This is a genomic window from Aquabacterium sp. T101 (assembly GCF_057219775.1).
Genome location: NZ_JBXVVZ010000003.1, coordinates 55,275 through 109,484, shown reverse-complemented (window position 1 = coordinate 109,484; position 54,210 = coordinate 55,275). Strand labels below are relative to the sequence as shown.

51 protein-coding genes and 1 riboswitch (2 of these 52 running past the window's edge) are annotated in these 54,210 nt (G+C 72.6%); of the genes, 32 read left to right on the top strand and 19 right to left on the bottom strand.

The window, feature by feature from the left end:
• Positions 1 to 152 carry the 3' end of a glutathione S-transferase family protein gene (locus AC2EAQ_RS10315; protein WP_484643048.1) on the top strand. 460 nt of this gene lie to the left of the window's left edge, so only the last 152 of its 612 coding nucleotides appear in the window; its start codon lies beyond the left edge, outside the window; the stop codon is at positions 150 to 152.
• A gap of 299 nt (positions 153 to 451) precedes the next feature.
• Here AC2EAQ_RS10315 and AC2EAQ_RS10310 read toward each other — a convergent pair whose 3' ends face one another.
• Together AC2EAQ_RS10310 and AC2EAQ_RS10305 are read right to left on the bottom strand one after the other, a co-directional pair.
• Positions 452 to 1,120 (bottom strand): transcriptional regulator, encoded by a 669-nt coding sequence (locus AC2EAQ_RS10310; protein ID WP_484643046.1) that lies wholly within the window; start codon positions 1,118 to 1,120, stop codon positions 452 to 454.
• Between the two features lie 137 nt (positions 1,121 to 1,257).
• Positions 1,258 to 2,904 (bottom strand): FMN-binding glutamate synthase family protein, encoded by a 1,647-nt coding sequence (locus AC2EAQ_RS10305; RefSeq protein ID WP_484643044.1) that lies wholly within the window; start codon positions 2,902 to 2,904, stop codon positions 1,258 to 1,260.
• A 136-nt stretch (positions 2,905 to 3,040) separates the two neighbouring features.
• Positions 3,041 to 3,116, top strand: a riboswitch (SAM riboswitch).
• 35 nt (positions 3,117 to 3,151) lie between these two features.
• On the opposite strand from AC2EAQ_RS10305, the gene metX reads away from it, so the two are divergent.
• Genes metX through metW form a run of 3 tightly spaced genes read left to right on the top strand, consistent with a single transcriptional unit; the run spans position 3,152 to position 5,407 of the window.
• Entirely contained in the window at positions 3,152 to 4,297 is a 1,146-nt protein-coding gene (metX, locus tag AC2EAQ_RS10300; protein WP_484643042.1) for a homoserine O-succinyltransferase MetX, read from the top strand.
• Entirely contained in the window at positions 4,294 to 4,812 is a 519-nt protein-coding gene (locus tag AC2EAQ_RS10295; RefSeq protein WP_484643039.1) for a hypothetical protein, read from the top strand. The genes metX and AC2EAQ_RS10295 overlap by 4 nt, the downstream gene beginning before the upstream one ends.
• Positions 4,813 to 4,822: 10 nt before the next feature.
• Positions 4,823 to 5,407: a methionine biosynthesis protein MetW gene (metW, locus tag AC2EAQ_RS10290; protein ID WP_484643036.1), complete on the top strand. Its 585-nt coding sequence runs from the start codon at positions 4,823 to 4,825 to the stop codon at positions 5,405 to 5,407.
• A gap of 19 nt (positions 5,408 to 5,426) precedes the next feature.
• Here metW and AC2EAQ_RS10285 read toward each other — a convergent pair whose 3' ends face one another.
• Positions 5,427 to 6,623 carry a tetratricopeptide repeat protein gene (locus tag AC2EAQ_RS10285; protein WP_484643034.1) on the bottom strand — a complete coding sequence of 399 codons (1,197 nt, stop codon included), beginning with the start codon at positions 6,621 to 6,623 and terminating at the stop codon, positions 5,427 to 5,429.
• A gap of 93 nt (positions 6,624 to 6,716) precedes the next feature.
• On the opposite strand from AC2EAQ_RS10285, the gene AC2EAQ_RS10280 reads away from it, so the two are divergent.
• The gene (locus AC2EAQ_RS10280) at positions 6,717 to 8,168 is read left to right on the top strand and encodes a M20 family metallopeptidase (protein WP_484643032.1); all 1,452 of its coding nucleotides are present in this window, start codon (positions 6,717 to 6,719) and stop codon (positions 8,166 to 8,168) included.
• Positions 8,169 to 8,193: 25 nt separating this feature from the next.
• On the opposite strand, the gene AC2EAQ_RS10275 is transcribed toward AC2EAQ_RS10280, so the two are convergent.
• Positions 8,194 to 8,799 carry a M15 family metallopeptidase gene (locus tag AC2EAQ_RS10275; protein ID WP_484643030.1) on the bottom strand — a complete coding sequence of 202 codons (606 nt, stop codon included), beginning with the start codon at positions 8,797 to 8,799 and terminating at the stop codon, positions 8,194 to 8,196.
• Between the two features lie 37 nt (positions 8,800 to 8,836).
• Between AC2EAQ_RS10275 and AC2EAQ_RS10270 the strand changes: the two genes are divergently transcribed.
• The gene (locus AC2EAQ_RS10270; RefSeq protein WP_484643028.1) at positions 8,837 to 9,808 is read left to right on the top strand and encodes a septal ring lytic transglycosylase RlpA family protein; all 972 of its coding nucleotides are present in this window, start codon (positions 8,837 to 8,839) and stop codon (positions 9,806 to 9,808) included.
• A 141-nt stretch (positions 9,809 to 9,949) separates the two neighbouring features.
• On the opposite strand, the gene AC2EAQ_RS10265 is transcribed toward AC2EAQ_RS10270, so the two are convergent.
• Complete coding sequence (locus tag AC2EAQ_RS10265; protein WP_484643026.1) at positions 9,950 to 10,714, bottom strand: SDR family oxidoreductase; 765 nt, start codon at positions 10,712 to 10,714, stop codon at positions 9,950 to 9,952.
• A gap of 76 nt (positions 10,715 to 10,790) precedes the next feature.
• Between AC2EAQ_RS10265 and AC2EAQ_RS10260 the strand changes: the two genes are divergently transcribed.
• The 5 genes from AC2EAQ_RS10260 to AC2EAQ_RS10240 all read left to right on the top strand — a co-directional run bounded on the left by AC2EAQ_RS10260 (position 10,791) and on the right by AC2EAQ_RS10240 (position 16,539).
• Entirely contained in the window at positions 10,791 to 12,686 is a 1,896-nt protein-coding gene (locus tag AC2EAQ_RS10260; RefSeq protein ID WP_484643024.1) for a PhoX family protein, read from the top strand.
• A 49-nt stretch (positions 12,687 to 12,735) separates the two neighbouring features.
• Positions 12,736 to 14,667 (top strand): PhoX family protein, encoded by a 1,932-nt coding sequence (locus AC2EAQ_RS10255; protein ID WP_484643020.1) that lies wholly within the window; start codon positions 12,736 to 12,738, stop codon positions 14,665 to 14,667.
• A gap of 216 nt (positions 14,668 to 14,883) precedes the next feature.
• Positions 14,884 to 15,561: a YecA/YgfB family protein gene (locus AC2EAQ_RS10250; RefSeq protein ID WP_484643018.1), complete on the top strand. Its 678-nt coding sequence runs from the start codon at positions 14,884 to 14,886 to the stop codon at positions 15,559 to 15,561.
• 139 nt (positions 15,562 to 15,700) lie between these two features.
• A complete protein-coding gene (locus AC2EAQ_RS10245) occupies positions 15,701 to 15,892 on the top strand; it encodes a hypothetical protein (RefSeq protein WP_484643016.1) in 192 nt (63 codons plus the stop codon).
• A gap of 35 nt (positions 15,893 to 15,927) precedes the next feature.
• Positions 15,928 to 16,539 carry a TetR/AcrR family transcriptional regulator gene (locus AC2EAQ_RS10240; RefSeq protein ID WP_484643013.1) on the top strand — a complete coding sequence of 204 codons (612 nt, stop codon included), beginning with the start codon at positions 15,928 to 15,930 and terminating at the stop codon, positions 16,537 to 16,539.
• Positions 16,540 to 16,551: 12 nt separating this feature from the next.
• Here the strand turns inward: AC2EAQ_RS10240 and AC2EAQ_RS10235 are convergent, their stop codons facing one another.
• The 3 genes from AC2EAQ_RS10235 to AC2EAQ_RS10225 all read right to left on the bottom strand — a co-directional run bounded on the left by AC2EAQ_RS10235 (position 16,552) and on the right by AC2EAQ_RS10225 (position 18,573).
• Positions 16,552 to 16,974, bottom strand: a complete 423-nt coding sequence (locus AC2EAQ_RS10235; RefSeq protein WP_484643011.1) for a universal stress protein — start codon at positions 16,972 to 16,974, stop codon at positions 16,552 to 16,554.
• A 74-nt stretch (positions 16,975 to 17,048) separates the two neighbouring features.
• Positions 17,049 to 17,825 (bottom strand): metallophosphoesterase, encoded by a 777-nt coding sequence (locus tag AC2EAQ_RS10230; protein WP_484643005.1) that lies wholly within the window; start codon positions 17,823 to 17,825, stop codon positions 17,049 to 17,051.
• 31 nt (positions 17,826 to 17,856) lie between these two features.
• The gene (locus AC2EAQ_RS10225; RefSeq protein ID WP_484643002.1) at positions 17,857 to 18,573 is read right to left on the bottom strand and encodes a UPF0149 family protein; all 717 of its coding nucleotides are present in this window, start codon (positions 18,571 to 18,573) and stop codon (positions 17,857 to 17,859) included.
• Positions 18,574 to 18,719: 146 nt separating this feature from the next.
• Between AC2EAQ_RS10225 and AC2EAQ_RS10220 the strand changes: the two genes are divergently transcribed.
• Complete coding sequence (locus tag AC2EAQ_RS10220; RefSeq protein WP_484643000.1) at positions 18,720 to 18,974, top strand: hypothetical protein; 255 nt, start codon at positions 18,720 to 18,722, stop codon at positions 18,972 to 18,974.
• Positions 18,975 to 19,023: 49 nt separating this feature from the next.
• Here the strand turns inward: AC2EAQ_RS10220 and AC2EAQ_RS10215 are convergent, their stop codons facing one another.
• Positions 19,024 to 20,901: a phosphoenolpyruvate carboxykinase (GTP) gene (locus tag AC2EAQ_RS10215; RefSeq protein ID WP_484642998.1), complete on the bottom strand. Its 1,878-nt coding sequence runs from the start codon at positions 20,899 to 20,901 to the stop codon at positions 19,024 to 19,026.
• Between the two features lie 192 nt (positions 20,902 to 21,093).
• Between AC2EAQ_RS10215 and AC2EAQ_RS10210 the strand changes: the two genes are divergently transcribed.
• Both AC2EAQ_RS10210 and AC2EAQ_RS10205 read left to right on the top strand, forming a co-directional pair.
• Complete coding sequence (locus AC2EAQ_RS10210; RefSeq protein ID WP_484642996.1) at positions 21,094 to 21,672, top strand: MOSC domain-containing protein; 579 nt, start codon at positions 21,094 to 21,096, stop codon at positions 21,670 to 21,672.
• 32 nt (positions 21,673 to 21,704) lie between these two features.
• Positions 21,705 to 22,562, top strand: coding sequence for a 23S rRNA (adenine(2030)-N(6))-methyltransferase RlmJ (locus AC2EAQ_RS10205; RefSeq protein ID WP_484642994.1), 858 nt, complete (start codon positions 21,705 to 21,707; stop codon positions 22,560 to 22,562).
• A 9-nt stretch (positions 22,563 to 22,571) separates the two neighbouring features.
• On the opposite strand, the gene AC2EAQ_RS10200 is transcribed toward AC2EAQ_RS10205, so the two are convergent.
• The 3 genes from AC2EAQ_RS10200 to AC2EAQ_RS10190 all read right to left on the bottom strand — a co-directional run bounded on the left by AC2EAQ_RS10200 (position 22,572) and on the right by AC2EAQ_RS10190 (position 26,093).
• Entirely contained in the window at positions 22,572 to 24,602 is a 2,031-nt protein-coding gene (locus AC2EAQ_RS10200; protein ID WP_484642992.1) for a putative bifunctional diguanylate cyclase/phosphodiesterase, read from the bottom strand.
• A gap of 22 nt (positions 24,603 to 24,624) precedes the next feature.
• Entirely contained in the window at positions 24,625 to 25,248 is a 624-nt protein-coding gene (locus AC2EAQ_RS10195; RefSeq protein ID WP_484642990.1) for a glutathione S-transferase family protein, read from the bottom strand.
• 101 nt (positions 25,249 to 25,349) lie between these two features.
• Positions 25,350 to 26,093: a helix-turn-helix domain-containing protein gene (locus AC2EAQ_RS10190; RefSeq protein WP_484642988.1), complete on the bottom strand. Its 744-nt coding sequence runs from the start codon at positions 26,091 to 26,093 to the stop codon at positions 25,350 to 25,352.
• Between the two features lie 127 nt (positions 26,094 to 26,220).
• Between AC2EAQ_RS10190 and AC2EAQ_RS10185 the strand changes: the two genes are divergently transcribed.
• Genes AC2EAQ_RS10185 through AC2EAQ_RS10175 form a run of 3 tightly spaced genes read left to right on the top strand, consistent with a single transcriptional unit; the run spans position 26,221 to position 30,169 of the window.
• On the top strand, positions 26,221 to 27,486 hold the full coding sequence (locus tag AC2EAQ_RS10185; protein WP_484642985.1) for an amidohydrolase family protein: 1,266 nt from the start codon (positions 26,221 to 26,223) through the stop codon (positions 27,484 to 27,486).
• A 26-nt stretch (positions 27,487 to 27,512) separates the two neighbouring features.
• Positions 27,513 to 29,459, top strand: a complete 1,947-nt coding sequence (locus tag AC2EAQ_RS10180; protein WP_484642983.1) for an MFS transporter — start codon at positions 27,513 to 27,515, stop codon at positions 29,457 to 29,459.
• 26 nt (positions 29,460 to 29,485) lie between these two features.
• A complete protein-coding gene (locus AC2EAQ_RS10175; protein WP_484642979.1) occupies positions 29,486 to 30,169 on the top strand; it encodes a CAAX prenyl protease-related protein in 684 nt (227 codons plus the stop codon).
• Between the two features lie 108 nt (positions 30,170 to 30,277).
• On the opposite strand, the gene tgt is transcribed toward AC2EAQ_RS10175, so the two are convergent.
• Positions 30,278 to 31,420 carry a tRNA guanosine(34) transglycosylase Tgt gene (tgt, locus tag AC2EAQ_RS10170; protein WP_484642977.1) on the bottom strand — a complete coding sequence of 381 codons (1,143 nt, stop codon included), beginning with the start codon at positions 31,418 to 31,420 and terminating at the stop codon, positions 30,278 to 30,280.
• Between the two features lie 104 nt (positions 31,421 to 31,524).
• Between tgt and AC2EAQ_RS10165 the strand changes: the two genes are divergently transcribed.
• Positions 31,525 to 32,397, top strand: coding sequence for a dienelactone hydrolase family protein (locus tag AC2EAQ_RS10165; RefSeq protein ID WP_484642975.1), 873 nt, complete (start codon positions 31,525 to 31,527; stop codon positions 32,395 to 32,397).
• 36 nt (positions 32,398 to 32,433) lie between these two features.
• On the opposite strand, the gene queA is transcribed toward AC2EAQ_RS10165, so the two are convergent.
• Together queA and AC2EAQ_RS10155 are read right to left on the bottom strand one after the other, a co-directional pair.
• A complete protein-coding gene (queA, locus tag AC2EAQ_RS10160) occupies positions 32,434 to 33,513 on the bottom strand; it encodes a tRNA preQ1(34) S-adenosylmethionine ribosyltransferase-isomerase QueA (RefSeq protein WP_484642973.1) in 1,080 nt (359 codons plus the stop codon).
• 228 nt (positions 33,514 to 33,741) lie between these two features.
• Positions 33,742 to 36,036 carry a penicillin-binding protein 1A gene (locus AC2EAQ_RS10155; RefSeq protein WP_484642971.1) on the bottom strand — a complete coding sequence of 765 codons (2,295 nt, stop codon included), beginning with the start codon at positions 36,034 to 36,036 and terminating at the stop codon, positions 33,742 to 33,744.
• Positions 36,037 to 36,077: 41 nt separating this feature from the next.
• On the opposite strand from AC2EAQ_RS10155, the gene recG reads away from it, so the two are divergent.
• Positions 36,078 to 38,117: an ATP-dependent DNA helicase RecG gene (gene recG / locus AC2EAQ_RS10150; RefSeq protein ID WP_484642969.1), complete on the top strand. Its 2,040-nt coding sequence runs from the start codon at positions 36,078 to 36,080 to the stop codon at positions 38,115 to 38,117.
• Between the two features lie 37 nt (positions 38,118 to 38,154).
• Here the strand turns inward: recG and AC2EAQ_RS10145 are convergent, their stop codons facing one another.
• Complete coding sequence (locus tag AC2EAQ_RS10145) at positions 38,155 to 38,733, bottom strand: hypothetical protein (protein ID WP_484642967.1); 579 nt, start codon at positions 38,731 to 38,733, stop codon at positions 38,155 to 38,157.
• A 143-nt stretch (positions 38,734 to 38,876) separates the two neighbouring features.
• Between AC2EAQ_RS10145 and AC2EAQ_RS10140 the strand changes: the two genes are divergently transcribed.
• The 4 genes from AC2EAQ_RS10140 to AC2EAQ_RS10125 all read left to right on the top strand — a co-directional run bounded on the left by AC2EAQ_RS10140 (position 38,877) and on the right by AC2EAQ_RS10125 (position 42,973).
• Entirely contained in the window at positions 38,877 to 39,797 is a 921-nt protein-coding gene (locus AC2EAQ_RS10140; RefSeq protein ID WP_484642965.1) for a LysR substrate-binding domain-containing protein, read from the top strand.
• Positions 39,798 to 39,891: 94 nt separating this feature from the next.
• Entirely contained in the window at positions 39,892 to 40,701 is an 810-nt protein-coding gene (locus AC2EAQ_RS10135) for a GNAT family N-acetyltransferase (protein WP_484642962.1), read from the top strand.
• Between the two features lie 102 nt (positions 40,702 to 40,803).
• A complete protein-coding gene (locus tag AC2EAQ_RS10130) occupies positions 40,804 to 41,298 on the top strand; it encodes a Dps family protein (protein WP_484642960.1) in 495 nt (164 codons plus the stop codon).
• 52 nt (positions 41,299 to 41,350) lie between these two features.
• A complete protein-coding gene (locus AC2EAQ_RS10125; RefSeq protein WP_484642958.1) occupies positions 41,351 to 42,973 on the top strand; it encodes a peptide chain release factor 3 in 1,623 nt (540 codons plus the stop codon).
• 54 nt (positions 42,974 to 43,027) lie between these two features.
• Here AC2EAQ_RS10125 and AC2EAQ_RS10120 read toward each other — a convergent pair whose 3' ends face one another.
• Together AC2EAQ_RS10120 and napF are read right to left on the bottom strand one after the other, a co-directional pair.
• On the bottom strand, positions 43,028 to 44,416 hold the full coding sequence (locus AC2EAQ_RS10120) for a hypothetical protein (protein ID WP_484642956.1): 1,389 nt from the start codon (positions 44,414 to 44,416) through the stop codon (positions 43,028 to 43,030).
• Between the two features lie 137 nt (positions 44,417 to 44,553).
• Complete coding sequence (gene napF / locus AC2EAQ_RS10115) at positions 44,554 to 45,051, bottom strand: ferredoxin-type protein NapF (RefSeq protein ID WP_484642953.1); 498 nt, start codon at positions 45,049 to 45,051, stop codon at positions 44,554 to 44,556.
• A gap of 87 nt (positions 45,052 to 45,138) precedes the next feature.
• On the opposite strand from napF, the gene AC2EAQ_RS10110 reads away from it, so the two are divergent.
• The 6 genes from AC2EAQ_RS10110 to AC2EAQ_RS10085 all read left to right on the top strand — a co-directional run bounded on the left by AC2EAQ_RS10110 (position 45,139) and on the right by AC2EAQ_RS10085 (position 50,938).
• Positions 45,139 to 45,486 (top strand): chaperone NapD, encoded by a 348-nt coding sequence (locus AC2EAQ_RS10110; protein WP_484642949.1) that lies wholly within the window; start codon positions 45,139 to 45,141, stop codon positions 45,484 to 45,486.
• A 53-nt stretch (positions 45,487 to 45,539) separates the two neighbouring features.
• On the top strand, positions 45,540 to 48,086 hold the full coding sequence (gene napA, locus AC2EAQ_RS10105; RefSeq protein ID WP_484642944.1) for a nitrate reductase catalytic subunit NapA: 2,547 nt from the start codon (positions 45,540 to 45,542) through the stop codon (positions 48,084 to 48,086).
• A 13-nt stretch (positions 48,087 to 48,099) separates the two neighbouring features.
• Entirely contained in the window at positions 48,100 to 48,903 is an 804-nt protein-coding gene (gene napG, locus AC2EAQ_RS10100) for a ferredoxin-type protein NapG (protein ID WP_484642939.1), read from the top strand.
• A complete protein-coding gene (napH, locus tag AC2EAQ_RS10095; RefSeq protein ID WP_484642936.1) occupies positions 48,900 to 49,766 on the top strand; it encodes a quinol dehydrogenase ferredoxin subunit NapH in 867 nt (288 codons plus the stop codon). Before napG ends, napH begins: the two co-directional genes overlap by 4 nt.
• A 1-nt stretch (position 49,767) precedes the next feature.
• Positions 49,768 to 50,238 carry a nitrate reductase cytochrome c-type subunit gene (locus AC2EAQ_RS10090; protein ID WP_484642934.1) on the top strand — a complete coding sequence of 157 codons (471 nt, stop codon included), beginning with the start codon at positions 49,768 to 49,770 and terminating at the stop codon, positions 50,236 to 50,238.
• A gap of 94 nt (positions 50,239 to 50,332) precedes the next feature.
• Entirely contained in the window at positions 50,333 to 50,938 is a 606-nt protein-coding gene (locus AC2EAQ_RS10085; protein ID WP_484643878.1) for a NapC/NirT family cytochrome c, read from the top strand.
• On the opposite strand, the gene mobB is transcribed toward AC2EAQ_RS10085, so the two are convergent.
• Entirely contained in the window at positions 50,930 to 51,442 is a 513-nt protein-coding gene (mobB, locus tag AC2EAQ_RS10080) for a molybdopterin-guanine dinucleotide biosynthesis protein B (RefSeq protein WP_484642932.1), read from the bottom strand. The genes AC2EAQ_RS10085 and mobB overlap by 9 nt on opposite strands.
• A 37-nt stretch (positions 51,443 to 51,479) precedes the next feature.
• Here mobB and ubiA point away from each other — a divergent pair, with 37 nt between their 5' ends.
• The 3 genes from ubiA to AC2EAQ_RS10065 all read left to right on the top strand — a co-directional run.
• Positions 51,480 to 52,364 (top strand): 4-hydroxybenzoate octaprenyltransferase, encoded by an 885-nt coding sequence (ubiA, locus tag AC2EAQ_RS10075; protein WP_484642930.1) that lies wholly within the window; start codon positions 51,480 to 51,482, stop codon positions 52,362 to 52,364.
• 74 nt (positions 52,365 to 52,438) lie between these two features.
• Entirely contained in the window at positions 52,439 to 53,389 is a 951-nt protein-coding gene (locus AC2EAQ_RS10070) for a TAXI family TRAP transporter solute-binding subunit (RefSeq protein WP_484642928.1), read from the top strand.
• 67 nt (positions 53,390 to 53,456) lie between these two features.
• Positions 53,457 to 54,210, top strand: the 5' end (the start) of a protein-coding gene (locus tag AC2EAQ_RS10065; protein WP_484642926.1) for a TRAP transporter permease. Its footprint extends 1,451 nt past the window's final position; only the first 754 of its 2,205 coding nucleotides appear in the window; it begins with the start codon at positions 53,457 to 53,459; its stop codon lies beyond the right edge, outside the window.

The window sequence follows — 54,210 nt, the reverse complement described above, 5'->3', positions numbered from 1 at the left end:
TCACCCTGGCCGACATCGCCGTCGGCTGCGCGCTGGGCTACCTCGACTTCCGCTTCGCCGACCTCGACTGGCGCACCCCGCACCCCAACCTGAAGCGCCTGCACGACAAGCTCGCCCAGCGGCAGAGCTTCATCGACACGGTGCCGGTGTAACCCCCCCGTTGCGCCTTCGGCGCTCCCCCCCAGGGGGGCGACGCCAGCGGGCCGGCGGAGCCGGACCCGCGGCGTCTGCTGGAATGCGCGGGCTTCGCCGCGCATGGCACGCCACCGATCTGCCCAGGTAGCTGCCCGATTGAGGCGCTGCCCGTCAGCAAATGCGGGTTACCGGAACACAGCCCGCAAGAGCCAGTCTGCCACGCAGACGCCGCGGGTCCGGCTCCGCCGGCCCGCCGGCGTCGCCCCCCTGGGGGGGAGCGCCGAAGGCGCAACGGGGGGGGGTCCGATGATGGCGGCTACGCCGCCATCATCAATGACCCGCTACGGACGTCCCAGCTGAGCTTGCGGTAGATGTTGCCGACGCGGCGGCCGACGGCTTCGAGCGACAAGGCCATCGCCGCGGCCACCTCGGGCAGGCGGGCGCCCTGGGCCACCAGTTGCGCCAGGCGGCGCTCGCCGGGCGAGAGCTTCAATGGGTTGCTGCCGTGCGTGTGCCAGTCGAGCGCGCGGTCGTCGGCGGGCGACGCGTCGCGCGGGGGCGAGACCGGCTCGCCGAAGAACTGCAGCAGCTCCCACGCCAGCGGCGGCGCCAGCGCGGCCTCACCGCGCACCATGCGCTGCAGCACCGAGGGGGCGACGGACATGTCGGTGTCCAGCATGTAGGCGTCGGCGCCGGCGGCCAGCGTGCAGAACAGCAGCGGGTCGGCGGCGTCGGCCGCCACCAGCAGCACGCGCGGACGGTCGGCTCGGCGCTCGCGCAGCTCGCGGACCAGCGACAGCGCCGCGCCGTCCTCGACGCGCAGGTCCACCATCACCAGCTCCGGGTCCAGGCGCGCCAGCTCCGACCTGGCGCGGTAAAGGGTGGCCGCCGCGCCCAGGACGCGGGCCTCGCGCGAGGCTTCGAGCGAGGCGCGTGCCGCGGCATTGCGCTGGGCGTCACGGCGGACGATGAAGACGGTGGACATCGGGAACGGCAGGCCGCGCGGGGCGGGACAACGGATCGAGACCCGATTGTCCCGAGCGGTCCGCCGCCGGCCACCCCGCGCCCGAGGGGCTCCCCCGCCGTCGCGGGCCCCGGCTCCGGGGGAGGGAGGCTCCCCGATCAGGCCGTGGCGACCTTCCAGCTCGCGCTGTCGGCCTGCGGCCAGTAGACGCGGTAGACGTTGTGCGGCCAGTCGGCGTCGCCGCGCATCGCCGCCATCAGCGCCCCGGGGGCGACGAAGGGCAGCAGGTTGGCCAGCAGCCGCACCTCCTGCTCGGCGGTGCGGCGCACGATGTGGCTGGCGGTGATCTGGCCGGGGTGCTCCAGGCCGGCGGCCTGCACCAGCTCCTTCAGCGCCTCCAGCGTGTTCTGGTGGAAGCGCCACACGCGCTCGGCCTTGTCGGTGACCACCAGCGCCTTCTGGCGCTGCGGGTCCTGCGTCGTGACGCCGGTGGGGCAGTGGCCGGTGTGGCAGGCCTGGGCCTGGATGCAGCCCAGCGCGAACATGAAGCCCCGCGCTGCATTGCACCAGTCGGCGCCAATGGCCATCAGCCGCGCGATGTCGAACGCGCTGATCACCTTGCCCGCGGCGCCCAGGCGCACGCGATCGCGCAAGTTCAGGCCGACCAGCGTGTTGTGCACCAGCAGCAGGCCTTCCTGCAGCGGCGCGCCGACATGGTCGGTGAACTCCAGCGGCGCCGCGCCGGTGCCGCCCTCGGCGCCGTCGACGACGATGAAGTCCGGCAGCAGCTGCGTCTCCATCATCGCCTTGGCCAGCGCGAACCACTCCCACGGATGGCCGATGCACAGCTTGAAGCCGGTGGGCTTGCCGCCCGACAGCTCGCGCAGCCGCGCGAGGAAGCGCAGCATCTCCACCGGCGTGTCGAAGGCGCTGTGGCGCGCCGGGCTGATGCAGTCCACGCCCACCGGCACGCCGCGCGCCGCGGCGATCTCCGGCGTGACCTTGGCGCCGGGCAGCACGCCGCCGTGGCCGGGCTTGGCGCCCTGCGACAGCTTCAGCTCGATCATCTTCACCTGCGGGTCGCGCGCATTGGCGGCGAACTTCTCCTCGCTGAAGCTGCCGTCGTCGTTGCGGCAGCCGAAGTAGCCCGAGCCGATCTCCCAGATCAGGTCGCCGCCGTGGGTGCGGTGATGCACGCTGATCGAGCCCTCGCCGGTGTCGTGCGCGAAGTTGCCGCGCCTGGCGCCGGCATTGAGGGCCAGCACCGCGTTGGCCGACAGCGCGCCGAAGCTCATCGCGGAGATGTTGAACACGCTGATGGCGTAGGGCTGGGTGCACAGCACGCCGCCCACCGTGACACGGAAGTCGTGGCTGGGCACCACCGTGGGCGCGATCGAGTGGTTGATCCACTCGTAGCCGTGCGCCTGCACGTCGAGCTGGGTGCCGAAGGGTCGCTTGTCCTGTTGGCCCTTGCTGCGCTGGTACACCAGCGAGCGCTGCTGGCGCGAGAACGGCGCCGCCTCGCGGTCGCTCTCGATGAAGTACTGGCGGATCTCCGGCCGCACAAACTCCAGCAGGAAGCGGAAGTGGCCGATGACGGGGTAGTTGCGCAGCACCGAGTGGCGCCCCTGGCGCGTGTCGCGCCAGCCCAGGCCGGTGAGCGCCAGGAACAGCAGCGCCCAGCCGCCGCCGAAACCGAAGGCCACCCAGCAGAACGCCATCAGCAGCGCGAGCACGGCGCACAGCGCCCAGGCGGTGTAGCGGACGGGGAAGTGCTGGTCCAGGCGGTTGAGCCACTCGTGCATGCCGTCTCCACGCCGGCTCGGGAGCGGCCGGGCTGGGCGATGGTACGGGCCGGCCGGCCGCGGCGCCATGGTGCTGCGCCGGGGGTCGTGGCGGCCGCGCCGCACCCTTCCGGCGCCGCGGGCGCTGGCTATACTTGCCGCCCACAGCGCCGATTTGCACCAGCTTGCGGGCGCTCAACAAATGCCGCTAAAGAGGGCCCGCCGAACCGGCGTCCGCACCTCCGCCGCGGCGCCGGTTCGTCGCTTCATGGGTTCCGTCGGTCAGGTCACGTCGCAGTCGATGCACTTCAGCGAGCCGCTGCCGCTGCGCAGCGGCGCGCGTCTGCTCGACTACCAGCTCGCCTACGAGACCTACGGCCGCCTGAACGCCGATCGCAGCAACGCGGTGCTGGTGTGCCATGCGCTCAATGCATCGCACCATGTGGCCGGCCTCGACGCGCAGGGACGCGAAGGCTGGTGGGACAACCTCGTGGGCCCCGGCAAGCCGCTGGACACCGACCGCTTCTTCGTCATCGGCATCAACAACCCGGGCTCGTGCTTCGGCTCCACCGGCCCGATGCATGCCAACCCGGACCCGGCCGCCGGCGGCCGCCCCTACGGTGCGGACTTTCCCGTGGTCACCGTGGAGGACTGGGTCGACGCCCAGGCCCGGCTGGTCGAGCGGCTGGGCATCGGGCAGCTCGCGGCGGTGCTGGGCGGAAGCCTGGGCGGCATGCAGGCGCTGTCGTGGACGCTGCGCTATCCGGAGCGCGTGCGCCACTGCATCGGCGTGGCCACCGCGCCCAACCTGTCGGCCGAGAACATCGCCTTCAACGAGATCGCGCGCCGCGCCATCATCACCGACCCCGACTTCCACGGCGGCCACTACTACGCCCACGGCGTGGTGCCGCGGCGCGGCCTGCGCATCGCGCGCATGATCGGCCACGTCACCTACCTGTCCGACGACGTCATGGCCAGCAAGTTCGGCCGCCGCCTGCGCGGCGGCGACGACAAGGGCTACAGCTTCGGCTACGACGTCGACTTCGAGATCGAGAGCTACCTGCGCTACCAGGGCGACAAGTTCAGCGACTACTTCGACGCCAACACCTACCTGCTCATCACGCGCGCGCTCGACTACTTCGACCCGGCCGCCGCCCATGGCGGCGACCTCGCGCGCACCTTCGCCGCCGCGCAGGCGAAGTACCTGCTGGTGAGCTTCACCACCGACTGGCGCTTCTCGCCGGCGCGCTCGCGCGAGCTGGTCAAGGCCCTGGTCACCAACCGGCAGCACGTCAGCTACGCCGAGATCGACGCGCCGCACGGCCACGACGCCTTCCTGCTCGACGACCCGCGCTACCACGGCGTGCTGCGCACCTACTTCGACCGCATCGCGACGGAGATCCCCGCCCCATGAACCGCCTCCCCATCGCCGCCACCCTGATGCTGGCCGCCGCGGCGCTGGCCGTGTCGGGCTGCGCCTCGTCCTCCGGGGCCGCCAAGGCGGGCGACGCCGTGGGGCAGGCCGCGTCGACGCCGCTGCAGGACCTGAACGTGGTGCGCGCCGAGATCCCGCCGGTGCTCAAGGCGGCTCAGAAGGCGCCCTACGCCGCGCCGGCCGACCGCTCCTGCGCGGCGCTGGCCGACGAGGTGCGAGCCCTCGACGCGGTGCTCGGCGCCGACCTCGACACCCCCGCGAGCAGTGCCAACCCGAGCCTGATCGAGCGCGGCGCCGGCGACGCGCTGCGCAACGCAGCCGAAGGCGTGATCCCCTTCCGCGGCTGGGTGCGCCGCCTGTCGGGGGCGGAGCGCTACTCGCGCGAGGTGGCCGCCGCGATCGCCGCGGGCACGGTGCGCCGCGCCTACCTCAAGGGCCTGGGCACGGCCGGCGCCTGCGCCGCCCCGGCCGCGCCGGCCGCGGACGCCCGCTAGGGCCGCACCGATGAGCGAGCGGCGCGACCTCGACGTGATCGCCGACCTGGTGCCGGCGGGCAGCCGCGTGCTCGACCTCGGCTGCGGCCGCGGCGAACTGCTCGCCCACCTGGTGCAGCACAAGGGCTGCACCGGCTACGGCATCGAGATCGACGACGCCAACCTGCAGGCCAGTCTGGCGCGCGGCATCGACGTGATCCAGCTCAACCTGGAAGAGGGCCTCGCGATGTTCGGCGACGCCAGCTTCGACGTCGTGCTGCAGCTCGACACGCTGCAGCACCTGCGCAATGCCGAAAAGATGCTGCAGGAGACGGCGCGCGTGGGCCGCATCGGCATCGTGAGCTTTCCGAACTTCGCCCACTGGCCCAACCGCCTGTCGGTGGCGCGCGGCCGCATGCCGGTGACCCGCGCGCTGCCCTACGAGTGGTACGACACGCCCAACATCCGCGTCGGCACGTATGCCGACTTCGAGGTGCTGGCGCGCCGCAACGGGCTGTCGATCCTGGACAGCTTCGGCCTGCGCGACGGCCGGCCGGTGCGCTTCTGGCCCAATGCCCGGGCCAGCGTGGCGGTGTTCAAGTTCGAGCGCCGCTGAGCGCGACGGCCGGTCCGCGTCACTGTGCGGTGGTGCCGCCGGACGGGACTGCCGCCTGCAGCCGCCGCAGCTTGCCGGCGTAGATCGCGTGATCCCGGGCGGTGAGGCTGTTGCGCATCGCCGTTTCGAGGTGCTCGCGCGCCGCGCCCGTCTCGCCCAGGCCGTACAGCGCCACCGCGAGCCAGAAGTGGAACTCGTGATAGTCCGGGTCGCGCTTCATCTCGAGCCGGAACTCGTCGCGAGCGGCGGCATAGCGGCCTTCGCGCACCGCCGCCATGCCGCGGTCGAAGTGGGCGAAAGGCGGGTTGCGCTCGATGCGCGCCAGCCGCTCGTGGAAGGGGGCGGCCTCGGCGCCGCGGCCGGCGTCGTCGAGCAGGCGCGCCAGGTTCTGCAGCGCGGGCTTGCTCGTCTCGTCGCGCACCAGGGCCGCGCGGTAGGCGCGCTCGGCCGCCGTCGCCAGCCCGCGCCGCTGGTACACCACGCCCAGCGTGTTGTAGGCCGCCGAGTAGGACGGGTCCTGGCGCAGCGCCTCGCGCGCGTGGGCGTAGGCATCGTCGAGCGCGCCGCGCACGAGGTGCTCGGCGGCGCGGTTGTTCATGAACATGGCCAGGATGGTGGCCTCGCCAACGGTGCGCAACGCCTGCCCGCGGCCGGCGCCGATGCCGCCGAACTCCACGCGCAGCAGCGGGTCGGTGCCGTAGTAGCCCACACGGTCGACCAGGCGCTGCGCCACGGTGATGTTGACGTGGCCGTTGACGAAGGACAGGTCGCCGCTTCGGCTCCAGCTCTCGTGCCCCACCAGCACCTGGAAGGTGACGGGCAGGTTGAGATGGCGCGCCAGGGCGGCGCTCATGACCACCAGCGACAGGCAGTTGCCGGCGCGCTCGTCGAACGCCTGCGCGGCGGTGCGCGTGAACTCGGCGTCGTACTCGATGCGCAGCTGGGCCTGCGCATGCAGCGCCTCGACCAGGCCGCGCTGCGGCCCGTGCCGGTGCAGCAGCGCCGCGATATCGTGCTCCAGGTAGCGGCGCATCGCCGGGCTCAGCGCGAACACCGCCTGAACATCGGGCGCCTGGGTCGGTGCACCGAACGCGGCGTCCTCGAACAGCGACAGCGGCGCTGGCTCGGGCGCCACCGTCGCGCAGCCGGCCAGCAGCAGCGCGGCGGCCACGGCCAGGGCCGCGGGCACGAGAGTCGGGCGCAGGCGGGCGATCACGGGCGCATCGTAGGCCGCCGCGCCCCGCGTTCCAAGCCCCGCTTCTACACTGGCGCCATTTCCACCCGGCCTGCAAGGCAGCGGAGCGCCGCCATGACCACACCCGCCGACACCGCCCGGCTGTCCACGTTCACCGACCGCATCTGGGACGACGAGATCGTGCCCGCGCTGCACCGCTATATCGAGGTGCCCGCCAAGAGCCCGATGTTCGACGCCGACTGGGCCCGCAACGGCTATGTCGACCGCGTGGTGCGCGACGCCGCCACCTGGGTCGAGCAGCGCAAGCTGACGGGCCTGAAGCTCGAGGTGGTGCGGCTGGAAGGGCGCACGCCGGTGATCCTGTTCGAGGTGCCGGCCACGCGGCCCGGTTCCACCGACACCGTGCTGCTGTACGGCCACCTCGACAAGCAGCCCGAGTTCAACGGCTGGCGCAACGACCTCGGCCCGTGGACGCCCAAATACGAGGACGGCAAGCTCTACGGCCGCGGCGGCGCCGACGACGGCTACGCCGTCTACGCGTCGCTGGCCGCGATCATGGCGCTGGACGCGCAGGGCGTGCCGCGCCCGCGCTGCGTCGGCCTGATCGAGACCTGCGAGGAAAGCGGCTCGTTCGACCTCCCGCACTACCTCGACGCGCTGCGCCCGCGCCTGGGCAACGTGGGGCTCGTGGTGTGCCTGGACTCCGGCGCCGGCAACTACGACCAGCTCTGGCTCACGACCAGCCTGCGCGGCATGGTCAGCGGCGTGCTCAAGGTGGAGATCCTCACCGAGGGCGTGCACTCCGGCGACGCGAGCGGTCTGGTGCCGTCGTCGTTCCGGATCATGCGGCAGGTGCTCGACCGGCTGGAGGACAGCCGCACCGGCGAACTGCTGCCCGAGAGCTTCCACTGCCAGGTGCCGGCCAACCGCATCCGCGAGGCGCAGGCCAGCGCGGCGATCCTGAAGGACGAGGTCTACAAGCGCTTCCCCTGGGCCTGCGGCGCGGACGGCGCGCTGGCGCTGCCCACCACCACCGACCCGGCGCAGGCGCTGCTCAACCGCACCTGGAAGCCCACGCTCAGCGTCACCGGCGTCGACGGCTTCCCGGAACTGTCCAGCGCGGGCAACGTGCTGCGCCCGTACACCGCGTTCAAGCTCAGCCTGCGCCTGCCGCCGCTGGTGGACGCGCACGAGGCGTCGACGCGGCTCAAGCAGCTGCTGGAGGACAACGCGCCCTACAACGCCAAGGTGACCTTCCATCCGGACGGCCGCGCCGGCCAGCTCGGCGCCACCGGCTGGAGCGCGCCGGAGCTGTCGCCCTGGCTGCACGCCGCGCTGGACGAGGCGTCGAACACGCAGTTCGGCGCGCCGGTGGGCTTCATCGGCCAGGGCGGCACGATCCCGCTGATGAACATGCTGGCCAAGGGCTTCCCGCAGGCGCAGATGATGGTGTGCGGCGTGCTCGGCCCGAAGAGCAATGCGCATGGCCCGAACGAGTTCCTGCACGTGCCCTACGGCAAGCGGCTCACCGCCAGCGTGGCCCAGGTGATGGCGAAGGCGCCTTGATCCCCCGTTGCGCCTTCGGCGCCCGCTAGTCCACCCGCTCCAGTTCGCGGCGGATGCGGTCGGGGTTGCCGTGGTTGAAGTGCCACCACTCGGTGGGGATGCCCTCGAAGCCGCCGGCGGCCATGGCGCCGCGCAGCACTTCGCGTGCGGCAATGTGCTCTGCCGTGATCGCGCCTTCGGCGAGCTGCTGCGCTTCGAGTGACGGGTGCGAGCGCAGCGTCATCTCGTCGAAGCCGCTGCCCATGTCGAGTTCGCGGCCCTGCGCGTCGCGCAGGGTCACGTCCACCGCCATGCCGTAGCTGTGGATCGAGCCGCGCGCCGGGTCGGCGAAGTACAGCGCCGCCGGCGTGCCGGCCACGTCGCGCCAGATCGCCTCCTGCACCCGCTGCGGCCGCAGCGCGTCCAGCACCACGAGGCGCCAGCCGGGCCGCTGCCGCGCCAGCCAGGCGACGGACCGCTCCAGCCCGGCGCAGGCCTCGTGGCGCAGCCAGCCGCAGTCGAAGCCCTGGTAGAGCACGCGGCCGTCGAAGTTGTTCGCGGTGGCGTAGCGCAGGTCCACCACCAGGCCGGCAATGGACTCGAGACGGCGGAAGGCCGTTGCAGCCGGTTTCGCAAGGTCCTCGATACGCATGGGCCGCCGATGGTAGCCACTGCTACCCTTGCGGCCCATGATCCCCTGGCGCGCCGGCTTGGTGATGTGCGTGGCGGTGGCCCTGGCCGGCTGCGCCAGCCGCGCGCCCGGCCCGCGGCCGGGTGAGGACGGCCCGGAGGAGCGCCCGCCACCGAACCTGATGCAGGTGCCCGACGCCGTGCCGCGGCTGGAGACGATCCGCGAAGGCGGGCCCAACAAGCCCTACGAGGTGTTCGGCCAGGCCTACACGCCGCTGCGCCCGCAGGCGCGCTATGCCGAGGACGGCCTGGCGTCGTGGTACGGCCGCAAGTTCCACGGCCGCCCCACCGCCAACGGCGAGCCCTACGACATGTACGCGATGACGGCCGCGCACAAGACGCTGCCGATCCCGAGCTATGCGCGCGTCACCAACCCGGCCAACGGCCGCTCGGTGATCGTGCGCATCAACGACCGCGGGCCCTTCGTGCGCGGCCGCATCATCGACCTGTCCTACACCGCGGCGCTGAAGCTCGGCACGCTGGGCGGCGTGGTGCCGGTGCGGGTGGAGCGCATCACGCCGGAGCAGATCGCCCGCGGCACCTGGCGCGAGCCCTCGGCAGCCGCCCAGCCCATGCCGCCCGTCGTGCCCGTGATCGACGGCGACGGCGGCCCGCCCGAGCCCGTCGCTCCGGCCACGCCCGTGCCGCCCGCGACCCGGCCCTCCGCGCCGCCGCCGATCACGGCCGACGCCGCCACATCACGCACCGAGGCGCCGCGCGCCACCGCCGACACCGGCCGCGGCTTCTGGGTCCAGCTTGGCGCCTACCGCGACCGCACCGGCGCCACGCAACTGCAGCAGCAGGCCGCCGACCGCGTCGACGGCCTCGCGCCGCTGCTCTCCGTGGTCAACGACACCGCCCTGCACCGCGTGCAAGCCGGCCCCTTCGCCACCCGCGAGGAAGCCCAGCGCATCGCCGACCGCGTGCGCGCCCAGCTGCTGCTGACCCCGTTGGTGGTGGACCGCCGATAGTCGAACGCTGATGGATCGCGACGATGCCGCCCTATGGGCACGCATCTGCCGCCCACCAGCGGAAGCCGCGGGACCGGCTCCGCCGGCCCGCAGGCTTCGCCCCCCTGGGGGGGAGCGCCGAAGGCGCAACGGGGGGGGACGTCACCTCCCCCCGGAAATGTCGATGATCGTGCCCGTGGCGTAACGCGACTCGTCCGACAGCAGCCAGACGATGCCCGCGGCCACCTCGTCGGCGGTGCCCGGCCGCTGCATCGGGATCAGCGCGGCGCTCTGGTGCGCACGGTCGGGCTGGCCGCCCGAGGCGTGGATGTCGGTGTCGATGATGCCCGGGCGCACGCCGTTGACGCGGATGCCCTCCAGCGCCACTTCGCGCGCCAGGCCGACGGTGAAGGTGTCGATCGCACCCTTGCTGGCGGCGTAGTCGACGTACCAGCCCGGCCCGCCGAGCCGGGCCGCCACGCTGGACAGGTTGACGATGGCGCCACCGGGGCCGCCGTGCTTCGTGCTCATGCGCCGCACTGCCTCGCGCGCGCAGACGAAGCTGCCGAACACGTTGATCGCGAACATGCGCTGCAGCCGCGCCAGCGAGGTCTGGTCCACGCGCGCCTGCACGTCCACCACACCGGCGTTGTTGACCAGGCCGCGCAGCAGCGGCAGCTCGGCGTCGATGCGGGCGAACATCGCCAGCACCGCCGGCTCGTCGGCCACGTCGGCCTGCAGCGCCAGCGCCTGGCGGCCCAGCGCGCGCACCTGCTGCACCACCCGCTCGGCCGCGGCAGCGTCGCGCGTGAAGTTCACCGCCACGTCCCAGCCGGCGCGGGCGCAGGCCAGGGCCGCGGCGGCGCCGATGCCGCGCGACGCGCCGGTGACGAGGACGGTGCGGCCGGAGGACGACTCGGTGTTCATGGGGTCATCATAGTTGTCGCACGGCTGTCATCGCCGCTTCGCAGACTGGGCGTTTGTCTCCACTCCGACTGCGACCATGGCCAAGGACTTCTCCTCGATGGAGGACAGCAACCGCTCCTCCAACCCCAGCATCCACGACATCAGCAACCCCGCGCGGCGCACGGTGCTTCGAGGTGGCCTGGGCATGGCGGCGGCCGGCCTGCTGGCGCCGCTGGCCGGTTGCGCCAGCATGGGCAGCGGCCCGCTGCTGGGCTTCAAGAGCGTGCCCGTGTCCACGGCCGACAAGATCACCGTCCCCGAGGGCTACATGGCCCAGGTGATCGCGGCCTGGGGCGAACCGGTGGGCCTGTCGGGCGCGAACCCGGCCTTCAGGTTCGACGCCGGCAACACCGCCGCAGAGCAGGAAGCCCAGGTCGGCATGCACCACGACGGCATCCATTTCTTCCCCCAGAACGGCTCGACCTCCGGTCTGCTCGTGATGAACCACGAGTACACCGACGACGGCCTGCTGCACACCGACGGCATGAAGACCTGGACGCGGGAGAAGGTGCGCAAGTCGCAGGCCGCGCACGGCGTGTCGGTGATCGAGGTCGAGCAGAAGGACGGCCGCTGGAGCATCGTGCGGCCGTCGCCCTGGGCGCGACGCATCACCGGCAACACACCGATGACCTTCGGCGGCCCCGCCGCCGGCCACGCGATGCTGCGCACCGCGGCCGACCCGCGCGGCATGCGGCCCCTGGGCACGCTGAACAACTGCGGCAGCGGCATCACGCCCTGGGGCACCTACCTCACCTGCGAGGAGAACTTCATCGGCTACTTCAGTGGCGGCGACACCCTGACGCCGCACGAGCAGCGCTGGGGCCTGCGCAAGGGCGGCTGGGGCTACCGCTGGCACGAGCACGACGAGCGCTTCGACGCGGTGAAGCATCCGAACGAGCCCAACCGCTTCGGCTGGGTGGTGGAAATCGACCCCAGCGACGCCAGCAGCACGCCGGTCAAGCGCACGGCCCTGGGCCGCGCCGCGCACGAGGGCGCCACCACCGCCCTGACGAAGGACGGCCGCGCGGTCGTCTACATGGGCGAGGACGCGCGCTTCGAGTACATCTACAAGTTCGTCAGCCGCGACCGCGTCAAGCCCGGCGGCGCCCGCGCCAACGCCGAGCTGCTGGACCACGGCACCCTGTACGTCGCGAAGTTCGACGCCGACGGCAAGGGGCGCTGGATCGCGCTGACCCACGGCCAGGGACCGCTGACCGCCGCCAACGGCTTCGCCGACCAGGGCGAGGTGGTGATCAAGTCGCGTCAGGCGAGCGATCTGCTCGGTGCCACCAAGATGGACCGCCCGGAGTGGATCGACGTCGACAAGCAGGGCTGGGTGTACTGCACGCTCACCAACAACAGCAACCGCGGCGACGGCCGGAGCCCGGGCGTCGACCCGGCCAATCCGCGTGCCAACAACACGATGGGCCACATCATCCGCTGGAAGGACGCCGGCGACTTCGACGGCCAGACCTTCGAGTGGAACCACTTCGTGCTGGCGGGCGACCCGGCCAACGAGCGCGCCGACGCCAAGGGCAACGTCAAGGGCGACGCCTTCGCCTGCCCGGACGGCCTGTGGACCGACGCGCGCGGGGTGCTCTGGATCCAGACCGACATGAGCACGTCGGCCATGGGCAAGGGCGACCTCAAGGGCCTGGGCTACAACATGATGCTGGCGGCCGACCCGCGCACGGGCGAGATCCGTCGCTTCCTCACCGGCCCGGCGGGCTGCGAGGTGACCGGAGCGACCGCCACGCCGGACGGCCGCACGATGTTCGTCAACATCCAGCATCCCGGCGAGACCCCTTCGGAGCGCAACGACCCGGCCGATCCGCGCAAGGTGTCGAACTGGCCGGACTTCGATCCGGCCGGCCGCCCGCGCTCGGCCACGGTCGTGATTCGTAGAAACGATGGGGGCGTGATCGGTACCTGAGGCGCCGGGTCGGCGCAGAATCCGCGCGGCAACTTCCCGCGGAGACACCATGCCGACCAAGGACTTCGACTCGATGGAGGACAGCAACCGCTCCTCCAACCCCAGCATCCACGACGTGAGCGACCCGGCCCGGCGCACCGTGCTGCGCGGCTCGCTCGGCCTGGCCGCCGCCGCGCTGTATGGCCCGCTGGTGGCCGGTTGCGCCGGCCCGGCCCCGGTGCGCAGCGCGGGCCGGCCGATCGAGCCGAGCATCGGCTTCAAGGGCATCCCGCCCGGCGTGGGCGACAAGCTGGTCGTGCCCGAGGGCTACATCGCCAGCGTCATCGCGGCCTGGGGCGAGCCGATCGGCGTGCCCGGCAACATGCCGGCCTGGCGCGGCGACGGCTCGCACAGCGCCGCCGACCAGGAGGTGCAGATGGGCATGCACCACGACGGCATCGAGTACTTCCCGCTGCAGGGCAGCAGCACGCGCGGCCTGCTCGCGATGAACCACGAGTACACCGACGACGGCCTGCTGCACAGCGGCGGGCTGGCCAACTGGAGCGCCGAGAAGGTGCGCAAGTCGCAGGCCGCGCACGGACTGTCGGTGATCGAGGTCGAGCAGAAGGACGGCGCCTGGCAGATGGTGCGGCCCAGCCGCTACGCGCGCCGCTTCACCGGCAACACGCCGTTCGCCATCGGCGGGCCGTGCGCCGGCCACGCGATGATGAAGACCGCCGCCGACCCGGCGGGCCGGCTGGCGCTGGGCACGCTGAACAACTGCGCCTCCAGCAAGACGCCCTGGGGCACCTACCTGTCCGGCGAGGAGAACTGGATGGGCTACTTCAGTGGCGGTGACAACCTGTCGCCGCACGAGCGCCGCTGGGGCATGCGCAAGGGTGGCTGGGGCTACCGCTGGCACGAGCACGACGAGCGCTTCGACGCGGTGAAGAACCCCAACGAGCCCAACCGCCAGGGCTGGGTGGTCGAGGTGGACCCCTACGACCCGACCTCCACGCCGGTCAAGCGCACCGCGCTCGGCCGCGCCGCGCACGAGGGCGCCTGGGTCGCGGTCACCAAGGACGGCCGCGCCGTCGTCTACTCGGGCGAGGACGCGCGCTTCGAGTACATCTACAAGTTCGTCAGCCGCGACCGCATCCAGCCCGGCGGCGCCAAGCCCAATGCCACGCTGCTCGACCACGGCACGCTGTACGTGGCGCGCTTCGGTGCCGACGGCACCGGCCAGTGGATCCCGATGGTGCACGGCCAGGGCCCGCTGACCGCGGCCAACGGCTTCGCCGACCAGGGCGAGGTGCTGATCAAGTCGCGCCAGGCGGCAGACATCCTCGGCGCCACCAAGATGGACCGCCCGGAGTGGCTGGCGATCGACCCGCTCAACGGCTGGGTCTACTGCACGCTCACCAACAACAGCAGCCGCGGCCAGCCCAACTTCCCCGGCGTCGACGCGGCCAACCCGCGCGCCAACAACACGATGGGACAGATCATTCGCTGGCAGGAGGACCGCGACTTCGACGCCACCACCTTCAAGTGGAACCACCTCGTGCTGGCCGGCGACCCGGCCAACGAGCGCGCCGAGGCCAAGGGCAACATCCAGGGCGACATCTACGGCTGCCCCGACGGCATCGCCTTCGACGCGCGCGGCGTGCTGTGGATCCAGACCGACGCCCACGCCACGCAGATGTACAAGGGCGAGTTCCGCAACATCGGCAACAACCAGATGCTGGCCTGCGACCCGCGCACCGGGCAGACGCGGCGCTTCCTCACCGGCCCCACCAACTGCGAGATCACCGGCGTCACCTGGACGCCCGACGGCCGCACCGTGTTCATCAACGTGCAGCACCCGGGCGAGACGCCGTCCGACCGCAGCGACCCGGCCGAGCCGGCCAAGTTCAGCAACTGGCCCGACTACAAGCCCGGCGGGCGGCCGCGCTCGGCCACGGTGGTGGTGCGCAAGGCCGACGGCGGCGTGATCGGCACCTGAGGCGCCGCGGCACGGGCGGGCCGGCAAAAAGAAACGCCCGCTCGTTGCCGGGCGGGCGCTGGAAAGTCCTCGCAAAAGGACGTCGTTGGGAACGGAGCCGCACTCTCGCTGCGGCACCGGTGCACTCTAGGGCGGTCGCGCCGCCGGGGGCATCCCACGTTCATGGTCGCGCGCCGTCTGCCCTCTGCCCGCCCGGCGCCCGTCCACAATCGGGCCATGCACGCGACTTCGTCCCCCCCTGCACGGCCCCTGGGCGAGCGCGACATCGCGCGGCTCGAGGACCTGCTCGACGCCCTGCCCCCGCCGCTCGAGCCGCTGGACGTGAGCGCGCTCGACGGCTTCCTGGCCGGCGTGGTGCTGCAGCCGCAGCCGGTGCCCCCGTCGCGCTGGCTGCCGCACGTGACCGATCTGGACGCCCGGCCCGCGCCGCCGGGCCCGGCGCTGGACGAGCTGCACGCCCTGGTGCTGCGCCGCCACGCCGAGCTGGAGCGCGCGGTGGCCGGCCGGCGCTGGTTCGACCCGTGGGTGTTCGACCTCGAGCCCGAGTCGGCCGACGACGGCGTGAACCCGTCGGAGGTGGTGCTGCCCTGGGTGGGCGGCTTCGCCGCCGCGATGGACCTGTTCCCCGGCGTGCTGCGCGCCGCCGACGACGCCGCACGCGAGCCGCTGGCCACGCTGTACGCCCACTTCGACCCGGACGACCTCGAGGACGCCGACGAGCTGCTGGAGGCGATGGCCGACATCGACCCGCCCGAAAGCGTGGCCGACGCGGTGGAGGACCTGGTGCGCTGCTCCCTGCTGCTGGCCGACGTGACCCGGCCCCGCGCGGCGCCGGCGGGCGGCCCGGGACGCGGGGGCGCGGCGCGGCGGCCCGGCCGGCCGCCGCGCCGCTGACGCTCGACCGCCCCCCACGGCCGAGGGGCCGACCGCCGAACAGCGCGGCAATCGCCGTGCATTTCTGCCGTTCGCCGCACCGTCGCGGGGCACACACTGCAATGGCCCGCCCATGCAGGGTGCCGCCAGGACCGCCGCCATGATCCGCCCGTTCCGCCCGCCCCAGAAGCACGTCGCCCCGCCGCCCGACGACGACGATCTCGATGCCGCCGACATGGGCACGGCCTTCGGCATGGAATGCAGCCTGGCCCCGGAGCGGCCGGAGCACGCTCCGCGCCCCGGCTGGCCGAATCTCGACGACTTCGACCCGGACGCCGACCCCCGGTCCTGACCTCCCGGCCCCGCGCCACTACACTGGCGCCCACGATGACAGCAGTACGCCGTTCCTTCCGAGAGCAGGTGCTCCGCGCCCGCGAGGACGCGATCGTCGCGTCGGTCAACCGCTTCCTCGCCGAAAAGGGCTTCGAGGCGATGACCGTGGACGAGGTGGCCGCCGACGTCGGCATTGCCAAGGCCAGCCTCTACAAGCACTTCCCGTCCAAGGAGGAGCTGGCCGCCGCCGCGATGGTGAGCCTGCTCGACCGCGCGCTGGCGTTCCTGGACCAGGAAGCCTCGCGCAACGTGTCGCCCGGCGATCACCTTCGCGCCGTGGTGCGCTGGATGATGCAGACACAGCTCGCCGGCGAGATGCCGTCGCTGCCGTCGCAGAACTCCACGCTGCGCACCGCGCTGATGCAGCACCGCGGCTACCTGGACCGCGTGGTCACGGTCAGCGAGCGCCTGGGCACGTGGATCACCGCGGCGCAGGCCGCCGGCGAGATCAACCCGCAGCTGCCGCCCGAGGCGGTGCTCTACACGCTGTACGCGCGCGCCTGCGACCCGGTGCTGGCCTTCCTGCGCGCGGGCGGCTCGCTCAGCGACGAACAGGTGGTGGACGTGGTGCTGTCCACCTGCTTCGAGGGCCTGGCCAGCCGCTGACCGCCCGGGCGGTCAGCGCACCAGCAGCACCGGCACGCTGGACTGCGCCACCACCTTGGTGGCCACCGAGCCCAGGACCAGATTGCCCAGGGCGCCATGGCCGTGCGAGCCGAGCATGGCGAGGTCGTACTTGCCCTTGTCGGCCATCGACGCGATGACGTCGGCGGCGTGGCCGGTCTTGGCCACGAAGTCGGCCTTCAGGCCCTGCTTGGCGAAGAACGCGCGGATCGGCTTGAACACCTTGTCGGCCTCGTCCTGGTAGTAGCCGGCCAGCACGTCCTTGGACAGCACGGCCGCCGCGCGCGCCGGCACCGGCGGCACCACGGTGAGCACGGTGTAGGCGTGGTGGTCGCCGAGCCACTCGTCGTGGGCGGCGACATAGGCCAGCATGCGCTTGGTGAAAGGGCTGCCGTCCACGGCCACGAGGATCTTCATCGTCGGTCTCCTGTTGGTGTCGGTCCAGTGTGGCAGGCCGCGTCGCCGCGCGGCTGCGCTCGATCAAGGCTCGATCACACCTCGATCAGTCGGCCGGGATCGTAGCCGTCGGCTTCGCCCTTGTCGGCAAGACCCCTCGCCGCGCAGACGATTCGCGTGCGGCGGCCGTCGCCATGCGCCACCGTGTAGTCGTGGCGGCAGTGCAGGTGCCCGTGCAGCCACAGCACCGCGCCGGGCAGCAGGTCGTCGTCGGCATTGCAGAAGCTCGCCGTGCCGTTCTGGTGGCCGTAGCGCGGGTCGGCGCTCTTCAGGCTCGGCGCGAAGTGGGTGATGGCCACGGTGAGGTCCCAGCGCCCCTGCGCGGGCTCGGCCAGCGCGCCGCGCAGCCACGCCCTGCAGGCCAGCGCCTCGCGCCGCACCGCGTCGGCGTCGAACGGCGCGCCGCCCAGCGTGGCGCCCATCACGCGCTGGAAGTAGCTGCCCGCGCGCAGCGCCGCGGCCTGGCGCGACGGCCCGAACACGTCGAAGTCGCTCCAGCGCACCGTGCCGACGAAGCGCACGCGGCGGCCGTCCGGCGCGGCCAGCACCACCGCATCGCGCTCGATCAGGCGGATGCCCAGCGCCGCGCAGCGCGCGCCCAGCGCGGGCCAGGCGTCGTCCAGCTCGCGGCCGTCGAACTCGTGGTTGCCCGCCACCATCAGCACCGGCACCGGCCAGCCGGCAAAGCGCGAAAGGCCGTCCCAGGTGCTGTCGATGTCGCCCGCCAGCACCAGCAGGTCGGCCTGCGGATGCGGCTGCGCGTCGAACGCCTCGGTCTCGAGGTGCAGGTCGGACAGCAGCTGGATCTTCATCGGGCCTTCGGCACGCGGGCGGCGGCGACGCTCACGCCTTGCCGTGGCATTGCTTGAACTTGCGGCCACTGCCGCAGGGGCAGGGGTCGTTGCGGCCGACCTTGGGCTGCTCGCGCCGCACGGTGGCCACCGCGAAGCGCGCCTTGGCCGTCAGGTCCCACAGTTCGACGACGGCGTTGACCGCGTCCTCCACCGCCGCGTCCACGCTGGCCAGTGGCTGCTCGCGGTCGAGCGTGGCCACCAGCGCGCGCTCGTCGTCGTCCTGCGGCGGCAGGTGGCGGTACAGCCGGGCCAGCGCGGCGCCCACCGCGTCGTCTCCAGTCTGCTCCAGCTCGGGAAAGCATTCCTGCGCCCACTGGAAGCCGGCCACCCAGGGCAGCAGCGCGCGGCTGGCGTCGGGCAGCGCCGGCTCGTACTCGCTGGCCGGCGGCAGCCGGTCCACGTCGGCCACCAGGGGGTCGAACCAGCCGTCCTCGCTGATGCCGGCGTTGAGCGCGGCCTTGCGGCGCTCGATCAGCGCGGTGCAGCGCGCCCGCCACGCGGCGTCGGTGCCCTCGGGCAGCGCGCGGCCCTCGGCGTCGAACACGGGCGGCAGCCACTCGTCGGGTTCCACCACGCGCGGCTGCACCAGCACCCCGGCCAGGTAGCCGTCGAGCATCAGCAGGTCCAGCGGCGCCAGCGGGGCCGGCGTGGCGTCGAGCAGGTCGGCCAGCTCGTCGAGCTCGGCGTCGGTGAGATCGGCTTTCATCGCCGGATTGTCGACGGGCGCCGACAGCCGCCCGGTGGCGCGTGCGATCCGGCACGCGTCAGGCCCGGCCGAAACCCATTGGTAACCCTCGGGATCAGGGTTTACCCCATACTGCGGTGCAGCAAACGACAAACCCAGGGAAGCCCATGAACGCCAACCACATCATCAACGCCCGCCTGTTCGACGACTGGGTCGGCCGCGCGCTGGCCGAACTGCGCCACCTGCTGGTGCCCCGCCGCCCAAGCGCGGCAGAACGCGAGGCGCGCGCCGCCGTGGCGCAGTTGCGCACCCGCATCCGCCGCTACGAGCGTCAGCAGCCCGGCTACGCCGCCGACCTGCAGACCGCGCTGGCCCAGGCCGAGCAGCAACTGGCCGCGCTGTCGGCCCAGCGCATCGGCTGAGCCGCCCTCACCGAAACCTGGCGCGGCCCGCGGCGCGCCAGGCCGCCCCTCAGCGGGCCAGGCGCTGTTCCAGGCGCTCGCGCGTCTGGCCGAGCGCGGCCGGCAGCCGGTCGGCGAGCTGGCCGAACCACTCGGCGTGCAGCGCCACTTCCTCGCGCCAGGCGCCGTGGTCGATGCCGATGACGCTGTCGAACTGCTCGACGCTGAAGTCCAGGCCGTCCCAGTGCAGATCCGCGAAGCGCGGGCTGATGCCGAAGACATGGTCCTGCCCGCCGGCAGCGCCCTCGACGCGGCCCATCATCCAGGCCAGCACGCGCATGTTCTCGCCGTAGCCGGGCCAGACGAACTTGCCGTCGGCGCCCTTGCGGAACCAGTTGACGCAGTACACGCGCGGCAGCGTCGCGCCGGACGCCGCCAGGCGCTGGCCGAGCGACAGCCAGTGCGAGAAGTAGTCGCTCATGTGATAGCCGCAGAACGGCAGCATCGCGAACGGGTCGCGGCGCACGGCGCCGTTGCCGCCCACCATGGCGGCGGTGGTCTCGCTGCCCATCGTGGCGGCCATGTACACGCCCTCGACCCAGTCGCGCGCCTCGGTCACCAGCGGCACGGTGGTGGAGCGGCGGCCGCCGAAGATGAAGGCGTCGATCGGCACGCCGGCCGGGTTGTCCCATTCCGGGTCGAGCGCCGGGTTGTTGGTGGCCGCGACGGTGAAGCGCGAGTTCGGATGCGCCGCCTTGCGGCCGGTGGCCTTGGCGATCTCGGGTGTCCAGTCCTGGCCCTGCCAGTCGATCAGGTGCGCCGGCGGGGTATCGGTCAGGCCCTCCCACCAGACGTCGCCGTCGTCGGTGAGTGCCACGTTGGTGAAGATCGCGTCGCGCTGCAGCGACGCCATGCAGTTCGGGTTGGTCTTCTCGTTCGTGCCCGGGGCCACGCCGAAGTAGCCGGCTTCCGGGTTGATCGCATACAGGCGGCCGTCGGCACCCGGCTTGATCCAGGCGATGTCGTCGCCGATGGTGGTGACCTTCCAGCCCGGGAAGCCCTGCGGCGGGATCAGCATCGCGAAGTTGGTCTTGCCGCAGGCGCTGGGGAAGGCGGCGGCCACGTGGCGCTTGACACCGCGCGGGTCGGTCACGCCCAGGATCAGCATGTGCTCGGCCAGCCAGCCCTCCTGGCGCCCCATGTTGGAGGCGATGCGCAGCGCGAAGCACTTCTTGCCCAGCAGCGCGTTGCCGCCGTAGCCCGAGCCGTAGCTCCAGATCTCGCGCGTCTCGGGGTAGTGAACGATGTACTTGGTGGCGTTGCAGGGCCAGGCCACGTCCTTCTGGCCGTCGGCCAGCGGCGCGCCCACGCTGTGCACGCAGGGCACGAAGTCGCCGTCGGTGCCGAGCACGTCGAGCACCTTGCGGCCCATGCGCGTCATCAGCCGCATGTTCACGGCCACGTAGGGGCTGTCCGACAGCTCCACGCCGATGTGGGCGATCGGCGAGCCGATCGGGCCCATCGAGAACGGCACCACGTACAGCGTGCGGCCGCGCATCGCGCCCTGGAACAGGCCGGGCGTGCCGTCGGGCTGGCCGGTCTGCAGGATGCCGCGCATGACGGCCGGGTCCATCCAGTGGTTGGTCGGGCCGGCGTCGTCCTTGCGGGTGGTGCAGATGAAGGTGCGGTCCTCGACGCGGGCCACGTCGCCCGGGTCGCTCAGCGCGAGGTAGCTGTTCGGACGCAGCGCCGGGTTCAGGCGCTTCATCGTGCCGCCGTCCACCAGCACCTGGCACAGGCGGTCGTACTCCTGCTCGCTGCCGTCGCACCAGTAGACGTCCTTGGCCTCGGTCAGCGCCGCCACCTGCGCCACCCAGTCGATCAGGCGCTGGTGGCGCACGTAGGCGGGCACGTTCAGGCGCAGGCCTTCGAGCACGGGTCGGTTCATCGGGGGTCTCCGGTCAAGTTGAAAAAACGGGATTGGGCGAGACCCGTCGAACTTCCACGAGGCTCGCCCAATGCCGCGGGGAGGCCATTGTCTGCCCGCCGTAACCGCGCCGTAACCACCGGGACGGATGGGGTCATGCGTTTACGGAATGGGTTCATGCATGGCGCTAAACCCCCCGGCGACAATGCCGTGATGAAAGTCACGAGCGTCAATGTCGGCCGTGTCCAGGCGCTGGCGCTGGACGGCCAGGCCGTGCCCAGCGCCATCGGCAAGCGACCGGCCGCGGGGCCGGTGGCGGTGGGGCCGCTCGGGCTGGCCGGCGACGAGCGGGCCGAGGAGCCCGGCGCGCGGGCCAAGGCGGTGTACGCCTACCCGTCCGAGCACCTGCCGTTCTGGAGCACGGTGCGGGCCCAGGCCGGCGCCGCGCCGTGGGGCGAGGCGGTGCCGCCCGGGCTGCTGGGCGAGAACCTGACGCTGGCCGGGCTGGTGGAGACACGGGTCTGGGTCGGCGACGTGCTGCGCTTTCCGGGCTGCGCGCTCGCGGTCAGCGAGCCGCGCCTGCCCTGCGCCAAGCTCGGCGCGGCGCTGGGCTTCGCCCAGGCGGCCCGGCTGATGGTGCAGTCGGGCTGGTGCGGCTTCTATCTCGGCGTGCTGGAGCCGGGCACGATCGAGACCGGCCAGGCCTTCGAGATCGAGCCCGGCCCGCGCGACGTGCGGCTGGACGAGTTGTTCCGCTCGCTCGCGGGTTCCGGCGTGCCGGCCCCGGGCTGACGCACACTGCGGCACCGCCGGAACCGAAATCCATGCTCGCCTACCGCCACGCCTTCCATGCCGGCAACCATGCCGACGTCCTCAAGCACCTCGTGCTGGCCCAGGTGCTGCTGCACATGGCGGCCAAGGACAAGCCGTTCACGATGATCGACACCCACGCCGGTGCCGGCGGCTACTCGCTCGAGAGCCGCTACGCCCAGCGCAACGCCGAGGCCGCCACCGGCATCGAGCGGCTGTGGGCGCGCGACGACCTGCCGCCGGCCGTGGCGCACTACGTGGGCCTGGTGCGCGTGTTCAACGGCGGCGCCGGCAGCGTGCTGGAGCAGTACCCCGGCTCGCCGGCCGTGGCCAACATGCTGCTGCGCCCCGGCGACTCGCTGATCTGCCACGAGCTGCACGCCACCGACGAGCGCATCCTGCGCGCCTACCTCGCCGACCGGCCGCTGACCAAGGTGGCGCTGGACGACGGCTTCGCCGCGCTGGCGCACGAGCTGCCGCCGCCGTCGCGGCGCGGCGTGGTGCTGATCGACCCGCCCTACGAGATCAAGACCGACTACGCGCGCACGCTCGGCGCGGTGCGCGAGGCGATCGCGCGCTTCGCCACCGGCGTGGTGCTGGTGTGGGTGCCGCACGTGGCCACGGTGGACTCGCGCGAACTGCCGCGCCGTCTGGGCACCGCGGCCGACGCCGCGCCGCGCGGCTGGCTGCGCGCCGGGCTCACCGTGACGCGCACCGACGCGCGCGGCTTCGGCCTGACCGGCAGCTCGATGGTGGTCGTGAACCCGCCGCACGGCCTGGCCGACACGCTGCAGGCGGTGCTGCCGTGGCTGGCCGGCGTGCTGGGCGAGCCGGGCGTGGCCTCGCACCGGCTCGACCTGCACCTGCGCTGAGGCCGGGGTTCAGGCGGTCGCGGCCTGGCGCTCCAGCAGCGCCTCGAACTGCGCGGCCGGCAGCGCTGGCGAGCACAGGAAGCCCTGGTACTGCTCGATGCCGCGCTCGCGCACCCAGCCCAGCTGCTCCTCGGTCTCCACGCCCTCGGCCACCGCGGTCAGGTGCATCAGCCGGCACAGCTCGACGATCAGGTCGGCCAGCGGCCGGTTGGCCGCCAGGCCATGCACGAAGGACCGGTCGATCTTGAGCGTGCGGATCGGGAAGCGGCTCAGGTAGGCGAGGTTGGAGTAGCCGGTGCCGAAGTCGTCCAGCGCGATCGACACGCCCAGCGCGGCGATCGCCTGCAGCGTGGCCAGCGGCCGCTCGTCGCTGCCCAGCAGCATCGACTCGGTGATCTCCACCTGAAGCCGCGACGGGTCGCAGCCGGTGCGGCGCAGCACGTCGTCCAGGTGCTGCGCCACGTTGTCCTGCGAGAACTCGCGCGGCGACATGTTGACCGACACGAACAGGTCGTGGCCGCGCGAGGCCCACTGCGCCACCTGGCGGGCGGCCTGCTCGCAGACGAAGCGGCCCAGCTCGACGATCAGGCCGGTGCTTTCGCAAAGCCCGATGAACTCGCCCGGCGGGATCATGCCGCGCGTCGGGTGGCGCCAGCGCACCAGCGCCTCGGCACCCTCGATGCGGCCGCTGCGCGCGCCCACGCGCGGCTGGTAGTGCACCTCGAAGGCCTGCGTCTCGAGCGCCTCGCGCAGGTCGGTCTCCAGCTCGGTGCGCGCGCGCAGCGCCTGGCCCATCGCGCTGTCGTAGTAGGCCAGCGCGTTGCGCCCGCCCTCCTTGGCCGAGTACATGGCGAGGTCGGCGCTGCGCAGCAGGGTCTCGAAGTCGTCGCCGTCGCGCGGGAACAGCGCCGCGCCCAGCGTGGCGGTCACCCGCACCGTGGTGCCGCCGATGGCCACCGGCTCGGACACCGTCTGCTGGATGCGCTGGTGGATGCGCCCGACCTCGGCCTCGATGTCGTGGCTGGACACCAGGATCAGGAACTCGTCGCCGCCGAAGCGCGCCACCAGGTCGCCGCGGCGCACCGTGGCGCGCAGGCGGCGGGCCACTTCCACCAGCAGCTCGTCGCCCATCGCATGGCCGAGCGTGTCGTTGACGTCCTTGAAGTGGTCCAGGTCGATCACCACCAGCGCGGCCTGGCCGCCGCCGGCGCGCAGGTCGCGCATCGCGTGGGCGAACGACAGGCGCACGTGGTTGCGGTTGGGCAGGCCGGTCAGCGAGTCGTGCACGGCGAGGTAGCTGGCCTGGGCCTCGCTCTCCTTGAGCAGGGTGACGTCGGCCTCGCTCACCAGCAGCGCGTCGGCGCCGGTCACCGCGTCGCGGCAGCGGCGCGCCGACAGCTCGTGCCAGCGCACGCCGCGCACGGTGCCCACCGGCAGCGTCAGCGTGGCCAGCCCTTCCATCCGGGCCGTTTTCACGAGGTGGGCGAACTTCTCGGGGTCGGCCAGGCGTTCCTGCAGCGTCTCCTGCGGCGAGCGCACCGACTCGCGCGCCGCCGGGTTGCGGTACAGCGGTGCCCCGTCGAAGCCGTACAGCGTGATCATCACCGCCGTGTGCAGCAGCGCCTCCACCGAGCGCAGCGCCTCGGGCGTGTCGCTCACCACGGCGCGGCCCTCGCACAGCATCGCCATGCGGCCGTCGGCCAGGCGGTGGCCGCTGAACGTGACGTCCAGCGACACCGGCTTGTTGTGCGGGTACAGCGTCCACTGCTCGTGGAACACGGCGCCGTGGCTGGCGAAGTCGGCCTGGTACTGCGCCAGGCGCCGCGCCACCGAGTCGGACATGTCCTTGCCCATGTCGCGGCCGCACAGTTCCTCCAGCGACGGCGCGCCCCACACCTTCAGCGCGGCGGTGTTGCCCCAATGCACGCGGCGCAGGTCGATGTCGAAGATCCACACCGGGTGGCGCACCAGGTCGAGCGCGCCGTAGACCTCGTGCTCGCTGGGGATGCTCGGCAGGGTGCCCTGCAGGGTGGTGCTCATGGAGGCGGCGGCCGGCCTGGGCTCAGGCGGCGGTGAGCAGGGTGCCGATGTCGGCGTAGCCCGGCGTGACGCGCACGCGGTCCATCCAGGCCCGCACCGCCGGGAAGCGGCCGAGGTCGAAGCCGCCCTCGCCGGCGAGGTGGGTGTAGCCGTACACGGCGATGTCGGCCACGCTGTAGCCATGGTCGGTGACCCAGTGGCGCGAAGCCAGGTGCCGGTCCAGCAGCGCCAGCCCGGCGTGGCCGGCGTCGAGCCAGCCCGGGATCTGCGCCGCATGGGCCTCGCGCTGCGCCGGCACGATGTGCGTGAAGAAGCGTGCCGGCGAGATGTTCGGCTCGAGCGCGGTCTGCTCGAAGATCATCCACTGCACCGCCTGCGCCCGCGCCAGCGGCGTGGCCGGCATCAGCGGCGTGCCCTCGGCCAGGTACCAGGCGATGGCGTTGGACTCGCCCAGCCCGACGCCGTCGGCGGTGACCAGAAAGGGCACCTGGCCGCGCGGATTGACGGCCAGGAAGGCCGGCTCGCGCGTCGCGCCGGCCAGCACGTCGACGTACTGCATGCGGCAGGTGCGGCCGGTCTGCCGCAGCACCAGCGCGGGCTTGAAGCTGTTGCCCGAGCCGAGGGTGTAGTGGAGCGTTCCGAGCATGTCAGGCGTTGCGTGGCCCTTGTTCTGTCACGGAATGTAGGCGGGCCGGGCCCGCCGTGCCCCTCGCCCCACACCCGGCGTGGGCACTTTGGCACGGCCGCTCAGGGTGCGCCGGGCCGGCGCAGGTGCCGGAAGGCCTCGAACAGCCACGAGCGCATGCCGATCAGCAGCGTGTAGGGACGCTTCTGGTCGGGCGGCAGCTTCTGGTCGGCCACGTGCTGCTGGGCGAAGTCCTGCGCCACCCGCAGCAGCCGCTCGTTGAACGCATTGGCCAGGCTGCGCCCGATCTGGCCGTGCACCAGCATCAGCATCTCGCCCTCGCCGTCGAAGGCGGCGTCGAAGTAGTCCGCCGCCACGTGCTCGCGGAAGTAGTCCATCACCGGGCCGTTGGGGCGCCAGCGGAAGGTCTTGCCCACCAGCAGCCGGTAGCGGTTCATCGGCCGCAGCTCGATGATGCCCAGCCGGTCCAGCCGCGCCAGCGTCGCCACGCCCTCGGCCTCGGTGAAGGTGTAGGTGGCCACGATCTGCTCGAAGCTCCACTGCGACAGGCAGCAGATCGCCATCAGCAGCAGCTTCGGATCGGCCACGACGGCCTGTTCCTGCGCCAGCGACAGTTCGCCGCGCAGCGGCTGCGCGTCGGCGACGCGGCGCGCGAGGTCCGCGAAGTCCATCCGCAGCACGCGCAGCACCTCGTCGATGCGCGACAGCGGCATGTCGGCCTGCGAGAACATGCGCTTGATGCTCGACTCGGCCATGTCCAGGTGGACAGCCAGGTCGGCGTAGGTGATGCCCGCGGCCTTGAGCTCGGTCTTCAGAGCGGCGATCAGGTCCTTGGTCGACGACATGGCGGGCTCTCCGGCGGCGGGCGCGTGCGGGGCGCAGTATCGCCGCGCGGCACCGCTGGTCGCGCCGCGGCGGCCACCCCCATCGGCGGCTTGCCGGCGGGCGCCCGGGCCGGGCACCATCGGGCCGATGCAAGACGACGACTCCGGCGCCTACCTCTTCAGCCGACGCCACGCCCTGTGCTGCGGCGCCGCCGCGGTGACGGGCCTGTTCACCTCGGTGCAGGCGCATGCCGCGCTGCCCGGCCTGGGCAACCCCTGCCGCGGCCGCCTGCCGCCCGAGCTGGCGCGCCACGAGCTGGTGGCCGCGGCCTTCGACGGCCTCGACGTCAGCGCGCTGTGGGACGTGCACGCACACCTGCTGGGCACCGGCGACAGCGGCTCGGGCTGCACCGTGCACGAGAGCATGAGCCAGTGGTGGCGGCCGATCGAGGTGCTGCGGCGCCAGGCCATCCTCAATGCCGCCTGCGTGCCCGACGGCGTGGCCTCGATCGACCGCGCCTACGTCGAGCGCCTGGCGTCGCTGGCGGCCGACTTCCCCGCCGGCGCGCGCTGGCTGCTGTATGCGTTCGACCGCGCCCGCGGCGCCGACGGCGCGCCCGACCCGGACGCCACCACCTTCCACGTGCCCGACGCCTATGCGCGGCAGGTCGCCGCCGAGCACGACGCGCGCTTCGGCTGGGTGGCGTCGATCCACCCCTACGCGCCGGACGCGCTGGAGCGCCTGGGCCGCGCCGTGGCGCAGGGCGCGGCGGCCATCAAGTGGCTGCCCAGCGCGATGAACATCGACCCGCGCGACGCGCGCTGCCGCCCGTTCTACGACCTCCTGGCGCGCCAGCGCCTGCCACTGATCGTGCACTGCGGCGAGGAGCAGGCCGTGCCCGGCGCGCGCCAGGAGGCGCTGGGCAACCCGCTGCTGATGCGCGTGCCGCTGGCCGCCGGCGTGCGCGTGGTGATGGCGCACTGCGCGTCGCTCGGCCATGCGCTGGACACCGACCGCGCCGACGCGCCGCGCGTGAGCGCGTTCGACCTGTTCGCGCGCCTGATGGACGAGCGCGCGCACGAGGGCCGCCTGCTGGGCGACCTGTCGGCGGTGCTGCAGATCAACCGCCGCACCGAAGTGGCGCGCCGCCTGATGGAGCGCGAGGACTGGCACTCGCGCCTGCTGCACGGGTCGGACTACCCGCTGCCCGGCATCCCGGTGCTGACGCGGCCGCAGCGCCTGGCCGACGCCGGCCTGCTCGACGCCAAGGCGGTGCCGGTGCTGGCCACGCTGCGCGAGCACAACCCGCTGCTGTTCGACCTGGTGCTCAAGCGCAGCCTGCGCCTGCCCGGCGCCACGCGCCCCGGCCTCGCCGCGGCCGTGTTCGAGACCCGCCGACACTTCTCGGCCTGACCCGTCGCTCCCCGACACTGCACCCCATGACCCGACCCGACGAACCCCACGCCAGCCAGTTCGCCCTGCTCGGCCAGCGCCGCTTCGGCCCCTTCTTCTGGACCCAGTTCCTCGGCGCGGCCAACGACAACCTGTTCAAGTTCGCCTTCACCGTGCTGGTGACCTACCAGGTGCAGGTGGCGTGGCTGCCGCCGGCGCTGGCCGGGCTGGTGATCGGCGCGCTGTTCATCCTGCCGTTCCTGCTGTTCTCGGCCACCTCGGGCCAGCTCGCCGACAAGTTCCCCAAGCACGCGCTGATCCGCGCCGTGAAGACGCTGGAGATCGGCATCGTGGCGCTGGCCGCCTGGGGCTTCTTCGCCACCAGCGTGCCGCTGCTGCTGGGCTGCGTGTTCCTGATGGGCCTGCATTCCACGCTGTTCGGCCCGGTGAAGTTCGCCTACCTGCCGCAGCACCTGTCCGAGCGCGAGCTGACCGGCGGCAACGGCATGGTGGAGATGGGCACCTTCGTGGCCATCCTGCTGGGCAACGTGGTGGGCGGGCTGCTGGTGGCCACGCCCGCGGTGGGGGCGCAGCACGTGGCCGTGGTGTGCCTGGCGCTCGCGCTGGCCGGGCGCGCCACGGCGCAGCTCGTGCCGGCCACGCCGGCCACCGACCCGGGGCTGGCGATCTGCTGGAACCCGTTCGCCGAGACCTGGCGCAACCTGAAGCTCGCGCACGGCAACGTGGTGGTGTTCCGCTCGCTGCTCGGCATCTCGTGGATGTGGTTCTTCGGCGCCGTGTTCCTGGCCAACTTCCCGGCCTTCGCCAAGGACGTGCTGCACGGCAACGAGCAGGTGGCCTCGCTGCTGCTGGTGGTGTTCTCGCTCGGCATCGGCACCGGCTCGCTGCTGTGCGAAGTGCTCAGCCGCCGCCACGTGGAGATCGGTCTCGTGCCGCTGGGCGCGTTCGGCATGACCGTGTTCTCGGTGGACCTGTACTTCGCCTCGCGCGGCCTGCCCGCGCAGCCGGTGCTGACGCTGGCGCAGTTCGCCGCGCAGCCGGCGCACTGGCGCGTGATGGCCGACCTGGCGCTGCTGGCGCTGTTCGCCGGCCTGTACAGCGTGCCGATGTACGCGTTGATCCAGTCGCGCTGCCAGCCCACGCACCGCGCCCGCATCATCGCGGCCAACAACATCCTCAACGCGCTGTTCATGATCGCCAGCGCGCTGCTGGCCGGCGCGCTGCTGGCCGCGGGCGCCAGCGTGCCGCAGCTGTTCCTGCTGCTGGGGCTGGCCAATGCGCTGGTGGCCGGATACATCTTCCTGCTCGTGCCCGAGTACCTGCTGCGCTTCGTGGCCTGGGTGCTGTCGCGCGTGGTGTACCGGTTCCGCGTCGTCGGCGACGAGCACATCCCGGTGCAGGGCGCGGCCATCGTGGTGGCCAACCACGTGAGCTTCGTCGACGCCGTGCTGCTGATGGCCGCGAGCCCGCGGCCGATCCGCTTCATCATGGACCACCGCATCTTCGCCACGCCGGTGCTGGGCGCGCTGTTCCGGCTGGCGCGCGCGATCCCGATCGCGCCGCAGAAGGACGACCCGGCCGTCTACGAGCGCGCGTTCGACGAGGCGCGCCGCGTGCTGGAGGCCGGCGACCTGCTGGGCATCTTCCCCGAAGGCGGCATCACCCGCGACGGCACGCTGCAGCCGTTCAAGGGCGGCGTGATGAAGGTGCTGCAGACGCACCCGGTGCCGGTGGTGCCGGTGGCGCTGCGCCACCTGTGGGGGTCGTTCTTCTCGCGTGCGGAAGGTGGTCGCGCCATGACACGCCCCTTCCGCCGCGGCCTGTGGAGCCGCGTCGAGCTGGTGGCCGGCCCGGCCGAGCCGGCCGCTGCCGTGACGCCCGAGCGGCTGCAGGCGCGGGTGGCCGCGCTGCTGGGCGATCCCCCGGCCGCGGGGGGCACGGCCGCGCCGCGTGACGCCTTGCCACGCGCCTGACCAGCGGGCGCGGCACACTGCGCGCCATGGCCCTGCTGCCCGTCTCCCGCGACGCCTTCGTGCGCTGCGCGCCGTTCGCCCTGTTCATGGGCGCACTGGCGCTGCGCGGCTTCGCGCCGGAAGACGGCAGCTGGGGCTTCGACACGCGCTGGATCTACGGCGCCGGCGCGCTGGGCGTGGCCGGGCTGATGGCGCTGTGGTGGCGCGAATACGGCGAGCTGGCGCGCCAGAACGCTCCCGACGCGCGCGAGACCGCGCTGGCGGTGGTCGCCGGGCTGGCGGTGTTCGGCCTGTGGATCGTGCTCGACGCGCCGTGGATGGTGATCGGCACGCCGGCCGCGAGCTTCGTGCCGCTGGACGCCGCCGGCGCGGTGGACTGGCCGCTGGCCGCCGTGCGGCTGGCCGGCGCGGCACTGGTGGTGCCGCTGATGGAGGAGCTGTTCTGGCGCTCGTTCCTGATGCGCTGGATCGTGCAGGGCAACTTCCTGGCCGTGGCGCCGCAGCGCGCCGGAGTGCGGGCGGTGGTGCTGTCCACCTTCGTGTTCACGCTGGCGCACACGCAATGGCTGGCCGCGGCGATCGCCGGGCTGGTGTACGCGACGCTCTACGTGCGCACCGGCCGGCTGTGGGTGCCGGTGATCGCGCACGCGGTCACCAATGCCGCGCTCGGCGCCTGGGTGCTGGCCACGCAGCGCTGGGAGTTCTGGTAGGCCGGCCTCGGGCCAGCGCAAGGCCGCCCCAAGCGGCCCGAGATCCCCTCGGGGGACGCGAGCGCAGCGAGCTGGGGGCTGTCACCTCGGGCCAGCGCCGCCGGGCCGTCAATCCACGCCGCGGGCCCTGTCTGCGTGGAACTGCGCGCGCCACGCGCCGAAGCGGCCCTCGTCGAGCGCCTGCCGCACCTCGCGCATCAGGTTCAGGTAGTAGTGCAGGTTGTGGATGCTGGTCAGCATCGGGCCGACCATCTCGCCGCAGCGGTCCAGGTGGTGCAGGTAGGCGCGCGAGAAGTTCGCGCAGGCGTGGCAGCTGCAGCTCGGGTCGATCGGCCGCTCGTCGGTCTTGTTCTTCGCGTTGCGGATGCGCAGGTCGCCGAAGCGGGTGAACAGGTGGCCGTTGCGCGCGTTGCGCGTGGGCATCACGCAGTCGAACATGTCCACGCCCTGCGCCACGCCCTCGACCAGGTCCTCCGGCGTGCCCACGCCCATCAGGTAGCGCGGCTTGTGCGCCGGCAGCCGGTGTGGCGTGTGCGCCAGGATGCGCAGCATGTCCTCCTTGGGCTCGCCGACGCTGACGCCGCCCACCGCGTAGCCGGGGAAGTCCATCGCCACCAGCGCGTCGAGCGAGGCCTCGCGCAGGGTCTCGAACATGCCGCCCTGCACGATGCCGAACAGCGCGTTGCGGTTGCCCAGGCGCGCGAATTCGGCCTGGCAGCGCGCGGCCCAGCGCAGCGACAGCTCCATCGACGCGCGCGCCTCGCGCTCGGTGGTCACATGGCCGGCCGCCTTGTCGCCCTGCCAGTACGGCGTGCACTCGTCGAACTGCATCACGATGTCGGAGTCCAGCACGGTCTGGATCTGCATCGACACCTCGGGCGTCAGGAACAGCCGGTCGCCGTTGACCGGCGACGCGAACTTCACGCCCTCCTCGCTGATCTTGCGCATCGCGCCGAGCGACCACACCTGGAAGCCGCCGCTGTCGGTGAGGATCGGCCGGTTCCAGCCCTCGAAGCGGTGCAGCCCGCCGAAGGTGCGCAGCACGTCCAGCCCCGGCCGCAGCCACAGGTGGAAGGTGTTGCCCAGGATGATCTGCGCGCCCGACGCCTCCAGGTCGCGCGGCAGCACGCCCTTGACCGTGCCGTAGGTGCCCACCGGCATGAACACCGGCGTCTCGACGACGCCGTGGTTGAGCGTGAGCCGGCCGCGGCGCGCGTGGCCGTCGGTGCGGAGCAGGTCGAACTGGAGCATGGGGCGGGATTGTCGCCGCTGGCCCGCCGGCACCGCCCGTCGCGCGCACCACGCGCCTGCGGCACACTCGGTCCACGCTCGCCCGGGCGAAGACCCCTTCGACCATGAACCTGACGTCGCGCTGGAGCCGCCTGCTCGTGGCCGCCGCCGTGTCGGCCGGTGCCGCTGCGGCGGCATCGGGCCGGGAGGCGGTCGCCGTCGCCGTGCCGCCGGGCTCGCTGTCGACGTCGCCGGCCCCGATGCCGGCCCACCTGTACCTGCCCGACGGCGCGGGACCGCATCCCGCGGTGGTGCTGCTGCACGGCTGCGGCGGCGCCTACGCGCGCGACGGTGCCATCGGCGCGCGCCACGCGGCCTGGGGCCGCTGGTTCGCGGACCAAGGCCATGCCGCGCTGCTGCTGGACAGCTTCACCGCGCGCGGCCTGCGCGAGCTGTGCACGGTGCCGCTGGCGCAGCGCACGCTGAAGGAGTCGGACCGCGTGGGCGACGCCTATGCCGCGCTGGCCTGGCTGCGGCAGCGGGCCGACATCCAGCCGCAGCGGGTCGCGCTGATGGGGTGGTCGCATGGCGGCGGCGTGACGCTGGACGCGATGAACCGCCGGCCCGAGGCGCTGGAGGGCTTTCGCACCGGCATCGCGTTCTACCCGGGCTGTGCGAGCCGCCTGCGCCAGGGCGCGCGCTACCGGCCCTACGCCCCGCTGCTGCTGGTGGTCGGCCTGGCCGACGACTGGACGCCGGCGGCCCCCTGCGAGGCGCTGGCCGCGGACGCCGCCGCCCGCGGCCTGCCGGTCGAGATCCTGGCCTTTCCCGACACGTACCACGACTTCGACAACCCGGCGCTCAGGGCGCCCCGCGTCCGCGCGGACGTGCCCAACGGCGCACGGCCCGGGCAGGGCGTGACCACGGCACCGAATCCGCAGGCGGCGCAGCAGGCGCGGCGGCGCGTCGCCGAGCACCTGCGCGCAACCATGCCCTGACGCGCGCGGCGGCGGCCGCGTCCCGGCCCGCGCGGCTCAGGCCCGCTGCAGCAGCATCGAGTCGCCGTAGCTGAAGAAGCGGTAGCGCGCCTCCACCGCATGCCGGTACAGCGCCATCACGTGCGTGTGGCCGGCGAAGGCGCTCACCAGCATCATCAGCGTGCTGCGCGGCAGGTGGAAATTGGTGACCAGCGTGTCCACCACGCGGAAGCGATAGCCCGGCGTGATGAAGATGTCGGTGTCGCCGCGCGCCGGCACCAGGGTGCCGCGGCCCACCCGCGCGGCGGACTCGAGCGCGCGCACGCTGGTGGTGCCCACGGCCACCACGCGGCCGCCGCGCGCGCGCGCAGCCTGCACGGCGTCGACGCAGGCTTCGTCCACCTCGTACCACTCGCTGTGCATGCGGTGGTCGGCCACGCGGTCCACGCGCACCGGCTGGAAGGTGCCCGCGCCCACGTGCAGCGTGACGCGGGCGCGCTGCACGCCGCGCGCGTCCAGCGCGGCCAGCACGGCGTCGTCGAAGTGCAGCGCGGCGGTGGGGGCGGCCACCGCGCCGGGGCGGGCGGCGAACACGGTCTGGTAGCGGCGCTCGTCGTCGGCGTCGTCGGCATGGGTGATGTAGGGCGGCAGCGGCACGTGGCCGTGCGCGTCCATCAGCGCCAGCGGGTCGGCGGGCAGGCGCAGGTGGAACAGCGAGCCGTCGGGCCCGGCGCGGCCGAGCACCTCGGCCACGAAGGCGGTCTCGCCGTCGCGGCCCAGGAACTCGATCGCGCTGCCCGGGCGCGGCGACTTGCTGGCGCGCAGGTGGGCCAGCACCTCGTGGCCCTGCACGCCCGCCGCCGCATTGAGCACGCGCTCGACCAGCGCCTCCACCGCGCCGCCGCTGGGCTTGCGGCCGTACAGCCGCGCCTTGACGACGCGCGTGTCGTTGAACACCAGCAGGTCACCGGGCTGCAGCAGCGACGGCAGGTCGCGAAAGACGAGGTCCTGCGGCACGGGGCCGCGGCCGTCGAGCAGGCGCGAGGCGCTGCGCTCGGGGGCCGGATGCTGGGCGATCAGCTCGGCAGGAAGCTCGAAGTCGAAGTCGGCGGGGGTGAGTTCGGTGCGGTCGGACATGACGTTCAGGCTGTACCGGCCTGAAGAGCAGCAAAGCAGTCGAATTGTTCCATGCGGGTGCCGGCCCGGCGACGTAGCGGGGCTCTATCCGCCGCACCCGCACCGGGGCCGACGCACCCGCACCGGGGCCGACGCATCCGCGGCGGGGCCGACGCATCCGCGGCGGGGCCGACGCGTCCGCACCAGGGCCGACGCATCCGCGGCGGGCCCGAGGGACCCGAGCCGGGGCTACTGGCCGCCGGCGCCGTCGACCGGCGAGCCGGCGGGCACCGCGGAGGCCGCCGAAGCCGGCGGCAGCGGCGCGAAGGGCTGCGAGCGTGTCACGCTGCCGTCGGCGCCGATGCGCGTCACGTGGCCGGTGACGGCCAGCTCGTCGTAGAGCCAGCCGTCGCCGTCGCGCACCAGGCCGGCGGGCGGCTCCAGTGGCACCACGGGCACGCCCTTCAGAGCCGTGGCCATGTAGTCGATCCAGATCGGCAGCGCCAGGCCGCCGCCGGACTCGCGCTCGCCCAGGCTGCGCGGCTCGCCGTAGCCCATCCACGCCACCGCCACCACGCCGGGATGGAAGCCGGCGAACCAGGCGTCCACCGCGTCGTTGGTGGTGCCGGTCTTGCCGTACAGGTCCGGGCGCTGCAGCGTGGCCTGGGCACGTGCCGCCGTGCCGCTGCGGGTGGCCTCGGCCAGCATGCCGGACATCAGGAACGCATTGCGCGCCGGGATCGCGCGTGCGGCCTCGTCCAGCGCGGGCGCGGGCGGCGCCTCGAACAGCACCTTGCCCTGCGCGTCGACGATGCGCTCGATCAGCACCGGGCTGACCACCCAGCCGCCATTGGCGATGGCGCCATAGGCCTGCGCCATCTGCAGCGGCGTGACGCTGCCCGTGCCCAGCGCCAGTGTCAGGTCGGCCGGCTGGCGCGCGGGGTCCAGGCCGTAGCGGCCGAGCCAGTCGCGCGCCGGCCCCAGGCCCAGCTGCTGCAGCACGCGCACGCTGACGAGGTTGCGCGACCGGGCCAGCGCGTCGCGCAGCGGCAGCGGGCCGTCGAAGCGGTTGTCCGAATTGGCCGGCGCCCAGCCGTTGGCGGCCACGAAGGGCGCGTCGTCGACCACGGTGCCGGGCATCACGCCCTGCTCCAGCGCGGCGGAATACAGCAGCGGCTTGATCGCCGAGCCGGGCTGGCGCCAGGCCTGCGTCACATGGTTGAAGGGCTGGCGGTTGAAGTCGAACGCGCCCACCAGTGCGCGCACGCGGCCGGTGGCCGGGTCGAGCGCCACGAAGCCGGCCTCGGCCTGCGGCCACTGCACGATGGCCCAGCCCTTGTCGCCGCGCATCACGCGCAGCACCGCGCCGCGGGTGATCGCCAGCGGCGCGCGCGCCTTCGGCGCCAGCGCCGGCTGCACCCAGCGCAGCCCCTCGCCGGCCACCGCGATGCGCTCGCCGCTGGCCAGCTGCACCTGCACCTCGCGCGGGCTGGCGGCCAGCACGATGGCCACGCGCAGCATCTCGTCGTCGCGGTGGTCGCGCAGCGCGCGCGCCGCGGCGGCGGCGTCGGCCTCGCCGGTGGCCGGCGGCAGCGGCTCCACGTCTTCCGGGCCGCGCCAGGGGCCGCGCCGGTCGTGCGCCAGCACGCCGCGGCGCAGCGCGGCCCAGGCGGCGCGCTGGTCGGCCGCGCGCAGCGACGTGGTCACCTTGATGCCGCTGGTGTAGGCGCCGGTGCCGAAGCGCTCCACCACCACTGCGCGCGCCATCTCGGCCACGTGGCCGGCGTGCAGCACGCCCTGGCCGGGCGCGCGGATCACCAGCTTCTCGGCGCGCGCCGCGGCATGCTGCGCGTCGCTGATCACGCCGGTGACGCGCATGCGCTCGAGCACGATGCGCTGGCGCTGCGTGGCGCGCTCGAAGTTGGCGATCGGGTTGGCGTAGTGCGGGTTCTGCGGCAGGCCGGCGAGCATCGCCGTCTCGGCGATGGACAGCTTGTCCAGCGGCTTGCCGAAGTACACCTGCGAGGCCGCGGCGAAGCCGTAGGCGCGCTGGCCGAGGAAGATCTCGTTGAGGTAGAGCTCGAGGATCTTGTCCTTGCTGAGCTTCTTCTCCAGCTCCAGCGCGATCAGGATCTCCCGCGTCTTGCGCTCGGCGGAGAAGCGCTGTTCCAGGAAGAAGGTGCGCGCCACCTGCTGCGTGATGGTGGACGCGCCCTGGCGCCGGCCGCCGGTGAGCATGGCGATGGCCGCGCGCGCCATGCCCTTGGGGTCGATGCCGCCGTGCTCGCGGAAGCGCTGGTCCTCCACCGCGATCACCGCGTCCTGCAGCAGGCGCGGCATCTGCGCGATGGGCACGAACTGGCGCCGCTCGGCGCCGAAGGCCGCGATCTCCACGCCGTCGGCGGTGACCACTTGCAGCGGCTGCTTGGGCTGGTAGTTCAGCGCGCGGTCCAGCGGCGGCAGGTCCCAGGGCGCAGCGGCCACGGGCGCGGCGGCCGTGCCGAGCAGGGCCGCCAGCAGCAGCATGCTCGGCAGGGGTCGCATGGCCCGGATTATCGGCAGCTCCGCGTAAGACAATGTGCGCCATGCCCGACCGCGAGACGAAGGCGCTGTCCGGCCCGCAGCGCGCGATGGCCCGGCTCGGGCTGCTGCGCGACATCGACCTGGCGCTGCACCTGCCGCTGCGCTACGAGGACGAGACGCGACTGGACACCCTGGCCGGCGCGCGCGAGGGCGACACGGTGCAGGTGGAAGCCACGGTGGCCGACTGCCGGGTGGAGTTCCGGCCGCGGCGCCAGCTCGTGGCGCGCCTGACCGACGACGACGGCGACGCGCTGGTGCTGCGCTTCCTCAACTTCTACCCGTCGCAGCAGAAGGCGCTGGCGCCCGGCACGCGGGTGCGCGTGCGCGGCGAGCTGCGCGGCGGCTTTCTCGGCCGCGAGATGGTGCACCCGGCGGTCAAGCCCGCGGGCGCGGCGCTGCCGCAGGCGCTGACCCCGGTGTACCCCACCAGCGCGCAGCTGCCGCAGGCCTACCTGCGCAAGGCCGTGGCCTCGGCACTCGGGCGCGCCGCGCTGGGCGAGGTGCTGCCCGCGGGCGTGGTGCCCGCCGGCCTGCCGCCGCTGCGGGACGCGGTGATGTTCCTGCACCAGCCGCCGCCGGGCACGCCGCTGGCCGCGCTGGAGGACCGCACGCACCGCGCCTGGCAGCGCCTGAAGTTCGACGAGCTGCTGGCGCAGCAGCTGTCGCAGCTGGCGGCGCGGCGCGAGCGCGAGCGCCTGGCCGCGCCGGTGCTCACGGCCACGCGCGGCGGGCTGCACGAGCGGCTGCTGGCGGCGCTGCCGTTCCAGCTCACCGCGGCGCAGCGCCGCGTGGCCGACGAGATCGCCGCCGATCTCGCCGCCGGCGCGCCGATGCACCGCCTGCTGCAGGGCGACGTCGGCTCGGGCAAGACGGTGGTGGCCGCGCTGGCCGCCGCCGTGGCCATCGACGCCGGCTGGCAGTGCGCGCTGATGGCGCCCACCGAGATCCTCGCCGAGCAGCACTTCCGCAAGCTGGTGCAGTGGCTGCAGCCGCTGGGCGTGCAGGTGGCGTGGCTGACCGGCAGCCGCAAGGGCAAGGGGCGGCGCGAGCAGATCGAGGCCGTGGCCTCGGGCGCGGCCGGCCTCGTGATCGGCACCCATGCGGTGATCCAGGACGACGTGCGCTTCGCGCGGCTGGCGCTGGCCATCGTCGACGAGCAGCACCGCTTCGGCGTCGCGCAGCGGCTGGCGCTGCGCGACAAGCTGGCGCAGCACGCGCTGGAGCCGCACCTGCTGATGATGTCGGCCACGCCGATCCCGCGCACGCTGGCGATGACCTTCTATGCCGACCTGGCGGTGAGCACCATCGACGAGCTGCCGCCCGGCCGCACGCCGGTGGTGACCAAGCTCTTCGCCGAGGACAAGCGCGACGCGGTGATCGCGCGCATCCGCGACGAGGTGGCGCAGGGCAAGCAGGTGTACTGGGTATGCCCGCTGGTGGAGGAGAGCGAGGCGCTGGAGCTGCGCGACGCCACCGCCACGCACCAGCAGCTCACCGAGGCGCTGCCCGGGCGCATGGTGGGCCTGCTGCACGGGCGCATGGCCGCGGGCGAGAAGGCCGCCGTGATGTCGATGTTCACCGACGGCACGATGCAGGTGCTGGTGGCCACCACGGTGATCGAGGTCGGCGTCGACGTGCCCAACGCCAGCCTGATGGTGATCGAGCACGCCGAGCGCTTCGGCCTGGCGCAGCTGCACCAGCTGCGCGGCCGCGTCGGCCGCGGCGCGGTGGCCAGCGTGTGCGTGCTGCTGTACACGCCGCCGCTGTCGCCCACCGCGCGCGACCGCCTGCGCGCGATGGGCGAGACCACCGACGGCTTCGAGATCGCGCGGCGCGACCTCGCCATCCGCGGCCCGGGCGAGCTGATGGGCGCGCGCCAGAGCGGCGACGCGCTGCTGCGCTTTGCCGACCTGGCGCTGGACGCGCCGCTGGTGGAAGCCGCGCGCCAGGCCGCCGACGCGCTGCTGACGGCGCACCCCGCCGCGGCGCGCGCGCACGTGGAGCGCTGGCTCGCGTCGCGCGAGGAGTTCCTGAAAGCATGACCTGCCGATCCGGGCCGACCGACGACCCGGAAGAGGCTTAGCCACCGAAGTGCAACTGGTAGCGCGCGCCGTCGGAGAACAGGCACACGCCGGTGCCCTGGGCCGGCGCGGTGATCACGTATTCGCACTGCGCGCTGGTACCGCGCGGGCCGTAGGCGTTGGCGATGCCGCGCTGCCCGCTCCAGGCGCGCGGGGCGGTGCCCAGCACCTCGGCATGCAGGCGCCCGAACGCGGCCTGGCCGGCGTCCACCCGCGTGGCTTCGCCCTGCAGCGTGTCGCCCTGGTAGCCCACGGTGAGCGTGCCGCGGCCCGACTGCGCGCTGACGATGGTGGCGCTGAGCAGGCCGGCGCGCTGCGCCACGTCGTTGAGCGGGTACAGGCGCGCGCCGAGCACGGCCGGCTGCGGCTGCGCCGGCGCGGGCGGCATCACCACCGTGGTGCGGCTGCCTTCGGCGGGCGGCAGCGGGTAGGGCTGGCCAGTGCGCGGGTCCAGCGGCACCACGACGCAGGCCGACAGCAGGCCCGCCAGCGATGCGGCGGCCAGCGCCGCGCCGGCGCGGCGGCCGGTGCGGAGGGGCCGGGTCGCCCCGGCGGCGGCAGGATCGAAAAGACTCATGGTCATCCTCGTGTCGCGGCACATGCCGCGCCGGGCAGCTTCGGCGCGGGGCCCGCGCCGCGGCAAGCGCCGCGCGCGAAGTGCCGCGCTGTCGGCCTGGGGGTGTCGCCCGGCGGCACCGCTGCGCTATCCTTGACCGCTCCATGACGCTGACGGAACTCCGCTACATCGTTGCCGTCGCCCGCGAAAAGCACTTCGGGCGCGCGGCCGAGGCCTGCTTCGTGTCGCAGCCCACGCTCAGCGTGGCGATCAAGAAGCTCGAGGAGGAGCTCGACGTCAAGCTGTTCGAGCGCGGCGCCAACGAGGTGAGCGTCACGCCGCTGGGCGAGGCGATCGTGCGCCAGGCGCAGAGCGTGATCGAGCAGGCCGCGGCGATCAAGGAGATCGCCAAGCGCGGCAAGGACCCGCTCAACGGCCCGCTGCGGCTGGGCATCATCTACACCATCGGCCCCTACCTGCTGCCCGACCTGGTGCGCCACGCGATCGCGATGACGCCGCAGATGCCGCTGATGCTGCAGGAGAACTTCACCGTCAAGCTGCTCGAGATGCTGCGCACCGGCGACCTCGACTGCGCGATCATGGCCGAGCCCTTCCCCGACACCGGGCTGGCCATCGCACCGCTGTACGACGAGCCCTTCGTCGTGGTGGTGCCCAAGGCGCACCCGCTGGCGCAGCGCAAGAGCATCGACGCCGAGGAGCTCAAGCGCGAGACGATGCTGCTGCTGGGCACCGGCCACTGCTTCCGCGACCACGTGCTCGAGGTGTGCCCCGAGTTCGCGCGCTTTTCCAGCGACGCGGAAGGCATCCGCAAGAGCTTCGAGGGCTCGTCGCTGGAGACCATCCGCCACATGGTGGCGTCGGGCATGGGCGTCACCGTGGTGCCGCAGCTGTCGGTGCCGCCCGATCCGGGCGACCTGGTGCGCTACATCCCGTTCGACAAGCCGGTGCCCACGCGCCGCGTGGTGCTGGCCTGGCGCCGCACCTTCACGCGCTACGAGGCTATCGCCGCGCTGCGCAACGCGGTGTACGCCTGCGAGCTGAAGGGCGTGACCCGGCTGTCCTGAGCCGGGCCCGCGGCCTGCCTCGCGCACCCGGCGTCACGACGCCGTCATCGACGCTTCATGGCGGCGTCACCGGGCGCCGGCATCGTGGCGGGCCATGAAGCTCGACGACCTGCCCGCGCGCGAACGCGCTGCCGCCACCCACCATGCCCGCCCCGCCGCCCGCGGCGCCGACGCCCACCTGGAAGCGGTGTGGGCGCGCGACGAGTCCGACGTGCGCGCCGCGCAGCGCCTGCGCTGGCGCGTCTTCGCCGACGAGATGGGCGCCACGCTGCGGCCGCCGCGCGGCACGCCGCCGGGCCACGACGCCGACCTGTACGACGCCTACTGCGAGCACCTGCTGGTGCGCACCGTGGCCACCGACGACGAGCCGTCGCGCGTGGTGGGCACCTACCGCGTGCTGACGCCGGCGGCCGCGAAGCGGGTGGGCGGCCTGTACACCGGCGAGGAGTTCGACCTGTCGATCCTGGCGCCGCTGCGACCGACCCTGGCCGAGCTGGGCCGCTCGTGCATCGACCCCGACCACCGCAGCGGCGGCGCGATCCTGATGCTGTGGAGCGAACTGGCGCGCTTCATGCAGCGAAACGGCCTGCGCCGCATGATCGGCTGCGCCAGCGTGCCGATGCGCGACGGCGGCCACTACGCGGCCAGCCTGTGGCGCCAGCTGCAGGCCACGCACCAGGCGCCGATCGAGTGGCGGGTGCGCGCGCGCTGCCCGCTGCCGGTGGACGGGCTGCGCGGCGACCTCGACGTGGAGCCGCCGGCGCTGATCAAGGGCTACCTGCGCTGCGGCGCCAAGGTGCTGGGACCGCCGGCCTGGGACCCGGCGTTCAACAGCGCCGACCTGCCGATGATGCTGGACCTGGCCGACCTGCCCGCCGCCTACCGGCGCCGCTTCCTCGACTGACCCCCGCGGCGCGGCCGGGGCTATGGCCGCGGTGAAGGGATTCGATTCGACGCCGCGCCACGGCGGGACTAGATTGGCGTCCTGACGCACAGGAGACGACCCATGGCCCGCAAGACCCCCGCCCTCACCCCCCACATCGGCATCGGCGACAAGGACCGCGCCGCCATCGCCGCCGGCCTGTCGCGCCTGCTGGCCGACACCTACACGCTGTACCTCACCACCCACAACTTCCACTGGAACGTCACCGGGCCGATGTTCAACACGCTGCACGCGATGTTCATGGCCCAGTACACCGAGCTGTGGAACGCGGTGGACCCGGTGGCCGAGCGCATCCGCTCGCTCGGGCACACGGCGCCGGGCTCGTATGCCCAGTTCGGCAAGCTGAGCTCGATCCCCGATGCGCCGGCCAAGCCGCCGAAGGCTCTCGAGATGGTGCGCATCCTGGTCGAGGGCCACGAGGCGGTGGCACGCACCGCGCGCAGCATCTTCCCGCTGGCCGCCAAGGCCGACGACCAGCCCACCGCCGACCTGCTGACGCAGCGCCTGGACATCCACGAGAAGACGGCCTGGATGCTGCGCTCGCTGCTCGAGGAGTAGGCCCGCGACCGTCGCGGCCGGGGCGCCGGGCGGCGCCTCGGATAATCGGCGCATGTCCGATATCGCCACCGAGGTGCGGCGCCGCCGCACCTTCGCCATCATTTCGCACCCCGACGCGGGCAAGACCACCCTCACCGAGAAGCTGCTGCTGTTCTCCGGCGCGATCCAGATCGCCGGCAGCGTGAAGGCGCGCAAGGCCGCGCGCCATGCCACCAGCGACTGGATGGAGATCGAGAAGCAGCGCGGCATCTCGGTGGCCAGCTCGGTGATGCAAATGGAGTACCGCGACTGCGTCATCAACCTGCTGGACACGCCGGGCCACCAGGACTTCTCCGAAGACACCTACCGCGTGCTGACCGCGGTGGACGCCGCGCTGATGGTGATCGACGCGGCCAACGGCGTGGAGCCGCAGACGCGGCGCCTGCTGCAGGTGTGCCGGGCCCGCAACACGCCGATCCTGACCTTCGTGAACAAGATGGACCGCGAGGTGCAGGAGCCGCTGGCGCTGATGGACGAGATCGAGCGCGAGCTCGGCATGAGCGTGGTGCCCTTCACCTGGCCGGTGGGCATGGGCAAGCTGTTCCACGGCGTGATGGACCTGCGCGAGCAGCGCATGCGCGTGTTCACGCCCGGCGAGGACCGCCACCACGACGCCGACGAGATGCTGCAGGGCCTGGACAACCCGGCCTATGCCGAGCGCTTCGGCGCCGAGTGGGAGCAGGCGCGCCACGACATCGAGCTGGTGCAGGGCGCGGCGCCGCCCTTCGACGAGGCCGAGTTCCTGGCCGGCCACCAGACGCCGATGTTCTTCGGCTCGGCGATCAACAACTTCGGCGTCAAGGAGGTGCTCGACGCCCTGGTGGACCTGGCGCCGCCGCCGTCGCCGCGCGCGGCGATGCAGCGCGAGGTCAAGCCCGAGGAGCCGAAGTTCAGCGGCGTGGTGTTCAAGATCCAGGCCAACATGGACCCCGCGCACCGCGACCGCATCGCCTTCGTGCGCGTGGCCAGCGGCCACTTCCAGCGCGGCATGCGGCTGAAGGTGGTGCGCTCGGGCAAGGAGCTGCGGCCCAACACCGTGGTCAGCTTCCTGAGCCAGCGCCGCGAGCTGCTCGACGAGGCCTTTGCGGGCGACATCATCGGCATCCCCAACCACGGCGTGCTGCAGCTGGGCGACACGCTCACCGAGGGCGAGGCGCTGCAGTACACCGGCCTGCCGTTCTTCGCTCCCGAGATGTTCCGCTCGGTCGAGGTGGCCGACCCGCTGCGCACCAAGCAGCTCAAGGCCGGCCTGACCCAGCTCGGCGAGGAAGGCGCGATCCAGGTCTTCCGCCCGGTGGCGGGCTCGGTGCTGCTGCTGGGCGCCGTGGGCCAGCTGCAGTTCGAGGTGGTGGCGCACCGCCTGGAGCACGAGTACGGCTGCAAGGCGCGGGTCACCGGCTCGCGCTTCCAGATCGCGCGCTGGGTCACCTGCCCCGACGAGGACGGCGGCGCCAAGGAGCTGCAGCGCTTCATCGACGCCAACGCCCACCGCGTGGCCTACGACGCGGTGGACGCGCCGACGCTGCTGGTGGAGTACGCGCCCGAGCTGCGCGCGATCGAGGCCAACTGGCCGAAGATCCGGTTCCACACCATGCGCGAGCACGCGGGGCTGGTGTTCCACAAGGCCGGCAGCTGACAAGGCGGCGGCGCGGCCGCCCCGGTCTGCGGTCCGGGCCGGTGGTCATGTCGCCTAGGGCTTGCCCGCCTCCCTGGCTGCCTCCAGATCGCGCTGCGCCTTCAGCAAGGCGATCTGGGCCTCGATCAGCTTGACCTGGTTGTCGAGCTCCGCCTTCTCCTGGGAGCTGTAGTCCACGCGCAGCTTGACGATCTCGGCGGGGACGGACACCAGGGCCTTCAGGATGTCGACCGGCAGCCCCGCGACCGCGGCCAGGGTGCTCGGCTGGTCCAGAGTGAGCTCGGCCAGCATGCCGTCCTTGAACACATGCTTGACGGAGCTCTTCGTCATCGTCGCGCCCATCACGGGCAGCACGAACAGCGTCGACGCATCGGGCACCGTCGCCGTGAGCCGCGCCGGCGCTGCGGCGCCGTCGGGGACACAGGCCGCGTTGCCGGGGGCGCCATGCGGCGACTTCGGGGACAGTTCAAGGTTCACGCGGCGTGGCACCCGGTAGAACAAGCCATCGACCGGTTCGGACGGCACGGCGGACACATGGCGATCCGGCGGCAGGCTGGTCACCTCGGCCGGGTTGCCGATGTCCTTCAGTTGCAGGAACGATCCGCTCTGCGCGAGACGGTCCTGCACGGCCTTCCAGCTGGCGGCGTCGGTCGGATCGAACACGAACGCCAGGTCATAGGCCTTGCAGTCGATCTGCGCCGCGGGCAACCGCACGCCGGGCGCCCGCTCCAGAAGGCTGAACGTCGACCGCGGCAGCGACATTCCGGTGCCCAGGTTGATCGCGGCCAGCGACCGGACGAGGTTCAGAACGACGTTGGCCCCCTGGCCCGTGGCCTTGGACTCGGTCGTCGACAGCATCCCGTCCACGACGTTCAGCGTCACCACGTCGTCGCGCAGGGCATGGGCGGTGTGCGTGGCCACGAAGCGTCGCGTCGCATCCGGCGCATGGGCCTGGGGCGTGAGGCTGCCGCTTTCGACCCACTTGCCCACCTGCCCACGCACCAGCTCGAAGGCGTCCGCAGCCTTCTTTGCGACCTCGGCTGCCGAGTCGGCCTTGGTCTTGGCCAGCGCCGAAAGCACTTTCGCAATGTCGCGGCGACGCCGGGCGTCGGACAGGGCGTCCGCACCCACCTTCAGCTCCTCGGCCTTGGCGACTTCAGCCTCGAGGGCCTTGAGCTGCTGAGCGGCGTCCTTGGCGCCCGCGGCCGCCGCCTTCGACGCAGCCGCCGCATCGTCGGCGTCCTTCCTGGCGGCTTCGACCTCCGGCGCGTCGACCTTGCGGCGCGACGCCTGCAGCAGGATCTGCGCCTTGGGCAAGGCGTACACCAGGCCCGGCGCCGCGGCTTCGCTGGTGGCTTTCGATTGCAGCACGGGTGAAGCGCAGCCGCTGGTCAGCAGCCCCGCCAGGACGGCCGCGGGCAGGGCGGCGCGCTTGAAGGGCAAGGTCGACTCCATCTTCCATCTCCCAGGTGAGTTCGGCTCGATTCTCAGGAGGGGAAGGCGACCCGGTCATCGTCAAGGCAGTGGACGAAGGGCATGGCGGCACTCGCTTCGGTTCGCGCCACCGCGCGCCCGTCGGGTCAGCGCAGGTCGATTGCCCGCACCGGACACACGCCGACGCAGTCCCCGCAGCCGGTGCAGGCGTCGGCGTCGATGCGCAGCTGGGCGATGCCGCCCGGCGCCGGCACGAAGCGCAGTGCCCGCACGTCGCAGGCGTCGCCGCAGACGCGGCACTCGACGCCCCGGCGGCTGAGACAGGCCTCGCTCACGGCCACCTTCCAGGGGAAGGCCGGGGCCACGGCCGAGGCGTCGATGGCGCCGGTGGGGCAGACGCGGGCGCAGTCGCCGCACAGGCTGCAGCCGGCACGGTCGAAGGCGATCTGGGCCAGCCCGCCGTCGCCACGCAGCAGCACACCCTGCGGGCAGGCCCGCACGCAGTCGCCGCAGCCGGTGCAGCGCGCTACGAACTCCGCGTCCGGACGGCGCGACCACGGCGGCCGCGCGGGCGCCGCGGGCTCGGCAGCGGCGGCGGCACGCAAGTCGCCCCGCAGGAACGACCGTCGACGGGCGTCGACCACGCAGGCTCCTCGTTTGATGGTGATCAATTGTCGCGCGCCCCCTGGCGCGCACAGTCCGCACCATCTTGGAGCCAGCGGGGTGGCCGGATGAGCATTCTTGGTGCGGTCGTGCGGGTCCGTCCCCGGCATCTGCCGGCGGTGGCGCCGCGCATCGCCGGTCTGCCCTGCACCGACCTGGCGCTGAACCCGGGCGACGGGCGCCTCGTGCTGGTGCTCGAGGACGGCATCGTCGACGGGACACCCCACAGCGCTGCGGCCACGCTGGCCGCCATCGCGCTGTGGCCCGAGGTGCTCAACACCTCGCTCGTCTACGAGTACTCGGGCCCCGACGCGCCGCCGCCGGGCGACGCCGCCGTGGACGACTACCGCGCCTGGCGCGGCAGCCTCAGGGACTGGGCCGGCCAGGGGTCGGCCCGCGCGCCCGACACCCCTTGATGAACCCGCTCGATGACCACCGGCGCCGCGAGGCGCCGCCAGGAGACCCCCCGATGAAATCCGACCGCCGATCCTTCCTGAAGAGCCAGGCGCTGGCCGCCAGCGCCGCCGCCGCGGGCATCCCGATCGTGGCCGAGGGCGCGACGCCGGCCAAGCCGGCCGCCGACGGCACGGTGCGCTGGGACAAGGCGCCCTGCCGCTTCTGCGGCACCGGCTGCGCGGTCATGGTGGGCGTGCAGGACGGCCGCGTCGTCGCCACGCAGGGCGACCCCGACGCGCCGGTCAACCGCGGGCTGAACTGCATCAAGGGCTACTTCCTGTCCAAGATCATGTACGGCAAGGACCGCCTGACGACGCCGCTGATGCGCCAGAAGGACGGCAGGTACGACAAGAACGGCGACTTCGTGCCGGTGTCCTGGGACCAGGCCTTCGACCTGATGGCCGCCAAGTGGAAGGAAGCGCTCAAGTCCGACGGGCCGGCCGGCGTGGGCATGTTCGGATCCGGCCAGTGGACCATCTGGGAAGGCTACGCGGCGGCCAAGCTGTGGAAGGCGGGCTTTCGCAGCAACAACATCGACCCCAACGCGCGCCACTGCATGGCCAGTGCCGTGGCCGGCTTCATGCGCACCTTCGGCATCGACGAGCCGATGGGCTGCTACGACGACATCGAGCAGGCCGACGCCTTCGTGCTGTGGGGCAGCAACATGGCCGAGATGCACCCGGTGCTGTGGAGCCGCATCACCGACCGCCGCCTGTCCAGCCCCAACACCAAGGTGGTGGTGCTGTCCACGTTCGAGCACCGCAGCTTCGACCTGGCCGACCTCGGCATGGTGTTCGCGCCGCAGACCGACCTGGCGATCCTGAACTACATCGCCCACTACCTGATCGCGAACAGGAAGGTCGATGTCGAGTTCGTCAGGAAGAACGTCAACTTCAAGAAGGGCGCCGACGACATCGGCTACGGCCTGCGGCCCGCCCACGCGCTCGAAAAGGACGCCAGGAGCAACGGCTACCCCGGCGCCGACGGCAAGCCCAAGGGCAACCCCAACGACAGCACGCCCAGCACCTTCGAGGAGTTCGCGAAGTTCGTCAGCGACTACACGGCGGAAAAGGTGAGCAAGCTGTCGGGCGTGCCGGTCAAGCAGCTCGAGGAGCTGGCGAAGATCTACGCCGACCCGAAGGTCAAGGTGATGAGCCTGTGGACCATGGGCTTCAACCAGCACACCCGGGGCACGTGGGCCAACAACATGGTCTACAACCTCCACCTGCTCACCGGCAAGATCAGCCAGCCGGGCAACAGCCCCTTCAGCCTGACCGGCCAGCCCAGTGCCTGCGGCACCGCGCGCGAAGTGGGCACCTTCGCGCACCGCCTGCCGGCGGACATGGTGGTCACCAACCCCGAGCACCGCAAGTTCACCGAGGCGCTGTGGCAGCTGCCCGAGGGCACGCTGCCCGACAAGATCGGCCTGCATGCGGTGGCCCAGAGCCGCGCGCTGAAGGACGGCAAGCTCAAGTGCTACTGGACCAGCACCACCAACAACATGCAGGCCGGGCCGAACATCAACGGCGAGATCCTGCCGGGCTGGCGCAACCCCGCCACCTTCGTGGTGGTGAGCGACGCCTACCCGACCGTCAGCGCGATGGCGGCCGACCTGATCCTGCCCTCGGCGATGTGGGTCGAGAAGGAAGGCGCCTTCGGCAACGCCGAGCGGCGCACGCAGTTCTGGCGCCAGCAGGTGGCCGCGCCGGGCCAGTCGAAGAGCGACCTGTGGCAGTACATCGAGTTCAGCAAGCGCTTCCGCATGGAAGAGGTGTGGCCGGCCGAACTGCTGGCCAAGGCGCCGCAGTACAAGGGCAAGACGCTGTTCGACGTGCTCTACCGCAACGGCAAGGTCAACAAGTACCCGCTGGCCGACCTGACGAAGGTGAACGCGAAGTACATCAAGGACTACGCCAACCCCGAGAGCAAGGAGCTGGGCTTCTACCTGCAGAAGGGCCTGTTCGAGGAGTACGCCGAGTTCGGCCGCGGCCACGGCCACGACCTGGCGCCCTTCGACACCTATCACGAGGTGCGCGGCCTGCGCTGGCCGGTGGTGGACGGCAAGGAGACGCTGTGGCGCTTCCGCGAAGGCTACGACCCCTACGTGAAGAAGGGCGAGGGCGTGCGCTTCTACGGCTTCAAGGACGGCAAGGCCAACATCTTCGCGCTGCCCTACCAGCCTGCCGCCGAGGCCCCGGACAAGGACTTCGACCTGTGGCTGTGCACCGGCCGCGTGCTCGAGCACTGGCACACCGGCACGATGACGCGCCGCGTCGGCGAGCTGCACCGCGCCGTGCCCGAGGCGGTGGTGTTCATGCACCCGGACGACGCCAAGGACCGCGGCATCCAGCGCGGCATGCAGATCAAGGTGACGTCGCGGCGCGGCGAGATCACCGCCCACGTGGAGACCAAGGGCCGCAACAAGGTGCCGCGCGGGCTGGTGTTCGTGCCCTTCTTCGACGAAGGGCGGCTGGTGAACAAGCTCACGCTGGACGCCACGTGCCCGATCTCGAAGGAGACGGACTTCAAGAAGTGCGCGGTGAAGGTCGTCCGCGCCTGACGCCCCGGCTGCCGTGGAACTGTCCCGCCGCCAGCTGCTGCAAGGCAGCGCCTCCGCCGCCACCGCCGCGTTGATCGCCGGCGGGGCCGCGGTGGTGTCGCGGCCGGCGACCGCGCGGCCGGCACAGGCGCTGCGGCCGCCGGGCGCGCTGGCGGAAGCCGACTTCCTCGGCGCCTGCGTGCGCTGCGGGCTGTGCGTGCGCGACTGCCCGCCGCACAACCTGAAGCTGTCGGACTGGGGCCACGGCGTCGCGCGCGACGTGGCCATCGGCACGCCGTACTTCGAGGCGCGGCAGATCCCCTGCGAGATGTGCGAGGACATCCCCTGCGTGAAGGCCTGCCCCACCGGCGCGCTGGACCCGGCGCTCACGGACATCACGCGCGCCCGCATGGGCGTGGCGGTGCTGGTGGACGAGGAGAACTGCCTGAACTTCCTCGGCCTGCGCTGCGACGTCTGCTACCGCGTGTGCCCGGTCATCGACAAGGCGATCACGCTGGAGAAGTTCTCCAACCCGCGCAGCGACCGCCACGCGCTGCTGCTGCCCACGGTGCGCGCCGACGCCTGCACCGGCTGCGGCAAGTGCGAGAAGAGCTGCGTGCTGGAGCAGGCCGCGATCAAGGTGCTGCCGCCCGCGCTGGCGCGCGGCGAGGGTGGCGCCCACTACCGCAAGGGCTGGGAGGCGGGCGCGCAGGCGGGGCGTCCGCGCTTCGACCTGCCGGTGCAGAAGCTGCCCGCACAGCCGGTGCCGGGCGACATCGCGCCGCTGCGCTCGGGCCGCGACCCCTATGCCGCGGCCGCGTCGGAGGCCGCGCGATGAGCACCGCGCTCGCCACGGCCGCCGCCGGGCCGCAAGGCGCGGCCCGCAGCGCCTGGCGCCGCCATCGCTTCCTGGTGCTGCGCCGGCTGTCGCAGGCGCTCGTGTTCGCGCTGTTCCTGCTCGGCCCGTGGGCCGGGCTCTGGTGGATCGAGGGCAACCTGTCGTCGAGCCGCGTGCTCGACACGGTGCCGCTGACCGATCCCTTCGTGCTGCTGCAGGTGCTGGCCGCCGGCCACGCGCCGGCGCTCACCGCGCTGACCGGCGCCGCGGTGGTGGTGCTGTTCTACCTGCTGGTGGGCGGGCGCAGCTACTGCGCCTGGGTCTGCCCGGTCAACGTCGTCACCGACGCCGCCGCCGCGCTGAGGCGCCGCCTGGGCCTGCCGGTGGGCCGCGCGCCGCGGCCGACGCTGCGCTACTGGGTGCTGGGCGCGGTGCTGCTGGCCTGCGCCGCCACCGGGGTGGCGGTCTGGGAGGCGGTGAACCCGGTGTCGCTGACCCAGCGCGCGCTGATCTTCGGCGGCAGCGTGGCCTGGGCCGCCGCGGCCGCGGTGTTCGCCTACGACCTGCTGGTCGTGCCGCGCGGCTGGTGCGGCAGCCTGTGCCCGATGGGGGCCGCCTACGCGCTGGTCGGCCGGGCCAGCCTGCTGCGCGTGTCGGCACGCCACGCCAGCCGCTGCAACGACTGCGGCGACTGCTACGCGGTGTGCCCGGAGCCGCAGGTGATCGTGCTGCCGCTCAAGGGCCGCGACGGCGCCGGCCCCGTCATCCGCGACAGCGCCTGCACCCACTGCGGCCGCTGCATCGACGTCTGCACCACGGACGTGTTCGCCTTCACGCACCGATTCGACGACAGGAGAGACTGACATGAACCTGCGCACACCCGCCAAGCTGGCACTGGCCGCGGCAATGCTCTGGCTGGCGGTCCAGGCCGCGCCCGCCGCCGACGCGCCCGCCGACACCGGGCCCGTCAAGCTGCAGAGCCTGCGCGGCGGCACGCCGGTGGACAAGGACAACGCCCCGGTGGCGTCGCACCAGGAGCGCGACCACCCGGTGTCCGACCGCGACTTCGTGCAGCAGCCGCCGCTGATCCCGCACACCACCGCGGGCTACCAGATCACGAAGAACTTCAACAAGTGCATGGACTGCCACGCCTGGCAGAAGACGCGCGACAGCCGGGCCACCAAGGTGAGCATCACGCACTTCCGCACGCGCGAGGGACAGGAGCTGGACAACATCAGCCCGCGCCGCTACTTCTGCACCCAGTGCCATGTGGCCCAGACGGACGCCAAGCCGCTGGTGGACAACACCTTCAAGCGCGCCCGCGGTCTGCAGTGACCCGGCCGCAGGCGACGAGGAGACCGACGACATGACTTCCAAGGACGGCGGCAAGCGCGGCCTCGGCGCGCGGGTGTGGGCGCTGGCCACCGGCATGGCGGGCCTGGCCTTCGTGGCCGGCATCGTGTTCTGGGGCGGCTTCAACACCGCGATGGAGTGGACCAACCGCGAGGCGTTCTGCATCTCGTGCCACGAGATGAAGGACAACGTCTACAACGAGTACCGCAACACCATCCACTACCAGAACCGCACCGGCGTGCGCGCCACCTGCCCGGACTGCCACGTACCCAAGGAGTGGGTGCCCAAGGTGATCCGCAAGATCCAGGCGAGCAACGAGCTGTGGCACAAGATGCTCGGCTCGATCGACACGCCCGAGAAGTTCAATGCCAAGCGGGCCGTGCTGGCGCAGCACGAGTGGGACCGCATGAAGCGCAACGACAGCCAGGAGTGCCGCAACTGCCACCACTTCGAGTCGATGGACTACGCGGAGCAGAACCGGCGCGCGGCCGTCACGCACCAGCAGGCGTTCAACGCCGGGCTGACCTGCATCGACTGCCACAAGGGCATCGCGCACACGCTGCCGCCGATCGAGCAGCACATCGGCGCGCCCAAGCCCGAGGCCGCGCAGCTGCCCGCCGCACCGGCGGCCCCGTCCGCCACGCCGCCCGCACCGGCCGCGGCCTCCGCCGCGTCACGCTGACAGCGGCTGCGCGCGGTCCCTCACGAAGGCGGCGATCGCCCCGGCATCGGCCAGGTCCAGCCAGGGCAGTTGCCCGGCGGCCTGCGCCGGGCAGGGGCCGTCGGAGGCGACGCCGACGATGCCCGGCCAGCGCGGCCACAGCAGCTCGCGGCCCTGCGACGCCCGCCAGACCTCGAGCTTGGGGAAGTCGCCCTGCTTGAAGCCTTCGACGAGCACGAGGTCGCAGCGCTGCAGGCGGCTGAGCAGGTAGTCCAGCGACGGCTCGGGCGCGCCGCGCAGTTCGTGCATCAGCGCCCAGCGCTGGTCGCCCAGCAGCAGCACCTCCTGGCAGCCGGCCTCGCGCAGGCGGTACGAGTCCTTGCCCGGGCGGTCGATCTCGATGGCCTTGTGGCTGTGCTTGACCAGCGACACCGACAGGCCCTGCGCCGCGAGGGCAGGCACCAGCCGTTCGAGCAGCGTGGTCTTGCCCATGCCGGAGTGGCCGGCGATGCCGAAGACGTTCATGGCGCGATTGTCGTGCGGGCGCGGCGAGAATCGCGCGATGCCTTCGACCGGACGCCTCGCGCTCTACCTCGACCTGATCCGCTGGGACCGCCCCGCGGGCTGGCTGCTGCTGCTGTGGCCCACGCTGTCGGCGCTGTGGATCGCGGCCGACGGGTGGCCGGGCTGGCACCTGCTGGCGGTGTTCGTGCTCGGCACGGTGCTCATGCGCAGCGCCGGCTGCTGCGTCAACGACGTGGCCGACCGCGACTTCGACCGCCACGTCAAGCGCACCGCCGAGCGCCCGGTCACGCGCGGCGCGGTGTCGGTGCGCGAGGCACTGGCGCTGGGCGCGGCGCTCGCGTTCGCGGCCTTCCTGCTGGTGCTCACCACCAACCCGCCGACGATCCTGCTGTCGTTCTTCGGCCTGGCGATCACGCTGGCCTACCCGTATGCCAAGCGCTTCGTGTCGATGCCGCAGGCGGTGCTGGGCGTGGCGTTCTCGTTCGGCATCCCGATGGCGTTCGCGGCGGCGCAGGGCGGCCAGGCCTGGAACCTCGACGCGGTGCCCGCGGCGGCCTGGGCGCTGATGGCGTCGAACCTGTTCTGGGTGCTGGCCTACGACACCGAGTACGCGATGGTCGACCGCGACGACGACCTGCGCATCGGCATGAAGACCAGCGCCATCACGCTGGGCCGCGCCGACGTGGCCGGCGTCACGCTGTTCTACGCCGTGTTCCTGGTCAGCTGGGGCTGGCTCGGCAGCCGGCTCGGCCTGGGCGGGCCCTTCCTCGCCGGCGTGGCGCTGGCCGCGGTGCAGGCGGCATGGCATGTAGCGCTGATCCGCCACCGCACGCGCGAAGGCTGCTTCAGGGCCTTCCGCCTGAACCACTGGCTGGGGGCCACGCTGTTCGCCGGCACGGCGATCGACCTGCTGGCTCGGTAGTTGCAAGGGTGTGCGGGCCCGCAGGGCCGGGCCATACTCCGCCCTTCCTTCCCGTCGTACGGAGCACCGTCGCCATGAAATCCATCCGCCTCATCGCCCTGGCCCTGGCCGTGGCTGCCGCCGGCAGCGCGCAGGCCCAGCAGTTCTTCCGCATCGGCACCGGCGGCACCGCCGGCACCTACTACCCCGTGGGCGGCGCCGTCGCCAACGCGGTCAGCCAGCCCGGCAAGATCGTCGTCACCGCGCAGGCCAGCAACGGCTCGGTGGCCAACGTGACCGCCATCGCCGGCGGCCAGATGGAGTCGGGCTTCTCGCAGGCCGACGTGGCCAGCTGGGCCCAGAAGGGCACCGGCATCTACGAAGGCAAGCCCAACGTGCCCGGCCTGCGCCTGATCGCCAACCTGTACCCCGAGAGCGTGCACGTGGTGGTGAAGAAGGGCTCGGGCATCAAGACCGTGGCCGACCTGAAGGGCAAGCGCGTGGCGCTGGACGAGCCGGGCTCGGGCACGCTGGTCAATGCGCGCGCCATCCTGGCCGCCTACGGCCTGAAGGAAAGCGACATCCGGCCCGAGTACATCAAGCCCAACCAGGCCGGCGACAAGCTCAAGGACGGCGCACTCGATGCGTTCTTCTTCACCGGCGGCGCCCCGGCCGGCGCGATCTCCGAGCTGGCCTCGGCCGGCAGCGGCATCGACATCCTGCCCATCGAGGGCGCGGCCGCCGAGGCGCTGCGCAAGAACAGTCCGTTCTTTGCGCCCGACGTGATCGCCGCCGACACCTACAAGGGCGTGGGCGCGGTGAACACGCTGGCCGTGGGCGCGCAGTGGGTCACCAGCGACAAGGCCGACGCCAACACGGTGTACGAGATCACCAAGGCGCTGTTCTCCGACGCCGCCCAGAAGCAGCTGGCCGCCGGCCACGCCAAGGGCAAGTTCATCACGAAGGAGAACGCGGTCAAGGGTGCGGGCATCCCGTTCCACCCGGGCGCCGAGCGCTTCTACAAGGAAGCCGGCCTGATCAAGTAACCGAAGCCCCGCTTTCCCGGGCCACAGGGGCAGCCTGACCGGCTGCCCCTTTTTTCTTCCGACGCCGATGACCACCACTGCCCTGCCCGACGACAAGACCCTGGCCGAACTGGAGAGCCGGTTCGACCCGGAGATGCGCTTTCGGCCGCTCACGTCGGCGGCGGCCACGCTGGTGGGCGCGCTGCTGATCGCGCTGTCGGCCTTCCACTACTACACCGCCGGCTTCGGCCTGCTGCAGGAAGTGACGCACCGCGGCGTGCACCTGGCCTTCGTGCTCGGGCTGGTGTTCCTCGTGTTCCCGCACCGCAAGGCGCTGCTCGAGGTGCCGGCCGTGAGCCGGCTGCATGCGCCGGGCAACGTGCCCTGGTTCGACTGGGTGCTGGCCGTGGCGGTGGCCGCGTCGGTGCTCTACATCCCGTACATCTTCGACGACCTCACGTTCCGGGTCGGCAACCCGCTGCCGATGGACGTGCTGATGGGCACCATCCTGATCGTCGCGCTGCTCGAGGCCACGCGGCGCAGCATGGGCTGGCCGCTGCCGCTGATCGCCATCGCGTTCATGGCCTACGCCATGGCGGGGCCGGCGTTCCCCGGCCTGCTCAAGCATGCCGGCGCGTCGTGGAGCCAGCTCGTCAACCACCAGTACCTCACCAGCCAGGGCATCTACGGCGTGGCGGTGGGCGTGGTGGCGACCTACGTCTTCCACTTCGTGCTGTTCGGCGTGCTGGCCACGCGCATCGGGCTGGGCCAGCTCTTCCTCGACGTGGCCTCGGCGGTGGCCGGCCGCTATGCCGGCGGGCCGGCCAAGGTGAGCGTGTTCG

Excerpts from the sequence above, each read along its gene's own strand:
- AC2EAQ_RS10310 (WP_484643046.1), bottom strand. The coding sequence starts at position 1,120 with ATGTCCACCGTCTTCATCGTCCGCCGTGACGCCCAGCGCAATGCCGCG.
- AC2EAQ_RS10305 (WP_484643044.1), bottom strand. The coding sequence starts at position 2,904 with ATGCACGAGTGGCTCAACCGCCTGGACCAGCACTTCCCCGTCCGCTAC.
- metX (WP_484643042.1), top strand. The coding sequence starts at position 3,152 with ATGGGTTCCGTCGGTCAGGTCACGTCGCAGTCGATGCACTTCAGCGAG.
- AC2EAQ_RS10295 (WP_484643039.1), top strand. The coding sequence starts at position 4,294 with ATGAACCGCCTCCCCATCGCCGCCACCCTGATGCTGGCCGCCGCGGCG.
- metW (WP_484643036.1), top strand. The coding sequence starts at position 4,823 with ATGAGCGAGCGGCGCGACCTCGACGTGATCGCCGACCTGGTGCCGGCG.
- AC2EAQ_RS10280 (WP_484643032.1), top strand. The coding sequence starts at position 6,717 with ATGACCACACCCGCCGACACCGCCCGGCTGTCCACGTTCACCGACCGC.
- AC2EAQ_RS10275 (WP_484643030.1), bottom strand. The coding sequence starts at position 8,799 with ATGCGTATCGAGGACCTTGCGAAACCGGCTGCAACGGCCTTCCGCCGT.
- AC2EAQ_RS10270 (WP_484643028.1), top strand. The coding sequence starts at position 8,837 with ATGATCCCCTGGCGCGCCGGCTTGGTGATGTGCGTGGCGGTGGCCCTG.
- AC2EAQ_RS10265 (WP_484643026.1), bottom strand. The coding sequence starts at position 10,714 with ATGAACACCGAGTCGTCCTCCGGCCGCACCGTCCTCGTCACCGGCGCG.
- AC2EAQ_RS10260 (WP_484643024.1), top strand. The coding sequence starts at position 10,791 with ATGGCCAAGGACTTCTCCTCGATGGAGGACAGCAACCGCTCCTCCAAC.
- AC2EAQ_RS10255 (WP_484643020.1), top strand. The coding sequence starts at position 12,736 with ATGCCGACCAAGGACTTCGACTCGATGGAGGACAGCAACCGCTCCTCC.
- AC2EAQ_RS10250 (WP_484643018.1), top strand. The coding sequence starts at position 14,884 with ATGCACGCGACTTCGTCCCCCCCTGCACGGCCCCTGGGCGAGCGCGAC.
- AC2EAQ_RS10245 (WP_484643016.1), top strand. The coding sequence starts at position 15,701 with ATGATCCGCCCGTTCCGCCCGCCCCAGAAGCACGTCGCCCCGCCGCCC.
- AC2EAQ_RS10240 (WP_484643013.1), top strand. The coding sequence starts at position 15,928 with ATGACAGCAGTACGCCGTTCCTTCCGAGAGCAGGTGCTCCGCGCCCGC.
- AC2EAQ_RS10235 (WP_484643011.1), bottom strand. The coding sequence starts at position 16,974 with ATGAAGATCCTCGTGGCCGTGGACGGCAGCCCTTTCACCAAGCGCATG.
- AC2EAQ_RS10230 (WP_484643005.1), bottom strand. The coding sequence starts at position 17,825 with ATGAAGATCCAGCTGCTGTCCGACCTGCACCTCGAGACCGAGGCGTTC.
- AC2EAQ_RS10225 (WP_484643002.1), bottom strand. The coding sequence starts at position 18,573 with ATGAAAGCCGATCTCACCGACGCCGAGCTCGACGAGCTGGCCGACCTG.
- AC2EAQ_RS10220 (WP_484643000.1), top strand. The coding sequence starts at position 18,720 with ATGAACGCCAACCACATCATCAACGCCCGCCTGTTCGACGACTGGGTC.
- AC2EAQ_RS10215 (WP_484642998.1), bottom strand. The coding sequence starts at position 20,901 with ATGAACCGACCCGTGCTCGAAGGCCTGCGCCTGAACGTGCCCGCCTAC.
- AC2EAQ_RS10210 (WP_484642996.1), top strand. The coding sequence starts at position 21,094 with ATGAAAGTCACGAGCGTCAATGTCGGCCGTGTCCAGGCGCTGGCGCTG.
- AC2EAQ_RS10205 (WP_484642994.1), top strand. The coding sequence starts at position 21,705 with ATGCTCGCCTACCGCCACGCCTTCCATGCCGGCAACCATGCCGACGTC.
- AC2EAQ_RS10200 (WP_484642992.1), bottom strand. The coding sequence starts at position 24,602 with ATGAGCACCACCCTGCAGGGCACCCTGCCGAGCATCCCCAGCGAGCAC.
- AC2EAQ_RS10195 (WP_484642990.1), bottom strand. The coding sequence starts at position 25,248 with ATGCTCGGAACGCTCCACTACACCCTCGGCTCGGGCAACAGCTTCAAG.
- AC2EAQ_RS10190 (WP_484642988.1), bottom strand. The coding sequence starts at position 26,093 with ATGTCGTCGACCAAGGACCTGATCGCCGCTCTGAAGACCGAGCTCAAG.
- AC2EAQ_RS10185 (WP_484642985.1), top strand. The coding sequence starts at position 26,221 with ATGCAAGACGACGACTCCGGCGCCTACCTCTTCAGCCGACGCCACGCC.
- AC2EAQ_RS10180 (WP_484642983.1), top strand. The coding sequence starts at position 27,513 with ATGACCCGACCCGACGAACCCCACGCCAGCCAGTTCGCCCTGCTCGGC.
- AC2EAQ_RS10175 (WP_484642979.1), top strand. The coding sequence starts at position 29,486 with ATGGCCCTGCTGCCCGTCTCCCGCGACGCCTTCGTGCGCTGCGCGCCG.
- tgt (WP_484642977.1), bottom strand. The coding sequence starts at position 31,420 with ATGCTCCAGTTCGACCTGCTCCGCACCGACGGCCACGCGCGCCGCGGC.
- AC2EAQ_RS10165 (WP_484642975.1), top strand. The coding sequence starts at position 31,525 with ATGAACCTGACGTCGCGCTGGAGCCGCCTGCTCGTGGCCGCCGCCGTG.
- queA (WP_484642973.1), bottom strand. The coding sequence starts at position 33,513 with ATGTCCGACCGCACCGAACTCACCCCCGCCGACTTCGACTTCGAGCTT.
- AC2EAQ_RS10155 (WP_484642971.1), bottom strand. The coding sequence starts at position 36,036 with ATGCGACCCCTGCCGAGCATGCTGCTGCTGGCGGCCCTGCTCGGCACG.
- recG (WP_484642969.1), top strand. The coding sequence starts at position 36,078 with ATGCCCGACCGCGAGACGAAGGCGCTGTCCGGCCCGCAGCGCGCGATG.
- AC2EAQ_RS10145 (WP_484642967.1), bottom strand. The coding sequence starts at position 38,733 with ATGAGTCTTTTCGATCCTGCCGCCGCCGGGGCGACCCGGCCCCTCCGC.
- AC2EAQ_RS10140 (WP_484642965.1), top strand. The coding sequence starts at position 38,877 with ATGACGCTGACGGAACTCCGCTACATCGTTGCCGTCGCCCGCGAAAAG.
- AC2EAQ_RS10135 (WP_484642962.1), top strand. The coding sequence starts at position 39,892 with ATGAAGCTCGACGACCTGCCCGCGCGCGAACGCGCTGCCGCCACCCAC.
- AC2EAQ_RS10130 (WP_484642960.1), top strand. The coding sequence starts at position 40,804 with ATGGCCCGCAAGACCCCCGCCCTCACCCCCCACATCGGCATCGGCGAC.
- AC2EAQ_RS10125 (WP_484642958.1), top strand. The coding sequence starts at position 41,351 with ATGTCCGATATCGCCACCGAGGTGCGGCGCCGCCGCACCTTCGCCATC.
- AC2EAQ_RS10110 (WP_484642949.1), top strand. The coding sequence starts at position 45,139 with ATGAGCATTCTTGGTGCGGTCGTGCGGGTCCGTCCCCGGCATCTGCCG.
- napA (WP_484642944.1), top strand. The coding sequence starts at position 45,540 with ATGAAATCCGACCGCCGATCCTTCCTGAAGAGCCAGGCGCTGGCCGCC.
- napH (WP_484642936.1), top strand. The coding sequence starts at position 48,900 with ATGAGCACCGCGCTCGCCACGGCCGCCGCCGGGCCGCAAGGCGCGGCC.
- AC2EAQ_RS10090 (WP_484642934.1), top strand. The coding sequence starts at position 49,768 with ATGAACCTGCGCACACCCGCCAAGCTGGCACTGGCCGCGGCAATGCTC.
- AC2EAQ_RS10085 (WP_484643878.1), top strand. The coding sequence starts at position 50,333 with ATGGCGGGCCTGGCCTTCGTGGCCGGCATCGTGTTCTGGGGCGGCTTC.
- mobB (WP_484642932.1), bottom strand. The coding sequence starts at position 51,442 with ATGAACGTCTTCGGCATCGCCGGCCACTCCGGCATGGGCAAGACCACG.
- ubiA (WP_484642930.1), top strand. The coding sequence starts at position 51,480 with ATGCCTTCGACCGGACGCCTCGCGCTCTACCTCGACCTGATCCGCTGG.
- AC2EAQ_RS10070 (WP_484642928.1), top strand. The coding sequence starts at position 52,439 with ATGAAATCCATCCGCCTCATCGCCCTGGCCCTGGCCGTGGCTGCCGCC.